57 protein-coding genes and 1 tRNA gene (2 of these 58 running past the window's edge) are annotated in these 57,671 nt (G+C 38.2%); 33 read left to right on the forward strand and 25 right to left on the reverse strand.

The window, feature by feature from the left end:
- The 4 genes from mreD to JGE69_RS14815 all read left to right on the forward strand — a co-directional run.
- Positions 1-455, forward strand: the 3' portion of a protein-coding gene (gene mreD / locus JGE69_RS14800; protein ID WP_199113928.1) for a rod shape-determining protein MreD. Its footprint begins 37 nt before the window's first position; 455 of the gene's 492 nt are visible here — the last part of the coding sequence; its start codon lies beyond the left edge, outside the window; its stop codon occupies positions 453-455.
- Positions 443-1,003, forward strand: coding sequence for a Maf-like protein (locus JGE69_RS14805; RefSeq protein WP_005064410.1), 561 nt, complete (start codon positions 443-445; stop codon positions 1,001-1,003). The genes mreD and JGE69_RS14805 overlap by 13 nt, the downstream gene beginning before the upstream one ends.
- A 114-nt stretch (positions 1,004-1,117) precedes the next feature.
- Positions 1,118-2,572: a ribonuclease G gene (gene rng, locus JGE69_RS14810; RefSeq protein WP_005064412.1), complete on the forward strand. Its 1,455-nt coding sequence runs from the start codon at positions 1,118-1,120 to the stop codon at positions 2,570-2,572.
- A 139-nt stretch (positions 2,573-2,711) separates the two neighbouring features.
- Entirely contained in the window at positions 2,712-2,885 is a 174-nt protein-coding gene (locus JGE69_RS14815) for a PA1571 family protein (protein ID WP_002116397.1), read from the forward strand.
- A 27-nt stretch (positions 2,886-2,912) separates the two neighbouring features.
- Here JGE69_RS14815 and JGE69_RS14820 read toward each other — a convergent pair whose 3' ends face one another.
- Complete coding sequence (locus tag JGE69_RS14820) at positions 2,913-4,298, reverse strand: WS/DGAT/MGAT family O-acyltransferase (protein ID WP_005064414.1); 1,386 nt, start codon at positions 4,296-4,298, stop codon at positions 2,913-2,915.
- A 171-nt stretch (positions 4,299-4,469) separates the two neighbouring features.
- Positions 4,470-5,204 (reverse strand): phosphoadenylyl-sulfate reductase, encoded by a 735-nt coding sequence (locus JGE69_RS14825; protein ID WP_057086095.1) that lies wholly within the window; start codon positions 5,202-5,204, stop codon positions 4,470-4,472.
- A gap of 184 nt (positions 5,205-5,388) precedes the next feature.
- Between JGE69_RS14825 and thrH the strand changes: the two genes are divergently transcribed.
- Entirely contained in the window at positions 5,389-6,006 is a 618-nt protein-coding gene (gene thrH, locus JGE69_RS14830; RefSeq protein WP_002116438.1) for a bifunctional phosphoserine phosphatase/homoserine phosphotransferase ThrH, read from the forward strand.
- Between the two features lie 58 nt (positions 6,007-6,064).
- Here thrH and JGE69_RS14835 read toward each other — a convergent pair whose 3' ends face one another.
- Together JGE69_RS14835 and JGE69_RS14840 are read right to left on the reverse strand one after the other, a co-directional pair.
- The gene (locus tag JGE69_RS14835; RefSeq protein ID WP_060466062.1) at positions 6,065-7,429 is read right to left on the reverse strand and encodes an outer membrane protein transport protein; all 1,365 of its coding nucleotides are present in this window, start codon (positions 7,427-7,429) and stop codon (positions 6,065-6,067) included.
- A 597-nt stretch (positions 7,430-8,026) separates the two neighbouring features.
- The gene (locus JGE69_RS14840; protein WP_199113930.1) at positions 8,027-8,725 is read right to left on the reverse strand and encodes an NAD(P)H-dependent oxidoreductase; all 699 of its coding nucleotides are present in this window, start codon (positions 8,723-8,725) and stop codon (positions 8,027-8,029) included.
- A 158-nt stretch (positions 8,726-8,883) separates the two neighbouring features.
- On the opposite strand from JGE69_RS14840, the gene JGE69_RS14845 reads away from it, so the two are divergent.
- On the forward strand, positions 8,884-9,909 hold the full coding sequence (locus JGE69_RS14845) for an AraC family transcriptional regulator (RefSeq protein WP_199113933.1): 1,026 nt from the start codon (positions 8,884-8,886) through the stop codon (positions 9,907-9,909).
- Between the two features lie 48 nt (positions 9,910-9,957).
- On the opposite strand, the gene JGE69_RS14850 is transcribed toward JGE69_RS14845, so the two are convergent.
- Positions 9,958-10,950, reverse strand: coding sequence for a fatty acid desaturase family protein (locus tag JGE69_RS14850; RefSeq protein ID WP_174725039.1), 993 nt, complete (start codon positions 10,948-10,950; stop codon positions 9,958-9,960).
- A gap of 106 nt (positions 10,951-11,056) precedes the next feature.
- On the reverse strand, positions 11,057-11,857 hold the full coding sequence (locus tag JGE69_RS14855) for a PaaX family transcriptional regulator C-terminal domain-containing protein (protein WP_199113935.1): 801 nt from the start codon (positions 11,855-11,857) through the stop codon (positions 11,057-11,059).
- Between the two features lie 353 nt (positions 11,858-12,210).
- Here JGE69_RS14855 and JGE69_RS14860 point away from each other — a divergent pair, with 353 nt between their 5' ends.
- From JGE69_RS14860 to JGE69_RS14895, 8 genes are all read left to right on the forward strand, one after another.
- Positions 12,211-13,029 (forward strand): undecaprenyl-diphosphate phosphatase, encoded by an 819-nt coding sequence (locus tag JGE69_RS14860; RefSeq protein ID WP_002116515.1) that lies wholly within the window; start codon positions 12,211-12,213, stop codon positions 13,027-13,029.
- A 158-nt stretch (positions 13,030-13,187) separates the two neighbouring features.
- Positions 13,188-14,084, forward strand: coding sequence for an AraC family transcriptional regulator (locus JGE69_RS14865; RefSeq protein ID WP_068612153.1), 897 nt, complete (start codon positions 13,188-13,190; stop codon positions 14,082-14,084).
- Between the two features lie 33 nt (positions 14,085-14,117).
- The gene (locus JGE69_RS14870) at positions 14,118-15,128 is read left to right on the forward strand and encodes an NAD(P)H-quinone oxidoreductase (protein WP_081320279.1); all 1,011 of its coding nucleotides are present in this window, start codon (positions 14,118-14,120) and stop codon (positions 15,126-15,128) included.
- Between the two features lie 208 nt (positions 15,129-15,336).
- On the forward strand, positions 15,337-16,212 hold the full coding sequence (gene hchA / locus JGE69_RS14875) for a glyoxalase III HchA (protein WP_086265295.1): 876 nt from the start codon (positions 15,337-15,339) through the stop codon (positions 16,210-16,212).
- Between the two features lie 131 nt (positions 16,213-16,343).
- Positions 16,344-16,853 carry a hypothetical protein gene (locus JGE69_RS14880; protein ID WP_126646233.1) on the forward strand — a complete coding sequence of 170 codons (510 nt, stop codon included), beginning with the start codon at positions 16,344-16,346 and terminating at the stop codon, positions 16,851-16,853.
- A 35-nt stretch (positions 16,854-16,888) separates the two neighbouring features.
- Positions 16,889-17,341 carry a hypothetical protein gene (locus JGE69_RS14885; RefSeq protein WP_104075273.1) on the forward strand — a complete coding sequence of 151 codons (453 nt, stop codon included), beginning with the start codon at positions 16,889-16,891 and terminating at the stop codon, positions 17,339-17,341.
- A 36-nt stretch (positions 17,342-17,377) separates the two neighbouring features.
- On the forward strand, positions 17,378-17,878 hold the full coding sequence (locus JGE69_RS14890; protein ID WP_199113937.1) for a hypothetical protein: 501 nt from the start codon (positions 17,378-17,380) through the stop codon (positions 17,876-17,878).
- Positions 17,879-18,634: 756 nt separating this feature from the next.
- Complete coding sequence (locus JGE69_RS14895; RefSeq protein WP_104075276.1) at positions 18,635-19,066, forward strand: hypothetical protein; 432 nt, start codon at positions 18,635-18,637, stop codon at positions 19,064-19,066.
- A 365-nt stretch (positions 19,067-19,431) separates the two neighbouring features.
- Here the strand turns inward: JGE69_RS14895 and JGE69_RS14900 are convergent.
- Positions 19,432-19,504 (reverse strand) — tRNA-Arg (locus JGE69_RS14900).
- A gap of 310 nt (positions 19,505-19,814) precedes the next feature.
- On the opposite strand from JGE69_RS14900, the gene JGE69_RS14905 reads away from it, so the two are divergent.
- Complete coding sequence (locus JGE69_RS14905; protein ID WP_199113938.1) at positions 19,815-20,069, forward strand: TIGR03643 family protein; 255 nt, start codon at positions 19,815-19,817, stop codon at positions 20,067-20,069.
- Between the two features lie 85 nt (positions 20,070-20,154).
- Here JGE69_RS14905 and JGE69_RS14910 read toward each other — a convergent pair whose 3' ends face one another.
- Positions 20,155-20,295, reverse strand: a complete 141-nt coding sequence (locus JGE69_RS14910; protein ID WP_199113939.1) for a DUF2256 domain-containing protein — start codon at positions 20,293-20,295, stop codon at positions 20,155-20,157.
- 4 nt (positions 20,296-20,299) lie between these two features.
- Positions 20,300-21,823 carry a cryptochrome/photolyase family protein gene (locus JGE69_RS14915; protein WP_199113941.1) on the reverse strand — a complete coding sequence of 508 codons (1,524 nt, stop codon included), beginning with the start codon at positions 21,821-21,823 and terminating at the stop codon, positions 20,300-20,302.
- Between the two features lie 287 nt (positions 21,824-22,110).
- Between JGE69_RS14915 and nudC the strand changes: the two genes are divergently transcribed.
- Positions 22,111-22,890 (forward strand): NAD(+) diphosphatase, encoded by a 780-nt coding sequence (nudC, locus tag JGE69_RS14920; protein WP_199113943.1) that lies wholly within the window; start codon positions 22,111-22,113, stop codon positions 22,888-22,890.
- A gap of 79 nt (positions 22,891-22,969) precedes the next feature.
- Here nudC and JGE69_RS14925 read toward each other — a convergent pair whose 3' ends face one another.
- Positions 22,970-24,349: an amino acid permease gene (locus JGE69_RS14925; protein WP_031946772.1), complete on the reverse strand. Its 1,380-nt coding sequence runs from the start codon at positions 24,347-24,349 to the stop codon at positions 22,970-22,972.
- Between the two features lie 378 nt (positions 24,350-24,727).
- Here JGE69_RS14925 and prpF point away from each other — a divergent pair, with 378 nt between their 5' ends.
- From prpF to JGE69_RS14940, 3 genes are all read left to right on the forward strand, one after another.
- Positions 24,728-25,915, forward strand: a complete 1,188-nt coding sequence (prpF, locus tag JGE69_RS14930) for a 2-methylaconitate cis-trans isomerase PrpF (protein ID WP_199113945.1) — start codon at positions 24,728-24,730, stop codon at positions 25,913-25,915.
- Positions 25,916-26,079: 164 nt separating this feature from the next.
- Positions 26,080-26,991, forward strand: a complete 912-nt coding sequence (locus tag JGE69_RS14935; RefSeq protein ID WP_017386295.1) for a polyprenyl synthetase family protein — start codon at positions 26,080-26,082, stop codon at positions 26,989-26,991.
- A gap of 58 nt (positions 26,992-27,049) precedes the next feature.
- Positions 27,050-27,418: an MmcQ/YjbR family DNA-binding protein gene (locus JGE69_RS14940; protein WP_199113947.1), complete on the forward strand. Its 369-nt coding sequence runs from the start codon at positions 27,050-27,052 to the stop codon at positions 27,416-27,418.
- A 71-nt stretch (positions 27,419-27,489) separates the two neighbouring features.
- Here the strand turns inward: JGE69_RS14940 and JGE69_RS14945 are convergent, their stop codons facing one another.
- From JGE69_RS14945 to JGE69_RS14960, 4 genes are all read right to left on the reverse strand, one after another.
- On the reverse strand, positions 27,490-28,344 hold the full coding sequence (locus tag JGE69_RS14945; RefSeq protein ID WP_002116544.1) for an SPFH domain-containing protein: 855 nt from the start codon (positions 28,342-28,344) through the stop codon (positions 27,490-27,492).
- A gap of 28 nt (positions 28,345-28,372) precedes the next feature.
- On the reverse strand, positions 28,373-28,834 hold the full coding sequence (locus JGE69_RS14950; RefSeq protein WP_016143172.1) for an NfeD family protein: 462 nt from the start codon (positions 28,832-28,834) through the stop codon (positions 28,373-28,375).
- 105 nt (positions 28,835-28,939) lie between these two features.
- A complete protein-coding gene (locus tag JGE69_RS14955; protein ID WP_199113949.1) occupies positions 28,940-29,857 on the reverse strand; it encodes a patatin-like phospholipase family protein in 918 nt (305 codons plus the stop codon).
- A gap of 66 nt (positions 29,858-29,923) precedes the next feature.
- Positions 29,924-30,550, reverse strand: coding sequence for a lysophospholipid acyltransferase family protein (locus JGE69_RS14960; RefSeq protein ID WP_002116508.1), 627 nt, complete (start codon positions 30,548-30,550; stop codon positions 29,924-29,926).
- A gap of 128 nt (positions 30,551-30,678) precedes the next feature.
- Between JGE69_RS14960 and JGE69_RS14965 the strand changes: the two genes are divergently transcribed.
- From JGE69_RS14965 to JGE69_RS14990, 6 genes are all read left to right on the forward strand, one after another.
- Positions 30,679-31,938 (forward strand): MFS transporter, encoded by a 1,260-nt coding sequence (locus JGE69_RS14965; RefSeq protein WP_199113951.1) that lies wholly within the window; start codon positions 30,679-30,681, stop codon positions 31,936-31,938.
- Positions 31,939-32,011: 73 nt separating this feature from the next.
- Positions 32,012-32,203, forward strand: coding sequence for a hypothetical protein (locus JGE69_RS14970; protein ID WP_014207513.1), 192 nt, complete (start codon positions 32,012-32,014; stop codon positions 32,201-32,203).
- Positions 32,204-32,476: 273 nt separating this feature from the next.
- Positions 32,477-33,769, forward strand: coding sequence for a DcaP family trimeric outer membrane transporter (locus tag JGE69_RS14975; protein WP_002116353.1), 1,293 nt, complete (start codon positions 32,477-32,479; stop codon positions 33,767-33,769).
- A 178-nt stretch (positions 33,770-33,947) separates the two neighbouring features.
- Positions 33,948-35,597: a phosphoethanolamine transferase gene (locus JGE69_RS14980; protein ID WP_199113953.1), complete on the forward strand. Its 1,650-nt coding sequence runs from the start codon at positions 33,948-33,950 to the stop codon at positions 35,595-35,597.
- 14 nt (positions 35,598-35,611) lie between these two features.
- On the forward strand, positions 35,612-36,286 hold the full coding sequence (locus JGE69_RS14985; protein WP_002116411.1) for a DNA-binding response regulator PmrA: 675 nt from the start codon (positions 35,612-35,614) through the stop codon (positions 36,284-36,286).
- Between the two features lie 23 nt (positions 36,287-36,309).
- Positions 36,310-37,644, forward strand: a complete 1,335-nt coding sequence (locus JGE69_RS14990; protein WP_199113955.1) for a sensor histidine kinase — start codon at positions 36,310-36,312, stop codon at positions 37,642-37,644.
- 1 nt (position 37,645) lies between these two features.
- Here the strand turns inward: JGE69_RS14990 and JGE69_RS14995 are convergent, their stop codons facing one another.
- Positions 37,646-38,356: a phosphatase PAP2 family protein gene (locus JGE69_RS14995; RefSeq protein ID WP_082188533.1), complete on the reverse strand. Its 711-nt coding sequence runs from the start codon at positions 38,354-38,356 to the stop codon at positions 37,646-37,648.
- Between the two features lie 69 nt (positions 38,357-38,425).
- On the opposite strand from JGE69_RS14995, the gene JGE69_RS15000 reads away from it, so the two are divergent.
- A complete protein-coding gene (locus JGE69_RS15000) occupies positions 38,426-38,587 on the forward strand; it encodes a hypothetical protein (protein WP_104075282.1) in 162 nt (53 codons plus the stop codon).
- A gap of 48 nt (positions 38,588-38,635) precedes the next feature.
- Here JGE69_RS15000 and JGE69_RS15005 read toward each other — a convergent pair whose 3' ends face one another.
- Both JGE69_RS15005 and JGE69_RS15010 read right to left on the reverse strand, forming a co-directional pair.
- Positions 38,636-39,823 (reverse strand): ammonium transporter, encoded by a 1,188-nt coding sequence (locus JGE69_RS15005; RefSeq protein ID WP_199113957.1) that lies wholly within the window; start codon positions 39,821-39,823, stop codon positions 38,636-38,638.
- Between the two features lie 304 nt (positions 39,824-40,127).
- On the reverse strand, positions 40,128-41,012 hold the full coding sequence (locus JGE69_RS15010; protein ID WP_199113959.1) for a LysR family transcriptional regulator: 885 nt from the start codon (positions 41,010-41,012) through the stop codon (positions 40,128-40,130).
- 115 nt (positions 41,013-41,127) lie between these two features.
- On the opposite strand from JGE69_RS15010, the gene JGE69_RS15015 reads away from it, so the two are divergent.
- The 4 genes from JGE69_RS15015 (at position 41,128) to JGE69_RS15030 (ending at position 44,476) form a co-directional block, all read left to right on the forward strand.
- Positions 41,128-42,033 (forward strand): AEC family transporter, encoded by a 906-nt coding sequence (locus JGE69_RS15015; RefSeq protein WP_199113961.1) that lies wholly within the window; start codon positions 41,128-41,130, stop codon positions 42,031-42,033.
- Positions 42,034-42,127: 94 nt separating this feature from the next.
- Entirely contained in the window at positions 42,128-43,144 is a 1,017-nt protein-coding gene (locus JGE69_RS15020; RefSeq protein ID WP_199113963.1) for a molecular chaperone DnaJ, read from the forward strand.
- Positions 43,145-43,250: 106 nt separating this feature from the next.
- The gene (locus tag JGE69_RS15025) at positions 43,251-43,964 is read left to right on the forward strand and encodes an FRG domain-containing protein (protein WP_199113965.1); all 714 of its coding nucleotides are present in this window, start codon (positions 43,251-43,253) and stop codon (positions 43,962-43,964) included.
- Positions 43,965-43,972: 8 nt separating this feature from the next.
- A complete protein-coding gene (locus JGE69_RS15030) occupies positions 43,973-44,476 on the forward strand; it encodes a YfbU family protein (protein ID WP_199113967.1) in 504 nt (167 codons plus the stop codon).
- A 46-nt stretch (positions 44,477-44,522) separates the two neighbouring features.
- Here JGE69_RS15030 and JGE69_RS15035 read toward each other — a convergent pair whose 3' ends face one another.
- A complete protein-coding gene (locus JGE69_RS15035; RefSeq protein WP_199113969.1) occupies positions 44,523-47,420 on the reverse strand; it encodes a valine--tRNA ligase in 2,898 nt (965 codons plus the stop codon).
- Between the two features lie 196 nt (positions 47,421-47,616).
- On the opposite strand from JGE69_RS15035, the gene JGE69_RS15040 reads away from it, so the two are divergent.
- Genes JGE69_RS15040 through JGE69_RS15050 form a run of 3 tightly spaced genes read left to right on the forward strand, consistent with a single transcriptional unit; the run spans position 47,617 to position 49,608 of the window.
- Positions 47,617-48,288, forward strand: a complete 672-nt coding sequence (locus JGE69_RS15040; protein ID WP_032005364.1) for a hypothetical protein — start codon at positions 47,617-47,619, stop codon at positions 48,286-48,288.
- A gap of 25 nt (positions 48,289-48,313) precedes the next feature.
- On the forward strand, positions 48,314-49,120 hold the full coding sequence (locus JGE69_RS15045; RefSeq protein WP_057077447.1) for an SDR family NAD(P)-dependent oxidoreductase: 807 nt from the start codon (positions 48,314-48,316) through the stop codon (positions 49,118-49,120).
- 53 nt (positions 49,121-49,173) lie between these two features.
- A complete protein-coding gene (locus JGE69_RS15050; RefSeq protein ID WP_005064505.1) occupies positions 49,174-49,608 on the forward strand; it encodes a nuclear transport factor 2 family protein in 435 nt (144 codons plus the stop codon).
- On the opposite strand, the gene JGE69_RS15055 is transcribed toward JGE69_RS15050, so the two are convergent.
- The 7 genes from JGE69_RS15055 to JGE69_RS15085 all read right to left on the reverse strand — a co-directional run.
- Positions 49,605-50,039, reverse strand: a complete 435-nt coding sequence (locus tag JGE69_RS15055) for a YbjQ family protein (RefSeq protein WP_016143192.1) — start codon at positions 50,037-50,039, stop codon at positions 49,605-49,607. The two genes, JGE69_RS15050 and JGE69_RS15055, sit on opposite strands and share 4 nt — an antisense overlap.
- A gap of 7 nt (positions 50,040-50,046) precedes the next feature.
- Entirely contained in the window at positions 50,047-50,397 is a 351-nt protein-coding gene (locus JGE69_RS15060; RefSeq protein ID WP_002116377.1) for a YbjQ family protein, read from the reverse strand.
- A 108-nt stretch (positions 50,398-50,505) separates the two neighbouring features.
- Positions 50,506-51,957: a multidrug efflux RND transporter outer membrane channel subunit AdeK gene (gene adeK, locus JGE69_RS15065; protein WP_032056635.1), complete on the reverse strand. Its 1,452-nt coding sequence runs from the start codon at positions 51,955-51,957 to the stop codon at positions 50,506-50,508.
- Positions 51,957-55,133, reverse strand: a complete 3,177-nt coding sequence (adeJ, locus tag JGE69_RS15070) for a multidrug efflux RND transporter permease subunit AdeJ (RefSeq protein WP_064785318.1) — start codon at positions 55,131-55,133, stop codon at positions 51,957-51,959. Before adeJ ends, adeK begins: the two co-directional genes overlap by 1 nt.
- A 12-nt stretch (positions 55,134-55,145) precedes the next feature.
- Positions 55,146-56,393 (reverse strand): multidrug efflux RND transporter periplasmic adaptor subunit AdeI, encoded by a 1,248-nt coding sequence (gene adeI, locus JGE69_RS15075; RefSeq protein ID WP_002116482.1) that lies wholly within the window; start codon positions 56,391-56,393, stop codon positions 55,146-55,148.
- Positions 56,394-56,417: 24 nt separating this feature from the next.
- Positions 56,418-57,044: a phosphatase PAP2 family protein gene (locus JGE69_RS15080; RefSeq protein ID WP_005064516.1), complete on the reverse strand. Its 627-nt coding sequence runs from the start codon at positions 57,042-57,044 to the stop codon at positions 56,418-56,420.
- Positions 57,045-57,227: 183 nt separating this feature from the next.
- Positions 57,228-57,671: the final stretch of a site-specific recombinase gene (locus JGE69_RS15085; RefSeq protein WP_199113997.1), read on the reverse strand. 1,617 nt of this gene lie beyond the right edge of the window; only the last 444 of its 2,061 coding nucleotides appear in the window; the start codon falls outside the window, past its right edge — the gene reads right to left on this strand; it ends in the stop codon at positions 57,228-57,230.

Genomic DNA, 57,671 nt, shown 5'->3' on the forward strand with positions numbered 1-57,671 from the left:
ATCCATTATGGGGAATTATTCTCTCCGTTATTGTGGGTTCTGTACTCATGGTTTATCCGCTATCTTATGATATTTCAGGATGGCGGCCACTATTCATGTTGATGATCATGCTATTTTGGGTAGTATGTCAGCCAACATGGTGTGGGGTCTGGTTTGCATTTGGGATGGGGATTTTTACAGACTTACTGCTTGATGCGCCTTTAGGGCTCAATGCCTTAAGTTTTGTAATTGTGACTTTTCTTACCCGTTTTTTAATTCGGGAACGCCGTATTTTAACTTTTGTTAATTTATGGACGATAGCAACGCTGGTCATTATTGCCCATTTAGCATTTATGTGGGTAACACAGACGATGGGTGGAATTCATTTTTCGATTGCTAGACATTGGCAACCTTTGATGACAAGTATCATCACGTGGCCAGTCGTCTATTATTGTTTGGCAAAATGGCGCATATAGTTTTAGCATCTAGCTCTCCTCGTCGGAAGGAGCTCTTACAACAGCTAGGTTTAGATTTTGAAATCTATAGTCCTGACATTGATGAGTCTGTTCATGAAAATGAGCTGGTTCATCATTATGTTGAACGATTGGCTAGAGAAAAAGCTCAAACTGTATTGAAGCTTTTTCCGGAAGCAATTGTTATTGCTGCTGATACAAGTCTGGGACTTGATGGTCAAATTATTGGTAAGCCTGAATCGAAAAATCATGCCTTTGAAATCTGGAAACAATTATCTGGACGTTGGCATGATGTGTTTTCTGGACTGTGCGTTGCGACTCAACAACAAATGTTAAGTCAGGTAGTGCAAACTCAAGTTGAGTTTCAGCACCTGACTACACAGGATATGGAAGATTATTGGACCACGGGTGAGCCTGTTGGAAAAGCGGGTGGATATGCAATTCAAGGAATTGCCTCGCAATATATTCCCCAAATTCAAGGAAGTTATAGTAATGTGGTAGGACTTCCTTTATACGAATTTGCACAGTTATTCAAAAGAGTAAAGACATAAGGGGTTGTTATCATTCTTCATTGAATAGCATTGTCGATGAACACTAGACAACGTTAAAGTTAACAGCTTCTCTGACTCTTTAATAAAAAATTTTATAATGCTTTGAGTTTATGTATGTCAGAAGAACTACTTATTAATGTCACGCCTATGGAGTGTCGGGTGGCATTAATCGAAAATGGAACTGTTAATGAACTGTATGTCGAGCGTACAGTTAAACGCGGTCTAGTCGGCAATATCTACAAGGGTAAAGTTGTGCGAGTGCTTCCGGGCATGCAAGCTGCCTTTGTTGATATTGGTTTGTCTCGAACAGCCTTTTTACATATCAATGATATGGTTTGGCCTCGTTCGCAGCCTACCCCGAATGTCTTTGAGCTATTACATCCTGGGCAAACCCTTACTGTCCAAGTAATGAAAGATATGTTGGGCACAAAAGGTGCACGTCTAAGTACAGATCTTTCAATCCCTTCTCGCTATTTGGTATTAATGCCGTATGGTAATCATATTGGTGTTTCGCAGCGTATTGAGTCTGAAGAAGAGCGAGATCGTCTGCGTAATATTATTGAAGGTATTCAATCTGAGCATAATTTACCTGGTAGCGTGATCGTCCGTACGGCTGCAGAAGGTGTGGATGAGGCAGAAATTGCACAGGACATGTGCTATCTGAGCAAATTGTGGGAGTACATTCAGCGTAAGCAGACTGACGTTGCTGTTCCTTCTTTAATTTTTGAAGAACTTCCATTACCTCAACGTATTATTCGCGACTTAGCAAGCGAAGAAACTGCAAAGATTTATGTAGATTCGCGAGAGATTCACGCAAAACTGCTTGAGTTTGTAGATGAATTTGTCCCGAATATGAAGAGCCGTCTCATCCATTATCCTGGTGAGCGACCACTATTTGATCTTTATAATGTTGAAGAAGACATTCAAAAAGCCTTACAAACTCGCGTAGCTTTGAAGTCGGGCGGTTATCTGATGATCGACCAGACTGAAGCCATGACAACGATTGACGTTAATACAGGTTCATATGTAGGTGGTCGTAGTCTTGAAGATACGGTTTTTAAAACCAATATGGAGGCGACTCAAGTTATCGCGCGTCAACTTAGACTGCGTAATTTGGGGGGTATTCTCATTATTGATTTTATTGACATGCAAGAAGCAACTCACCGTGAAGAGGTGATGCGTCAGTTTGAGAAAATGCTTGAGCGAGATCACGCGAAGACCAAAATTACTCAAGTGTCAGAACTTGGTCTGGTCGAAATGACGCGTAAACGAACTCGTGAATCATTAGAACACTTGTTATGTGAATCATGTCCAACATGCCAAGGGCGGGGTTTTGTCAAAACAGCGGAGACAGTGTGTTACGAAATATTTCGTGAGATATTACGATATACCCGCGCATTTGAGTCAACGAGTGGCTTTACTGTTGTTGCCCATCCTTCTGTGATTGACCGATTATTAACAGCAGAAGCACCAGCAGTAGCCGATTTAGAGCATTTTATTAACCGTGTTATTAAATTTCAGGTCGAAAATTTATATACGCAAGAGCAATACGATATCATTTTAAGTTAAAGTTGTAACAAGATATCGCTTAATCCTTGTTACAACTGAAATTTTACTTTCATTCATGAATTTTAAATACTACTTACATACAGTAGCCCTAGACGTTCTCCCTATTAAACGTCTTAGCAAACAATAAGAGGTATAACCCATGAATGTAAGTGAAAACTTAATTAGCAACGGTCTTAAACATGTTTTAGAAAGCACGCCAGTAAATAGCTGCTATATGTTGAATGACCAAGGTAAAGAAGTACCAATCACAACTGCAATGATTCGTTCAGTATGTCATCAGTTGCTTAACCAGTGCCGCACAATCAAAAAATAAGGGGCCAATTCAAAGCCCCTTAATTTTCTAACTTGCTGAATGATGTTTCAGCTGTTTCTCTGCAATAATTTCTTCAAAACGTTGAATCTCATCCTCTAAATGAGTCAAAAGGTTTTGCATTTTTGGCAAAGCATTTCGACAAGCTGTTAATCCAACTTCAAGCTTATCTAAATAACTAGTCATGGTAATGTTTAGAGCTTGTCCATCCATGACAATCGAAGCAGGGTAGAGTGCATCTAATTTCGCGCCATTCCAATAAAGCGGTTCACGTGGTCCTGGTACATTGGAAATCACTAAATTGAACGCCTGACGCTTAGGAAGCATTCCTGACATGATGTTTAATCCTGCCGGACCATAAACAACCGCACTATAGTTTAAAATTTCATTCGCTGTCATGCGGCTAAAGCGTTGCTTTGAATTTTGCATGCTGCGACGAATGATTTCTAGGCGTTCTAACGGTTGATCTTTATGCGTCCCTAAATTTGCCAAAATCATAGTAATCCGGTTACTCATGTCAGAATCATCTGTACGTAATGAAGCTGGAACCATGGCAATAAGTGGCTTTTTAGGTAAGCTGTTTTGGCTAATCAAATATTCACGTAAAGCGCCTGAACATACAGCTAGGACAACATCATTAATCGTCACGCCTAATGCTTTTGAAATTTTTCTAAGGCGGCTTAGTTCAAATGACTGGGCAGCAAAACGACGTGAAGCACTAACTCTTTGGTTCAAAATAGAAACTGGTGCCTGAAAAGTAGAAACATAATCAGGATTTTTACCCATTTCCTTGAATATTGTTTGAGATAGCTCGTGCATAACTTTTGGAGCTATGTCGAGTTGAGATTTAATACCGCCTAAAATACTCTTAATTTTACTAGTACTCGGAGTTGGTACTTTTAGACGCTTAGCTCTTTTGCTCTCAACACACCATAAAGGAACAACATGTTTCTCTTCTGGTGTTTTTGATAGAGATTTCTCGATCAAACGCATACCCGCAACACCATCTACCATGGCATGATGGATTTTAAAATACATGGCAAAACGATTGCCTTCGATTCCTTCAATAATGTCACAAGTCCAAAGTGGCTTTGCACGATCAATTAGTGAGCTATGCTGCTGTGAAATATAAACCAGAAGTTCACGAATACGGCCCGGGTGAGGCAAAGCAATGTGGCGAAAGTGATGATCGATATCGAACTCTTCATCTTCATCCCAAAATAGACCACTTAAACGATTATTGAAGGGCGGAATAGGAATGCTCTTTGAGCGTTTAATATCTTCTACTAAATCATGTACAAAGGTTTCTGGTGCATTTTCAGGAATTTCAAATAAAAATAATCCACCGACATGCATGGGTTGCTGTCTTTTTTCGAGTGACAGAAAAATGAAATCAATTGGGTGTAATGGACGCATAAATCATTGTGCCTCATGCATTTTTCTAAGAAGCCTTTATATGAGCTCTTATTAGAATTATAGAACCGTAAAATTAAGTATATAGCGTTTAGAGTAGAGAAAATATGACTTTGTGTACGGAACATGACATAAAAAAAACCACTGATTTGCCAGTGGTTTTTTGATATCCAATTACTTTTTCATATTACCAGCATGTAAGCCACACTCTTTTTGAGTGGCTTCTTCCCACCACCAGCGTCCTTCACGCTCGTGTTGATTTGGTAATACAGGTCGCGTACATGGTTCACAGCCAATAGAAACAAAACCGCGCTCATGAAGAGGATTATATGGAATTTCCATCATACGGATGTAGCTCCATACCTCAGCACTTGTCCAGTTCGCTAGAGGATTATATTTAATAAGTTGCTTACCTGGACCCGAGAAACCTGCATCAGCTTGTACTACCGGAATTTCTGTACGTGTACCAGGACTTTGATCTTTACGTTGACCCGTAATCCAGCCATCTAAAGTCGCAAGTTTTTTACGTAAAGGCTGAACTTTTCGAATACCGCAACATTCTTGATGCCCATCTGTAAAAAAGCTGAATAAACCTTTTTCGTTTACCATGTTTTGAACAGCTTCAGATTCAGGGAAACAAATTTCGATATTGATATTGTAGTGTTTACGGACAGTTTCAATAAATTGATAAGTTTCGGCATGCAGGCGGCCTGTGTCGAGACTAAATACACGGAAAGGTTTGCCTAAGCGTGAAGCAATATCAATTAACACAACATCTTCTGCTCCCGAAAACGAAATTGCAATTTCACCTGGTTGGCTTAAGGCAAGTTCTAAAATTTCTCGAGGGCTTTTGGTTGCATATTCAGCAGCAAGAGCATCTACGATATCAATAGTCGGAATAACGGTCATGTGTGTTCCTGGCAAAAGGCTTGGGCGCATTGAGTTATGAAAAATATTCTAAAGGATAGTTGATAAAGTGCTTAGCACTTTAATTTCGATCCTTATGAATAAAATTGATTTGATCAATAACAACGCAAAACTGAAAATCTTAATGGTATGATACAGCAATTTTTAACCAACGTTGGAAGCATTCATGGAAATCGTATGCCTAGATCTTGAAGGGGTTTTAGTTCCTGAAATCTGGATCAATTTCGCAAAAAAAACAGGGATTAAAGAACTCGAAGCAACAACTCGTGATATTCCGGATTATGATGTTTTAATGACTCAGCGCCTTAATATCTTAAAACAACACGGTTTAGGCTTAAATGACATTCAAGAAGTCATTGCTGAGATGGGGCCATTACCAGGAGCAAAAGAGTTTGTTGAATGGGTGAGTACGCATTTCCAACTCGTGATCTTATCAGATACTTTCTATGAATTTGCGCATCCTTTAATGAAGCAATTAGGATGGCCAACGATTTTCTGTCATAAATTAGAGACAGATGAAGAAGGTATGATTACGGCTTATAAGTTACGTCAACCCGATCAAAAACGTGAGTCGGTTAAAGCACTACATGGATTAAATTTCCGTGTAATCGCAGCGGGTGATTCTTATAACGATACAACGATGCTTGGAGAGGCTGACCACGGTTTCTTATTTGATGCACCTGCAAATGTGATTGCCGAATTTCCTCAGTTTCCAGCTATCCACGGATATGATGCATTAAAAGAAGCAATCCGTTCAGTTTCACAGCGTACAATCCCAGCTTAAAAATAAATAATAAAAAAGGCGCTTTAAGCGCCTTTTTTATATACATAATTTTTTAAACTTAGAATTTATAACCAAGTTTTAAACCATAAGCGATAGCGTTGTTGTCAGAGAATTCTGCAACATAGTAGTCATCGCTACCAGCTTGGGCACCAGTTTGAGCTTTTGCATCACCCAACCAGAAATATTTTACACCGCCAGCAATAAATGTTTGTGGAGTAGGGCTGTATTGAACACCTACGCCTACGTTCCAGTAACCTTCAGTTGGACCTAAAGTTGTTACAGGATTACCTGCGCCAGAGTCCCAACCTACCGAAACGTTACCCGCCCACTTGTCGTTAAGTTTACGACCTACACCGGCATTCACAGACCACTGGTCATCAGAATATTCAACTAGATTAAAGCCATTTGGTCGGCTAGGAGTTGCTATTGGACCTACAGCTTCTGATACTTTGCCAAATTTATATGGACGAATTGCGAAATCTTTCCAATTTACCCAGCGTACATTCGCAAATGCGACTGTGTTTGCCATAATCCCTGTCTGGAAATCAAGGTTTACAGACTGAGGTGTAGTAATTGTAGTCTTGCCTTCTAATTGGTTAGCAGCAATAGCCTTGCCAATTGTTTGTTGAATCGCTCCAGCTTGGGCAGGAGTTAACTGACCAGCTGCAACTAATTGTCCAATAGTTGATCCAAGTGCTCCAGCATTGGCTGTAATTGAATCTGCAAGTGCAATTGTTTCATCTGCATTAATTTTATGGTCAATTTCTGAGCGGTATGTAATCGATGCCTTAAGTGCAATTTCTGGAATTTGGAAAGCGGCCCCAGCTAACCAGCCAGCTGCTCCATCTTCAGGAATTGAAGCGTCATAGCCATTATATAGGCTATATGCAGAACCTCTTAAATGAACATTTCCTTTAATCGTTTGGTATACACCGCCACCATAAAAGTTAAAATTTTCAGTGGGTTGGAATCCAAAGATCATCGAAATATTTTGGGTGTCAACCTCAACAGAAGTAGCACCTTGAGTTCCGCCTAAAGCACCTGTTGTAATTGGTAAAGTGCCAAGAATTGGATCTGATGGGCTTGCTACAAAAGCATTATTACCAGAATATTGTGCATCGGCTCCAAATGGTTGATCGTATAGTAAACCAAAAGAGAATTTATCAGTAAGTTGTAGTTTTAAGGCTGCGCTTGGGAAGTAATAATCTTCTCCCATATCACCAATATTACGACCTGTTTTGATTGTACCGGCTTCCTTACCAGCTACATCTGGGTCTAAAACAGAAATTCCAGCTTCAAAGTAATTACCAGGCTGCAAAAATGCAGAGATAGATTGTCCAGAGCGATCCAATGCTGCTGCAAAAACCCCAGTTGCAGGCAGCGTTGCTAAAATCATTGCAGTGCTCAGATGTTTTAATTTCATTTTAATCTTTCCTTGAACTTCAAGACATTTTTTTAAAAGTAACAGAGTTAAACCGTTTAAACTGTGTTGCCTTCAAAGCTCCTAATTACAAGTAATAGAAGCTTTGATAACTCCATGTAACAAAAATAGCATAATTACAATAAGAGTAAATCTGTTATATGAACTGAGGAGTACTCACTTTTTATACAAATAATGTCAATAATGGATGAAATATGAAGGAATATTTGCATTGTTAAATTAATTTAATTAATTGATATTTATATTTTTTATCTATTAGTGATGGCCTTTGTTTTTATGACATTTTTGTCACAAATCCAAGAAAAATGGTCAAAGATTTTTTTGTAAAAATATGAATTAAGTGATTATGAAATGAGTATTGGTTGTCATTTTTAGTTGATAAGTCTAGTTTCTCTACATCTGTATATTATTGATTAAATTTTATATTATTTATTTTATGAAAAAGTTTACCTTAATTTTTTTACCATTTGATCTATTTTTTGAGCGAATTTGGACTCTATATTTGAAAGTTATGTGTAATAAAAACCGAAAATAATGATCTAAATTCGGTTATTTAATTTTAAGAGCTAAAACAGAGCATTAGAGTGGATATAGTTTTTCATCAAATTGCTCAAGTTTGGGAAATTTTAATGACTCGAGCTGGTCCAGATGAGTAAGGTAGATTACATAGTCTTCAAGAAGGGTTTGTCGTGCTTCTTGGCTAATATACGGCACATGGTAAGCAATAAATGGCGGTAAAACTTCAAAACCAGCATATGCCAAAGTACCACGTTGAATCGGCGATAAATAATTTTCGATTGGGCCGTGAATTGAGTTTTCTCCAAACATGTGTGTTCTACCACCGAGTGTTAAACACAACATCGCTTTTTTTCCTGCCATGCCACCATGATTGTAAAACCGTTTACCACCATAAAAAAGCCCAGATACAAACACACGATCAATCCAGCCCTTTAAAATTGCTGGCACAGATGTCCAATAAAGTGGGAAATTTAAAATGACGAGATCAGCTTTTTTTACCTTTTCAATTTCTGCTTGAATATCTGGAGCTAGAAGCTGTTTTTTGCTGGCATTTCTTTGTTCTAGTGCATAGTTAAAATACTCAGGCTGATTTAGCTCTAAGAAATCCTCTTTGGATGCAATAGGGTTAAATTGCATCGCATATAAATCTGAAATTTCTACACTGTTCCCCAATTTTTCTAAGGTTTGCTTAGCTGTATTTTTTAGAGCAGTGGTGAAAGACTGTGGTTCTGGATGAGCATGGACAATAAGAATGTTCATAAGGTGAGACCTGTATTCTTTTCAGAAATTGTGCTGTCTAGTGCAATTCAGCGGATTTTGTTTTGAATAACTATGCATCAATTTAAAAGCATGGCATAGTTCATGAACTGACAGTTTTTACCATTTCGCGCCATTTTATTTTGCTCATCGGCTTGCTCATGAACCCAGAATTACCCGGAACTTATATTAACTTATTAGTCGAGACTATTAAGCGGTGGGGTGTCTCTGGTGAGCAGCTTTTAGATGGAAGTGGAATAACCTTAGACCAATTAGAAAAGCCTTACTGGTATGTTGAATTCAACACCTTAAATCAGCTTATTGAACGGGCCATTGAGTTATGCAAAGAGCCAGCACTAGGAGGGTATTTAGCTTTAAACATGACAGCTTCATGTTATGGTTCAGTCGGAATAGCTGCCATGGTTTCTCCAAATTTAAGAGAAGCGCTGAAAATACTTGAACAATTCATTGGTTCACGTTGTAAGGTTTTTAAACCAGAATTAAAACAAGAAAATAATGATGCATATTGGTCCATTCATCAGCCCGTCAATGCATTTCAGCTGAGTCCAAATGCCAACATTTTTTTGTTAATCGGTTTTGTTCAAATTGCGAAAAAATTAACAGGGCTTTCTCATTTGGGAAAAGTTGAATTACAAATGCCAGAGCCAATAGGTTTTGACCAAATCAGTCATCAACTGGCTGTGACTTGTTTATTTAACCAAAAGCGTAATCGTTGGATATTCCCAAAAGAGTATTTAGCACAGCCTGTATTAACAGCAGACCCAATGCTAGCGCCGTTGTTAAATGCGCAATGTAAGCGGGATATAGAGAAATTAAACTTAAAAAGTGGTTGGAAAGGTCAAGTCAAACAAGTTGCCGAAAAATTGCTTTTAAATGGGAATATTGACGCATTAAAAGTTGGGCAAGTGGCTCATATCATGAGTATGTCGGAGCGAACTTTACAACGTTATTTAGCTCTTGATCATACTAGTTTTACCCTCTTGGTAGACTCACTAAAAAAAGAGCATGCCCTGAAACTTTTAGCTCAAAATAACATGTCGATCGAAAAAGTCGCTTTAATGCTAGGTTATGCCGAGACTTCTCACTTCACTCGTGCGTTTAAGCGCTGGATGGGGATGACGCCTAAATATTTCCAAACCCAGCATAAAATAGCGGATTCAAATTAAAGGACCATAAATTTAACTTCATGGCCTTTCATTTATTATTTGAGTCAATTAAGTAGATTGTTCTGGCTTAGATGAGAGTGATTCAATCACTTTAAAATAGCTAGGTGGTGCCGGAACATGGCCACGCTCTCTCAATAAACGATGCATACGCGGCAATTTGAAGTAGGGCACCGATGCCATTAAATGATGTTCCATATGGTAATTGACATGAATAGGCGCCACAAAACTTCTAGCAATCCAACCTGCACGTGTTGTTCGTGTATTGGTTAAAGCTGTATTACTCGTTTGCATACCTGCATGTTCGGCCATTGAGCGAATTCTTAAAAATAATGGAAAGGGTGTTAAATAAGCTAGGGGCCATAACCAATAAAATCGTTGTTGACCAAAAGCTTTTAAAACACAATAAAGAGCAACATTGGTAGCAATGGCGCCGCTACTGTTTTTTATAAGACTTTTGGCATAGTCAACGAAATCTTTATTGCTTCGATCTAACCAGACTTGATCATTTGCAACGGTCCATTTCATTAGATCTAGATCCATTAATACTCGGCCAAAGCTAAACTTTAATCCCGTCATACCCGTTAAGTCGCGTAAAAATTTACGAGTAAGCGATTTTTTGCTTACAGGAAAACCAGAAACTAAAGAAAGATCTGGGTCATCTGGAGTAGAGGTTTTTGCATGATGACGAACATGATGTACGCGATATTTTTGTAGATCATTCCAGATTGGACGGGCGCATAGCCATTCGCCTACAAAGTCATTTATTTTTTTATTTTTGAATAAGCTCTTATGAGATGCATCATGCATCAAAATTGCTAGGCATAACTGGCGACCTGCCAATATAGCTAAAGCTAGCATACAAGCAAGTAATTTTCCCCAGTTAGGTAAGTAATCCCACATCATGATTAAGCTAGCAAATGTTCCTCCAATAACGGCCCACGTACTAGCAACAGCCCAAGCGCCGTATATATCTGAGGGTTGTGTGAGTTCCTGTATTTCTTCTCTGCTAAATAGATCGGTCACACTCACTTGTGCATTCATTTTTATTCTCCCAAAACAAATTTTTGGTATTTACATCCAATATTACAAATATAATTATAAAATTTTAAAAAGTGAAATATTTGTTTGTAAAAAAATAAATCGCCCGTTAGTGGGCTAATTCACTTTCATAAAGTTTCTGCCATAGCTTTTGTCCAATCGAATCGAGCTGTTGTACATTTTGAGCAAACTGATTGCGGGCATACTCGTTAACAAATGGAGAGGGTAGTAGAGGATCATTCATGAGTAAGGTAATTGTTTCGCGTCCTAATAACAAAGCTTGGGTAGCGGCCTCATTTAAGGATAAATTTTTATAATTCAAAAGCCATTCTTGAATATCTTGACTATACATCTCATAGTTTTTTTCAAGTTGTTGGGTATCCCACAAAGAAGGAATTAACAAAACTGTTTTTGGGTCAAATTTTTGAATAATAGAAATTTTAGCTTCATTTTCAAGCCCCGCTAAAATAAGCTCTTCACATGTTTTTTCAAAGCTATACGCTAAATTATCTGGACGTATATAAATGCCAGTTTCGAGTTCTCTAAAACCAAATTGACTTAAAGCGCGTTCTCTTTTTTTTAAAGCGGTCCGATCAATACGACCTAAAGTTCCAGTGAAGACTGCCAGATATTGATGTTGCCATTCTTTAGTCTGCTTAATGCCATTTTTACGATTCAAAATGACTTTTGCCCATTCTTTGGTTGATGGTGAAAGTTGATAAATGCCGCGTTCTACGCTTTCTATCATGCCTTCATTTAATAGCCGAGTTGTCGCAACACGAATACCATTGTCACTCATATTAAAAAGTTTAGCGGCAATTAATATTTGTTTAATGGTGAGTTGAGGGTAGGCCGAGGAAAGAAATAAATCGATAATGAGATGGCGTGCATTAATTTTGGTATTTTTCATTCAGATAGAATTTTTGATATGAGCTGCATTTGTTCAGAATAATATCATGTTTTTTTAAGGACTTTTTAAGATCATTTTGTAGAGTAAGTAAAGGTAAAAAGCTTTGTCTATAAAAAGAAAAACCTTGGCAGTTCTTAACCAAGTTTTATCTTTTTACGATAGTTAACCCAAGTTTGTCATCATGATGTGATACATTATCGCACTTTAAATAAACTGCCTTTAACTAGGGGCAATAACCACAAACGTTAGAAATGATCTGATATTGGACATGTGATAAGTCTAATTTGAGACTTACCAATTGCGATAAAACAAATTTTAGGTCGTTCTAATGATTAACTTTCTTTGAGCAAGTTATGGAAAATTTTGAAGTTATAAAAGCACTGTTTTTAGGCTTTGTCGAAGGCTTAACTGAATTTTTACCCATCTCGAGTACAGGCCATTTAATTTTATTTGGTCATATTATCGATTTCCACTCAGACGGCGGTCGTGTATTTGAGGTCGTAATCCAGTTAGGTGCTATTTTGGCAGTGTGCTGGTTATACCGACAAAAAATTATTAACTTGATTAAGGGATTCTTTAGTGGTGATGTGGAGTCACGTCATTTTGCGATTAGTGTGCTTATTGCATTCTTTCCAGCAGTCATTATTGGTGTTCTAGCTGTCGACTTTATTAAAAGTGTTCTATTTAGCCCAATTGTGGTTGCGATTGCCTTAATTGTCGGTGCCCTGATCATTTTCTGGGTTGAATCTAGACAATTTGAACATAAGACACTTGATGCGACTAAAATTACTTTTAAACAAGCGCTTTTAGTAGGTCTTGCTCAGTGTGTGGCGATGATTCCGGGAACTTCGCGTTCAGGCGCAACAATCGTAGGTGGAATGTTTGCGGGCTTATCACGTAAAGCTGCTACAGAATTCTCTTTCTTCCTTGCTATGCCAACCATGTTGGGCGCTGCGACTTTTGACTTGATTAAAAATGCTGACGTACTCACCTCAGACAATATGGTTAATATTGGCGTAGGTTTCGTTGCTGCTTTTATTGCTGCGCTGTTTGTTGTAAAAGCATTGGTACTGTTTGTAGAACGTCACACTTTACGTGTATTTGCTTGGTACCGAATTGTCCTCGGTGTAATTATTTTAATTGCAGCCATGTTCTTTAATTTATCGGCTTAAATAGCCTGATAAAGTGAAAAAACCTAGAATGCTCTAGGTTTTTTTATGCCTAAAAATTGATTTGAATTGCCTATTTATACAAAGTAAACGTAAGACAGATGTTTTCGTTTTGGGTTCATTGTTATATTGATTATTAGATTACCTCTCACAATAAAACTATGCCGCAAAATCATCTTACAGCACATTTGGTCGATGCTTTTTTGCACTTGGCTCCAGCAGAAGGCCTCTATCCTACTTTTATTTCTAATATCACTTTAATGCGTGTAGATCATTCCACACCACCTATTGCTGTGCTGCAAGAGCCTTCAATTGTTTTAGTGATACAGGGATTAAAGCGAGGGTATATTGGTAAAGAAATCTTCCCATTTAAACAAGGGCAGTGCTTATTTATCTCTATTGCTATACCGTTTGATTGCGATACTGTTGTTGAAAATAATGAACCAATGCTGGCGATAGCCATAAAATTTGAACCACAAATGATGGCTGATCTCATTACTAAAATGGATAAACAGCAACAAGTGGTTACTGAAGATGCTCATTCAGAAGATTTAAAATTAAGCTGTGGGCTTAGAGTGATTGACATGAATGTGACTATTTCGGAGGTTGCTCTACGATTACTCAATTTACTTCGTTCTAAACAAGATACTTTTATATTGGGTGAGCAAGTTAAAAGAGAATTGGTTTATCGTGTGGTGCAGGCTTCAGGCGGCAATCTAGTCGAGAGTTTATCGGCTATGGTAAGCCGCAATGGTGTGATTTACACCATTTGTGAAATTATTCAGCGTGATTATTATCATAATTTAACGGTTCAAGATTTGGCGAAACAAGCGGGCATGAGCATATCGCTTTTTCATCAGACTTTTAAAAAGGTGACGAATTATTCTCCCTTACAGTACATCAAAATTACTCGGTTACATAAAGCACGTGAGTTGATCATGAACAATAAAATGGGAGTCGCAGAAGCAGCCTATGAAGTGGGTTATGTCAGTGCTTCACAATTTAGCCGAGAATTTAAACGACTGTTTGGCGTTCCACCCAAGTCCTCAATTATTTAACGTAGATTAGTAATTTTGAAATATAAATCAAACATGGAGCATTTTATGACCCTTCCAACAACCATGAAAATTATTGAAATTACGGCTCCTGGTGGACCTGAGGTTCTAAAAGTTCAAGATGCTAGTCTTCCAGCACCTCAGGCAGATGAAGTCTTGATTGAGGTAAAGGCTGCTGGAATTAACCGTCCTGACGTTTTGCAGCGTATGGGATTATATCCAATGCCTAAAGGTGTTACTCAAATACCGGGACTTGAAGTCGCTGGTGTTGTGGTCGCTGTAGGTGACCAAGTGGATCAATTCAAGGTTGGTGATAAAGTTTGTGCGCTAACAAATGGCGGCGGTTATGCAGAATATTGTGCGGTAACAGCCACTCAAGTATTACCAATTCCTGAAAATTTATCTTTTACACAAGCTGCTGCGATTCCGGAAACATTTTTTACGGTTTGGGCAAACCTATTTGATATTGGCCGTTTAAAGAAACATGAAACTGCATTGATTCACGGTGGGGCAAGTGGTATTGGAACCACAGCTTTAGCGATTTGCCAAGCTTTAGGGATTAAAACTTTTGCTACGGTTGGTAGTGAAGATAAAGTTGAAGCACTCTCTAGTTTCACCACAGCAATTAACTATAAAACCCAAGATTTTGAGCAGGAAGTTTTGAAGCACACTCAAGATCAAGGTGTGGATGTCATTTTAGATATTGTAGGTGGTTCTTATTTCACAAAAAACCTAAATCTATTAAAACGTGATGGCCGATTGGTCATTATTGGTTTTATGGGTGGACGAATCGCAAAAGAATTTGATTTACAAAAACTGATTTTAAAACGTGCCACAATTACGGGTTCAACGATGCGAGCACGTAATAGCCAAGAAAAAGCCCAGATTGCCCAATCTTTGCATGAACATGTGTGGCCATTATTGGCACAAGGTAAGTGTTTACCGCAAATCTATAAGACGTATGCTTTTTCAGATGTACAAAGTGCTCATGCATGTATGGAGCAAGGTGATCATATTGGAAAGATCGTTTTAGAAATGAATGCGTAACGCTATAATCATTGAAGTTTAGGTGAACGACAGGTTCGCCTAAACTGAATTTTATAATTCTAGATTCTGCCTATTTCTCTATAAAAATTGCCAAATTCTATTGGCAGATTGCACCAGTTCTATAACTTCACCTATAAATTGAGTAAGAAATAACAATTGGTTCTTACCTTATTATTTCTTTCCATACTGATGAAAAAGGATAGTAACAATGAATACCGCAAATATTGATGATAAAAATCCTACTCCAGATTTGGCTGAAGATAATGCCTTTTTTCCATCACCTTATTCCCTAAGCCAATATACTGCTCCTAAAACAGATTACGATGGCACGACTTATTCAACTCCCTATGCAGGCAATAAAAAAGTTTTAATGATTGCAACTGATGAGCGTTATATCCAGATGCAAAACGGTAAGTTCTTCTCAACAGGTAATCATCCTGTGGAAATGCTTTTACCGATGTTTCATTTAGATAATGCTGGCTTCGAAATTGATATTGCGACACTTTCAGGAAATCCAGCCAAACTTGAAATGTGGGCAATGCCAAAGCAAGAACAAGTGGTGTTAGACACCTTTCAGAAATATGCAGATAAATTAAAAAATCCGCTAAAACTTGCTGACATTTTAGAAAATGCAGTCGGTGAAAACTCACCATATGCGGCTGTATTTATTCCGGGTGGGCACGGCGTTTTAGCTAAAATTCCACATAGCCTTGAAGTGAAAAAAGTTCTTAAATGGGCGGTTGAACAAGATAAATTTATTATTACATTATGCCATGGCCCAGCTTCATTACTTGCTGCGGCTGTAGATGAACAGCCAGAAAACTATATTTTTAAAGGCTATCAAATTTGTGTATTCCCTGATTCATTAGATAAGGGAGCAAATATTGATATCGGTTATATGCCTGGAGCTTTACCTTGGCTAGTGGGTGAAAACCTTGAAAAACTTGGTGTGGAAATTTTAAATAAGGGTATTACAGGTCAATGTCATAGAGACCGTAAATTGCTAACTGGTGATAGTCCGCTTGCTTCTAATAATTTAGGCAAACTTGCAGCTGAAACATTGTTGGCTGAAGTGAAGGATTAAGTAAGCAGTTTTTTCAGAAATAGGGCTTTTTATTAAGCCCTATTTTTTTATAATGAATGTGTTAGGTGTAAATTTTAAAATGATAAGTGATGTAAAATCAGCATAATAAGTAAGAATAGGAGAATATTAAAATGATAAAAATAGAAGATATAAATCTACTTGAGCAAGGGTATAAGATGGTATTTGATTTAAGGTCATCTTCTTCAATATTGATGGATGAAAATTATATCAAAAATATACAGCAAACTACGTTGGATAAGGGAACAACTATGGGGCTTAAGGGCGACAATGGTTTATATGCAACAGCTGAATGGTGGGAAAATATCAAAAATGGCAATATAGAAACTTATTGTGTGAAAGGAGTAATAGTTGGAATTAATGAGGAAAATCCTTTTATAGAGGGGAATACAATGATTACAATTAAAGTAAATGGAACGAATAAAGAAATTTTTCAAGATATAGTTTTTACGAGTGAAAGAGAAAAAATTATTAGTGAAGAGCTTTACAAAGCTGGAAATGAGATAGTATCCATTTATATTCTTGATAAATTAAAAGAGGAAGATACTTGGAATTGGGTAGTAGAAGAGAAATTGGGTGTTTCTCCATTACTTAATAGAGTTTACATTAAGGGTAGGGATTAAAATTATTTTATATTAATGGATTGTAGGAATTTAATATGGATGAGGATGAAATTAATATTATAGCCTGTAACTATATAGGTTATATTAAATTAAAAAAAGATATTGTTTTTCCTGTGGATGGTAATAAAAATGATGTTATTTATAACCAAAGTGGAGTTAATAGGCGAGTTTTTTCTGGATATGTTAGCTTTCCTGAAATTGAAAAGAACACTTTATTCTATATGAAAGCTTTTTTGCTTACTCTTACTGTAGATATACCTTGTAAGGAAGAAATTCATTCTTTAATTAAAATATTTTCATATTGTGAAAACCACTCTTCATTAATTGAAAGATTATCATTAGGACTAAAATCTAATTCAAAAGGTCTTGTTTTTAATGGGCTTAAAGAAATAATAGGTGATTTTTACTTGTTAGAAAAAATTGATGACTTGTTTTTCTATGATGGGAGAGAGGAGTCGTACAATAATTTTTTTAAAAATTATAAATAATTTAGATGGTTATAAAATAGATGAGGATTAAATAAAGTGATAGAGAATTGCACACTGATTAATCAAGGATATAAATTGATTTTTGATCTAAAAATATGGTTGGAAAAAAATGGGGAAGATGAGATGAGGTCTACACATGCTTTGACTCTGGATAGCACTACTAATAGTGGTTTAAGTGGAGTGTATGGTTTATATGGAACAAGTGAGTGGTGGGATAATGTTAAAAAAGGTAATATTGAAACATATATTGTAAGTGGGGTAATAGTTGATATTAGTAAGGGGAATGTTTTTGTTGATGACAATACAATGATAACTATTGGATTAGATAATAATGAAGATGAGATATATGAAGGAGTAGTATTTACGAATGAAAATTTTAAGAAAGAGTATAGTCATCTATATTCTAAAGGAAATAAAATAGTTGTTTTTTATATATTAGATGAGTTGAAGGATAAAGATACTTGGAATCCTTTAATACAGAACAAAAATGGTACTTTACCAATAACAAGTAAGATTTATATTAAAGAAAGAAATTGATTTTTTATATTATTGATTTTGTTTGTTATTTTTGGCCTGTTTTGAGGGTGAAAAGCATATAATTAAATATTTTAAATTGTTAAGGGAAACTCTAATCAAGAAGATTTAATAAATATAAATAGATGTTTGAATATGGTAGTAAGTATCACTGAATATAAATTTTAAGATTAAGGGCTTCTCATATGAAATTAAAGAAAATTTACTTTTATCTGCTTGAAAGGCATAAGAAAAAGATAGTTTTTTTAATTTTATTTTTTACTTTAGTGAGTGTTTCCATTCAAGTTAAAGTGGGCTTGATTGACTATGGATACTTTTTTGTCATTTTTCTGAGTTGCTATGCTTGTATATATATGTGGTGCAATGGAATATTTGCAGAAACTTTACCAATCACTGAATCGAGTAATAATGGAGAAGTCATAGCGAGGTGGATGATGATTTTTTCAAGTACATTTCTTCATGTTTATTTATTAATTAATCCATTGTTAAATAAATAGTTTTTGTAAATAATGAAGTGTTAATATGAATAAACTAGATTTAAGTGTGAAAGTGGTTCAGGGGAGAGATTCGTTAGAGCTAAGTCATATCGCCTTTGAAAATTCAGCCTTTATATAGCCTACGGATAATTCTGATTTTTAGAATGTTCATAACAAGCTATTTTTTTATATTGAACTGAAAAATAAGGTAATTTTTCTGTGTGAATATTTGGAGGTAGATTGCCTAAAATTATAAAAACCGTTGTGCTGGAGGCAGCTGATAATGGGGAATTTGTATAGCTTACTATTTATACCAGTGTTAGTAGCATGCTCTGGTACAGTTGATTTACTTGTTTCGGGTAATGCTAATAATGGAATTATATTTCAGCTATCTAAAAGTGATGCCAAAAAGCTTGATAGTGGTTTTCGATTTTATGTGATGGATAATAGTACTGTTCCTGCTGGTACGTTGAAAGAAACAGTATGGGAGATTACGATAAGCAGGGAAATAAGTTGGTTTAATTTTAAAAATGATTATGCCTATAAATGGACTTATGGAGTTAAACCAAGTGGATTTAAAGAGATTGTAAAACCCAAGCAGCTAAAGTTAAATACTCAATATTATTATTCGATTGATGGTGGGGCAGGCTATCATGATTCAGGTTGTTTTTATTTAAATGAGAATAAAATGGTTATAAATAGTAAGAGCTGTTAAATAAACCCAGTAGTAGTACAAGAGGTAGGAAGTGAAAGAAACTTATCTTTTAATATATACAAGATATAAATTCCTAATATTTTCGGTATATACATTAATTTCTGCTTTTGGATTATTTTTGCAATATATCAACGAAGTTTTATCTATATCTTCTGTTTTAGTTATATTTTCATCAACTTTTTTTTGCTTATATGCTTGGTTTAATGGAACTTTTACCTTTGTATTTGCTATAGATGTTAATAGTAGTACAGGCGAGGTTTATAGAAGATGGTGTGTAATTCTTTTTAGCTCTTTATTCTATGTGTATACTTTAATTGATCCTTTTCTATAATCATTACTAGCATATCTATTTGGTAGATTATATGTGCGCCCTGCGGGACTCGAACCCACGTCGGTCGCTTAGGAGGCAACTGCTCTATCCAGTTAAGCTAAGGGCGCATAATTTTATGATTATAAACAAAAAAGCTATTGCGAAGGCAATGACTTTTTTACGTTTTAGGTATTAAAAATTTTGCCATAGTGATTAATAAAAAGTTAGATCATTTAAAGGTTTTATAATTGTTTTATGTCTTATATAAAAAATAGAGTTTATAAAACTAAAAAATCACAAAAACTTCATGTTGATCTTTCTATGATCTGAAGCAAAACACGAAAAGGTTTAAGACAAGCAATCGGTAGGTGAAGTTATTCCTAGAAGGTTGTTTGTCAAAAATCAGATTTGGCTACCTATAAATCAAAAGGGCATAACATGAAAAAAACTGATGAACAGGACTTATCTAGAATTATTGAAATGGCATGGGAAGATCGCACTCCATTTGAAGCAATTGAGCGAGAGTATGGCTTAAGCGAAAGCGAAGTGATTCGTTTAATGAGATACAACCTAAAAACCAATAGTTTTAAACTTTGGCGCAAACGTATGGCAGGGCGTAAAACTAAGCATCAACAATTACGTTCACCAGAGGTTGAACGAGCTTACTGCTCTCGTCAGTATAAATATGCTTAAGGCGATCAAATATAATCAATTGAAATACAACTGATTCAACAATCAAGAGTTGTGTTGAATCAGTTAAAATAATCTGGTGAAATATTTACTTATTTGAACGGGCTTGTCTTTTACATCTTTCAGAGCAATATTTTACTTCTTCCCAGCAACGTTCCCATTTTTTTCGCCAGTCAAAAGGACGTTGACAATAGGCACATATTTTCTGGGGGAGATGCTGTTTTTTCATGATCTTAAAGCTCATCAAGTTGATGAATAAGTAACTTTGCATGCTGCATGACAGAAGCTTTATCTTTCATACGATCAAGGTTGTTATAGACCATCGACATTCTGGGATTCTGACGAAATACGGCCTCATGCTGGCTCATAAAATACCAATACAAGCTGTTAAATGGACAACTGTCTAGTTCAGTTTTGGTTTTAACGTTATATTTACAGTGCTGACAATAATTTGACATTTTATGTATGTAATTACCTGATGCAGCATAGGGTTTACTTGCCATGATGCCGCCATCTGCATACATCACCATACCTAAAGTATTCGGTAATTCGACCCATTCATAAGCATCTACATAGACAGCTAAATACCATTTGCAAATTTCTGATGGATTTACACCTGCTAAAAGTGCAAAGTTGCCTGTAATCATTAAACGCTGAATATGGTGAGCATAGCCATGTTCAAAGGTATTTCTGAAACACTCGGCCATACATGCCATTTTTGTATTACCCGTCCAGTAATATTGTGGCAGCGGCGTGCTGGCTTGAAGGGTATTTTGATCGCTATAGTCAGGCATATACAACCAATAGATTCCACGCACATATTCCCGCCACCCTAATATCTGCCGAATAAATCCTTCTACTGCATTTAAGGGAGCCTGTCCGTTGTAATAAGCTGTTTGGGCAGCGTCACATACCTCTCTTGGTAATAACAATCCACAATTTAAATAAGGCGAGAGCAGACTATGAAACATAAAGTTTGAACCATAAACCATAGCATCTTGATAATCGCCAAAGTGGGGCAAGCTGTTAGAAATAAAATCATCTAAAGCAAGCAAGGCATTTTGACGGGTTGTTGCCCATTGAAAGGAGTTGATATTGCCGATATATTGAGAAAATTCTTTCTTGACCAGTTGAATAACATCTATATCAATTTGATCATGCTCAAAGGTTAATTTTGGTGGCAAAGGTGGATTGCCTGACCAAGCTTTTCGATTGGCTTGATCAAAGTTCCATTGCCCGCCTACGGGTTGTTGGTCATGCATTAAATAATGAGTTTGCTTGCGCATTTCTCGGTAAAAGTATTCCATTCTTAGCGTTTTATATTTGTTTGCCCATTGCTTGAATTGTTCTACGGTACAAAAGAAGCGATCATCTTCTAGACACATAACAGGTAGTTTTAGCTTGTTAGCCCATGAAGTTTCGATTTCATGTTGTAAGCGATACTCACCACATTGGGTAATGACGAGAGTATTCGCCGAGAAGTGTTGCTGCTGCAAAGCAATAAAGTCGACTAACTTTTTTATATGACTTTCGCGCTTAAATGTGTGATAACGGATTTTCCAGCCCTGTGCTTTTAATTCTTTTGCAAAGTGCCGCATTGCACTAAAAATCAGCGCTATTTTTTGTGGATGATGAGCAACATAAGATGTTTCCTCAAATACTTCAGCCATCAAGATAACGTCTTCATTCCGGTTTAAATACTTGAGCGTTGCGAGTTGGTGATTTAATTGATCACCCAGAATTAAACCAAATCGCATATTTTTGCTTCATGAGATGGAACTAAAATTAGTCTATATTTTCAGAGATCAATTTTATGTGAAGCAGAGCTTCTAAGTTCATCACTAGTCACTTAGCTATAAAAAGATAAAGACAACTTAAAAACATGACGCATGTGAATAAAATGTGATTTTAATCAAAAAGATACAAATTAAATGAATTGAAGGTGCTCGCTAATATGCGTAAGATTTTAAAAAAATATGTTTAAGCTTGATCCTTTTGAAGGAGCCATAGAGGCCATCGAAAGGTTCTTCACTCGAGTATATAAATGGATACCAACAACCATCCTATTGCTTATATTTTTCAGCAGCAACAACTTTTGGTTGATGCGAATTTTAATCTACCTTGCCTTGAACAGCAGGAATATGATTTACCTATACAAGCAGACCCTCTAGTAATAGCGAGAGATTTTCAAGAAAGCGAACTTATACCAAATGGATATCAGTTCATACCCATTCGCCAACTTTTACAGTATTGGACTAAACCGCAGTTTGAGCAGGCAAGTCGTGCTTTTCAGTTGCTAGAGTGGCGCCGTAATCATCAGTTTTGTAGTCGTTGCGGACATAAAACCCAGCAGCATAAGACTGAATATTCGATGACTTGTCCAGCATGTAATTTTAGTCAATATCCTAGAGTCAATCCTTGTGTAATTACCATTATTACGCGTGGTGAGGACGAGATTTTGCTGGCTAAAAATGCTAGAAATAAGAGCCAGATGTACAGTTTAATTGCTGGCTTTGTCGAGGTAGGGGAAACACTAGAAGATGCTGTTCGACGTGAAACATTAGAAGAAGTTGGATTACACATTAAGAATATTCAGTATTTGGCGAGTCAACCATGGCCATTTCCGAGTAACTTAATGTTGGCTTTTAAAGCTGAATATGAAGCGGGCGAAATTGAAATTCAGGAGAAAGAACTTAGCGATGCTCAGTTTTTCAAATTTAATCAATTACCTGAAATTCCATTTAAGGGCAGTATTGCTCATGCAATGATTATGCACGTTATTCATGGCACACCTGTCGCTGATGATACGAAACAGTGGCTTTAAACTGAGATTCAGATATTACTTTAATCTTATAGTGTTAAATAAAAAAGCCATTGTCTAGACAATGGCTTTTTAGATTTATTTATTCTTCCGGATTCTCAATGGAATCTAATTTTTTAGGATTTAAATAGTCAAAAAGTACAAGCATTGCCGTAATCCAAATAGGGATCATCATTACTGACTCTTTGAAGCCTTGAGTCCACATAATATAGAGAACCACAGCAATAAAGGCTAAAACTAGGTAATTACTAAAAGGTGACCATAACGCTGGAAAAGAAGTCTTAATATTCGCGTGCTTAACAAAGCGTCTATACTTCAAATGTGTAATTGATATCATTGCCCAGTTTAGAACAAGTGCACCAACCACAACATACATAAGATGTCCAAGAGCATCTTCAGGTACAAAGTAATTTAAAAGAACGCAACCAAAGATTAATAAAGCAGAAAGCAGAACAGCGGGAATAGGAACCCCCTGTTTATTGGTTTTTGCAAAAACTTTTGGTGCATTACCTTGTTGAGCGAGACTGTAGAGCATACGGCTATTTGCAAACATCCCACTGTTATAAACAGATAGTGCAGCAGTTAAAATAATAAAGTTCAGTAAGTGTGCAGCCCAACCAATTCCCATTTGACTAAAAATCATAACAAATGGACTTTTGTCGAGACCGCCAAGATCTAATTGGTTCCACGGCACTAATGAAAGTAAAATTGCCAATGAACCGATATAGAAAATCAAGATACGGAAAACGACTTGGTTAATTGCTTTTGGAATCGTTTTTTTCGGATCTTTTGCTTCTGCTGCGGCCATACCAATCAGTTCGATACCACCAAAGGCGAACATCAAGAAAGCCAACATATAGAAGAGGCCGCTAAAGCCATTTGGAAAAAATCCACCATGAGACCAAAGGTTACTAAATGAAATATTTGAGCCTACATCTGCTGTAAATAGCAAATAGAGTCCAAAAACAATCATAGAGATGACCGCAGCAACTTTAATAATAGCGAGCCAGAATTCGGACTCACCATAAAATTTGACGTTTGTTAGGTTAATTGCCGTAATCACGACAAAGAAAAATAAGACAGACGTCCACGCTGGAATATGAGGCCACCAATAATTAATATATTTGGCCACTGCGGTGAGTTCGCTCATCGCAACCAGAACGTAGAGTATCCAATAATTCCATCCGGTTAAAAATCCGGGAAATTTCCCCCAGTATTTATACGCAAAATGGCTGAACGATCCTGCAACAGGTTCTTCAACAATCATTTCTCCCAAGTGGCGCATAATTAAAAAAGCAATTAAGCCACCAATGGCATATCCTAAAATAATGGATGGTCCCGCAGATTGAATCACTTGCGCCGAGCCTAAAAATAATCCGGTACCAATTGCTCCACCCATAGCAATTAATTGGATATGTCGATTTTTTAGTCCTCGTTGAAGTGTAGAAGATTCGTTGGTCAAAGGTCTTCACTCACTATGAATAAGTAAATTATTCTAATAGATGGAGTTATTTTAGCCTAGACTACAAATTAATAAGCAGTGACTGAAAAGTAATTATAAAAACTATTTAAAATCATAATCTTGCTTTTAATATTTCTATTTCGAGTGAAAAGTACTCTAAAAAATATAATTTCGGATAGACTTTTTTTCTTAGATTTTGCTTAGATTAAGTCATTGCAAGAGCATTGTTAAATTCACAAAATATACTCGCGTCAATACGATTGATGTATAAAGCAGATCGCTATCTCTTGGCCTTAAAACAATTTAAGATGAAGAGAAGGGTAAACAAGAATGCTTGTTTTGATATAGAAGAACATAATAGTAAGGATAACAGTTGATATGAGCTCAGTACCGCAAATTAAAATTCCAGCAACTTATATGCGTGGTGGGACGAGTAAAGGTGTCTTTTTTAAACTTGATGATTTGCCGGAAAGAGCTCAAGTTGCAGGTCAAGCAAGAGATCAGCTGTTACTACGAGTCATTGGTAGTCCAGATCCTTATGGAAAACAAATTGATGGGATGGGAGGAGCCACTTCGAGTACCAGCAAAACTGTTATTCTCGCTAAAAGTACGCAACCAGATCATGATGTCGATTATTTATTTGGTCAGGTTTCAATTGATCAAGCTTTTGTAGACTGGAGTGGTAACTGCGGTAATTTAACCGCTGCAGTTGGCTCTTTTGCGATTTCAAATGGTTTAGTAGATGCAGATCGTATTCCAGAAAATGGCCTATGTACGGTTCGAATCTGGCAAAAAAATATTCAAAAAACCATTATTGCGCATGTGCCTATTACCAATGGTCAAGTTCAAGAAACTGGTGATTTCGAGCTGGATGGGGTGACGTTTCCTGCCGCTGAAGTTCAAATTGAGTTTTTAGACCCAGCCGATGACGGTGAAGACGGCGGCGATATGTTCCCGACAGGAAATATCGTTGATGAGTTAGATGTTCCTGATATTGGCCGTTTCCAAGCGACATTCATTAATGCAGGTATTCCAACTATTTTCTTAAATGCAGAAGATTTGGGTTACCAAGGTACAGAATTACAAGATCATATTAATAGTGATGCAACTGCACTAGCACGTTTTGAAAAAATTCGTGCCTATGGCGCGGTACAAATGGGTTTGATTAAAGATATTTCAGAAGCAGCAGCGCGTCAGCACACACCAAAAATTGCTTTTGTTTCTAAACCTAAAAACTATACCGCTTCAAGTGGTAAGTCCGTTTCAGAGAATGACGTTGATTTACTCGTTCGTGCTTTGTCGATGGGTAAACTTCACCATGCCATGATGGGCACAGCAGCAGTAGCAATTGGTACGGCAGCTGCTATTCCAGGCACATTGGTAAATTTAGCAGCTGGTGGTGGAGAGCGTGAAGCAGTGCGTTTTGGACATCCTTCTGGAACATTACGTGTTGGTGCTCAAGCTGAACTTACAAATGGCCAGTGGGTTGTTAAAAAGGCAATTATGAGCCGTAGTGCGCGTGTGTTAATGGAAGGTTGGGTACGCGTTCCAGGTGACAGTTTCTAAAAGTCACTTAAAAATGAAAAAAGCCTCTCCATTTTGTAGAGGCTTTTTTACATGGGCCTTCGAAAACTCATCACGCACTTTTCATAGTGAATCGTGTATGATGTAGCGCATGAATGCTTCAAGACATTCAATAAAATTTCTCTACTGATTTTATCGAGGCGACTGTGTCATCACTCTCTCAAGTTAATGCGGATGTTTTAAAACAAGCTCAACAACGTATTCAACAAGATTTATTGACGACACTGGCCGCATTTTCAATTCCAGAGCCTTTAAAAAGTGCAGTACACCATGCAGTCATGCTTGGTGGAAAGCGTGTGCGTCCAGCTTTATGTTATGCCACGGCTTCTTTACAGCCAAATCCGAATTTTGCTGCGGCTCGCCGTGCTGCGGTTGCAGTTGAACTTATTCATTGTTACTCACTAGCGCATGATGACTTGCCTTGTATGGACAATGATTTACTGCGTCGTGGTCAGCCGACTTGCCATGTTGCGTTTGGTGAAGATACTGCTTTGCTTGCAGGCGACATTTTACAATCAATGGCTTTTGAGGTTTTAGGGAGCCGTTTGTTCGATGAACAAGGTCAGGGTACCGATGCCGCGATTGTATTAAAACAAATGCAGATTTTAGCAACTGCCAGCTCCAAAATGGTCTCTGGACAGGTTTTAGATTTGCAAGCTGAAGGCAAGCAAATTACTCAAGACGAACTTGAAAATATCCATCGCAATAAAACCGGTGCGCTCATTCAGGCTGCCATTATGATGGGTGCCGTGACCATTTTCTCTGGAACAGATCAAGCAATTCCGAAGTTGCGTCAATATGGGCAGACCATTGGTTTGGCTTTTCAGGTATTAGACGATATTCTTGATATTACTTCGAGTACCGAAACCTTGGGTAAAACTGCTGGTAAGGATGAGCAAGTACAAAAGTCGACGTACCCAGCCTTAATGGGGCTCGAACAAGCAAAGGCGTATGCTAAAGAATTGCATGATCAAGCTTTTGAAGCTTTAGCTCATTTTGGTGATGATGCAAAAGAATTAGTAGATATCTCACAATTCCTTTTAGCGCGTACTAATTAATAATATTAAATCAATATTCATAACTTCTATTCATATTCAATGAATAAGGGAGAAAAGAATGAATGGTGCTCAGCTTCATCAAGCTGCAATTGAAATCGCTCGCAATCTTCCCTTTAGTCAACAGTCCCATCCTTTTGGTCCAGACTATGAAGTTTTTAAAATTTTAGAAAAAATATTCATGCTGACCGCAGAAGTAGCTGGCGTCAAAATGATTAATATCAAATGTGATCCGTATAAAAGTCAGGAATATCAGGAGCTCTATTCATTTATTGTTCCGGGCTATCACATGAATAAAAAACACTGGATTTCGATTACACCGCATAAGAACTTAACAAGCGATTTACTTCAAGATTTAATTCGCGACTCTTATGATTTGGTTATAAAAAAACTTCCTTTGAAAGATCAGAAAAAATTAAAAAACCAATAATATAAAACATAAAAAAACGGCGACATAGTGGTCGCCGTTTTGACTTAAATTACGTATTTAAAGTAACTAAATTAATTATGTTTTCCCATAATTCCGCGAATTGTATTTAAAACATCGGCAGGTAAAACCACAGTTTTAGCATTGCTTGATTTCGCCATATCTTGCATCGCTTTGACATACTGCTCACCTAACAGGTAAGCAACTGGCGTTTCTTTATCACCCACTGCACTTGTCACCATCTCAATGGCTTTTTGTGAAGCTTCTGCCAAAACAACTTGTGCTTCTGCATCACGGCGGGATGCTTCTAAGCGACCATCAGCTTCTAAAATTGCCGCTTGTTTTTCACCATCAGCTCTCGTTACTGTAGCACGGCGTTGACGCTCAGCAGCGGCTTGCGCTTCCATGGCAGCTTGCATGGTAGAAGAGGGTTGAATATCTTGAATTTCAACAGTTTTTAAAGTAATGCCCCAATCTGAAATATCATCAGAAATCGCAGCTTTTAGCTTCGCTTTAATATGATCTCGTGAAGACAAAGCGTCATCTAGATCCATTTCACCGACAATAGAACGTAATGAAGTTTGTACAAGGTTTTGAATTGCCCATGTATAGTTTTCAATACCATAGACCGCTTTTTCTGGTGTGGTTAAATTAATGTAGGCCACAGCATTCATGAGTAATACAGCATTGTCACGCGTAATCACTTCTTGAGATGGGATATCTAACACAATATCTTTAGTGGTAACTTTATAAGCCACTTCATCGACATAGGGAATCACAAAATTAAGCCCCGGATTTAAGGTAGAGTGATATTTCCCTAAACGTTGAACAATCCACTTATAACCCTGAGGAACAATACGAACCCCTTTAAAAATGGTGACAGCCACAAAAGCCAAAAAGGCTAAAACAATAATAGTACCGACTGGCATGAAAATACCCTCTCTTTATCTTTAATGTTTATGAAGTACCATGGGACTGGACAATTAAGTCGTTACCCGAAATATCAATAACTCTAACACGGTCACCGACTTTGACTGGTGTGGTGCTTCGGCAGTTCCACTCATCGGCCCCTAAAATAGGCATTGGAAAGCGAACAATAATTTGATCATGGTCGAGACCGGTTTGGATCACCATACCAATTTGACCAATCGTCGCTTCACGGGGTAATCCCGCTTTAGTTTTATCAATTGATAATGGTTTAATAAATTTGAACCAAAGAATGGTGCATAGCACTGACAGAACTATCCACAATACAATTTGCGTTGTGAGGCTAATATCTGGAAATAACCAGTAGAGAAAGCACACCATAATGGCGGCAATACCAAACCAAAGCGCGGCAAAGGCGGGTAGAATCAGTTCAGAAAGAATAAGTAAGATACCCAATACAAACCAGTGCCAAGGTTGTATAACAAACTCCATAGATCTGCTCTTTTATATATCTTTATGATGGGTAAAAGTGACTCAATATCACTTTTACCACTGTAGCAGATGATGGGGAGTGTGGATAGAAAAAAACCACCTCAATTAGAATTTAGGGCGTGGTGCAGGCTTAAACGCAGCTGGAGATTTTTTGAAGTTTGCAATTGCAGTTTCAACTTGGCGTATTTGCGCTTGAGCTGCTTTTTCGCCTTCCAAAATTGCTTGGTTATTTGATTTGAGATCAAGAGTACCTAGGTGACCAACTTTAGGTTGAATGACAACATTGGCCTGCTTGAGCTCTTCATTAATACTTTGTTGACCCATGATATTAATAGTTTGATCCAGTAATCCCCACATGTTTGCTGGGCGGTTTCCTGCTGGACGCGCAGAAATATCGACTGCAATGACAATATCTGCACCCATGTCACGAGCTGTTTTAACAGGAATTGGGCTAACCAATCCACCGTCGACATATTTCTGCTTGCCAATTGTTGTTGGTACAAACACATTTGGAATACTGCAAGATGCACGCACTGCTTGGCCTGCATTACCTTTAATGAAGTCAGCTTTTTGACCATTATCAAGGCGTGTTGCCACGGCAGCAAAACGGATTGGGAACTTCTCAATCGGTTTATTGCCTACATTACGGTTAACGTAGTCCTGTAACTTTTGTCCTAGAATAATACCCTGACGATTAAGTGTTAAATCGCGGATATCTGATTCTTGTAACTTCAGCGCTAGACTTTGCAACTGATAAGGCGTTTGTCCACTTGCGTAGATACTTCCAACAAAGCTACCGGCACTGGTACCCGTGACAATTTTAGGTTTAATTCCGTGAGACTCTAAAACCTTAATTACACCAATATGTGAAAATCCTTTTGCTCCACCGCCACCTAAAGCAAGTGCAATCACAGGTTCACGGGCTTTCATTGAGGTTGTCGGTGTTGGTGTTTTGCTAAATTTATCACAGCCAAATAGTGCTAGAGAGATAAATCCAATACTGGCAAATTGAGCAATTTTCATCTTTAAAAATAATCTACGTCGAGATAAATTAAGAGGGCTCATGAGACCAGATTTGCTCAATTTTTGCTAGGTTTTTTTCACTAGATTTTGTAAAGGTTCGGCAAGCCAATTGCGATTTTTAGGTGATATTTTTCCTTCATAACGCTCAAAAATCTTGGTGAGATCTTCGTCGTAGTTGCCACTTGGGTTTAGGTGACCTAAGCAGTGAATCGTCTTGTGATCATAATCAAAAGAAAACATCACAATGGGAATATTGGCTTTTGCTGCGATATGGTAAAAACCACTTTTCATTTTTTTTGCTTTTTTACGTGTGCCTTCGGGCGCCATTCCAATCCAGATCTTGTCATATTTTTGAATGGTTGCAACGACTTGCTCAGTAAGTCCATTGGCTGTGTCACGTTTAACTGGAATGACCCCAGCCCAATCTAAAGCTCGTTTAAACGGTGGTTTAAAAAGGGCATCTTTACCTAGGACCGTAATTTGAATACCTAATCCAAAAATTGCAAGAAAGCCATACCATCCATCAATGTTGGAAGTATGGGGAGAAATAATCGCCACTGCTTTTGGCAAATTAGGAACTTCACCTTCAATTGTCCAACCTTGCGCTAAAAAAAGTTTTTTAAATAGCGCTCGGCTTAAAGCAGTACCGCGTTGAGGTACTAAATCAGGTAAATTAGGGAAATGTTGATCCATATTTTTTTAAATTTTAACTTGTCCTAGTTTTATCTTAATCTTTTGAAATATATGCTTCATTGGCAAAATGTAAGAACAACATGACATTTGATGTTATTCCTCATTAAACAAATAAAAAGTAGGTTTCTATGTTGCGGCAGCAAAATCTTTATCTTCTGCTATTTTCTCTATATTGGGCACAAGGGCTGCCTGTTGGGTTTATGACCCACGCTTTACCTGTGATCTTAAGAGCAGAAGGAGTTTCACTCGCCCATATTGGTGGCTTTGGCTTATTAATGTTACCGTGGTCAATCAAGATTTTTTGGGCGCCGTGGGTCGACCGACACGCACTTTCCCATTTAGGACATTATCGTAGTTGGATTCTACCTATTCAGTTTTTGACGGTAGGTGTACTGTGTATTTTGTCTTTTTTCCCCGTTCAAGCTTTAGATCAACCTATTTATTTATTCGCTTTTTTTATTTCCCTTCTTTTTATGAACTTAACTGGAGCAACACAAGACATTGCTACCGATGCTTTAGCAGTCAACTTGTTAAAACATGATCAGCAGCATTGGGGCAATACATTTCAGGTCATTGGTTCGCGGTTAGGTTTTATTGTTGGGGGAGGCGCCGTACTTTGGTGCTTAGACTGGTTAACATGGCAACCCACTTTTTTGCTATTAGCAACCATAGTATTTTTAAATACTCTACCAATTTGGTTATTTAAAGAGCCTCAACATACTTCTCATGCGAGTCGCGAACTCAAACTTGATCAGCAAAATTTAGTCCTAAAAATTAAAGCTTACCTAAGATATTTCTCTCAAAATAAAGAGCTCCGCTCTTGGTTAATGGTACTGATCACTTTTAAAGTAGCAGACGGTTTAGCAGGGCCATTACTTAAACCTTTAATGGTGGATATAGGATTAAGTTTTACTCAAATTGGTGTTTACATCACGATGCTCGGTGCAGTAGCAGCACTCGCTGGGGCGGCAATAGCAGGAGGAATGCTTAAATACTTTTCAAGACCAACAGCATTAATTGGTTTTTCAGTTTTTAAAATTATGAGTCTAGGAGCCTATACTTATTTAGCCTATGCCTATGAACAAAAAATTCAGTTGAATGTCTGGGGTATATATACAGTCAATGCCTTAGAAGATGCATTTGCGGCAATGCTATTGGTGGTTATGTTGACTCTGGTCATGCATTACAGTCGAAAAGAGTACGCGGGGACAGATTTTACCTTTCAGGTTTCAGTCATGGCGACTGTTAGTGGTCTTCTTTATAGTTTTAGTGGTGTGATTGGAGATTTACTCGGTTATTTCCATTATTTGATAGCTATTGTCATTATTGCAGTGATCAGTTTACTGCCTATTTTCCTATGGAAACATGAGAAACTACAGGAAAAATAATGTTAACTAAATGAAATAAAGAACTTTAATATTGCTCAAGCAGTGATCTAAGCTTTATCTACTACCTTTGTCTATGTTTTTAAAAATGTATATTTTTAGCTATTTAAATGCTCAATTAATTGTGCCATCTTGTGTGGGTAGCAAATGGAAGCTAAATGGAGAAAAAATGGATTTGGATAACAAGAAAAATCATGTGAATCAATCAAAATGGGCAGAAAAATGTTCAATTAGATTGGTTATTAGCCTAAAGTCTAAAAAAGAATAATGAAATAACGATTTAATCATTCTATAAGATAAGAGAGTTGTGTAGGATTCGTTACAACATGAAGTTAAGGTAAAAATCTGTAAATCAAAGTATGTTTTTTTATGTCTTTGTTTATAGGTTTTAGTCTTGCACAACGTTGAAATTGGTTTTGGTTGCGGTAATAAAATTAATGTAACCAATGTGGAGGAGAGTTGATTTTTTAGCCCCTAATTTAATGGCGTAAATCAACTTGGCATGGATAGGCAACATAAAATATATTTTTAGGAGTTTTTGATGGATCTATTCCTTAATCGTAAATCTTTCGTTATTAAAAGTTTAGCTCTTACAGTTACAGCTTTAATGATGAGTGGGGCACATGCTGCGACTTCCGACAAAGCGGAAATTCAACAGCTTCGTAAAGAAGTTGAAGCGTTAAAAGCTTTAATTCAAGAACAACGTCAAGTTCAGCAACAACAACAGCAAGTACAGCAACAACAGCAAGTACAGTTAGCTGAAGTTAAGGCACAACCTCAAGCTGCTGCACCAGCTTCTCCATTAGCATCATTAAAATCTAAAACTGGTGCTGATGTGAATCTATATGGTTTTGTTCGTGGCGATGCTAACTATATTATCGAAGGTGCGGATGGTGACTTCGCTGATGTAAGTAAGTCTAATGGTGAAGCAAAAGATAAATTGCGTGCTACTGCTAAAACGACTCGTCTAGGTTTAGATTTTACTGCTCCTGTAAGCAATGCCAAAGTTGGTGGTAAAATTGAGTTGGACTTTGCAAGTGGTGACAATAACAAATCTGAAAACGTACGTATTCGTCATGCTTATTTAACTTATAACAACTGGCTATTTGGTCAAACAACGTCTAACTTCTTGGCGAGCCACGCACCAGAAATGATCGACTTTTCGACGAACATTGGTGGTGGTACAACACGTATTCCACAAGTACGTTATAACTATAAATTAGCTCCTGCGACTCAATTATTTGTTTCAGCTGAGGAAGGTAATAGTTCAGCAACAGGTGACTCAGTTAAATATAGATTACCTGTATTAACAGCTAAAATTACTCAAGGCTATGCTGGTGGTAATGGTAATGCTTCTGCTCGAGCTTTTGTTGAAAACTACAAATCAGGAAAGGGCGATGACCAGACTGGGTGGGGTGTTGCTGCAGGTACTGACTTTAAAGTAGCAGATCCTTTAAAACTCTTTGCTGATGCTTCTTATGTTGTAGGTAACAGTAACTACTTATATGGTAGTAATTCTGCTTATACTTTAGTTAATGATAATATTGAGCAAAATGAATTTGTAGCTGTACAAGTGGGTGGAACTTATAAGATTTTACCTAACCTACGTGCTACTTTAGCATACGGTGCTCAATTCGCTGATGATGGCACAGACTATGCTAAAGCATATACTGCGGGTAATGAAAAAGTTCAGCAAGCATGGCTCAACGTCATTTATACACCAGTTAAACCAATTGACTTAGGTATTGAATATGTCAATGGTAAACGCGAAACCTTTGCTGGTGATGATTACAAAGACAACCGTGTTGGTTTAATGGCTAAATATAGTTTCTAAAAACAATATTTAGTTAAAAGCTCAAAAGACGAGATTAAATCTAATCTCGTCTTTTTTTATATAAATTAAAAGAATCGGTACGCTTTAAAGCTTCTGAATTAGATCATTTTTTATTTAAGTCATTTTTAAGTTTCAATTTCTACATTAGAGCATCATAAAAAGATTGTAGTCACCCAAGATGCTGAATTTTTTTTCTACTTTAAAAAATAAACAGATTTCGCTGTTTATGTTTAATTTGATTATAGCCATTTGGTTAGGGGCAGTTCTAAATATTGGTTTTTATCACCAAGTACATCTTTTAACTCCATATTTTGGAATAAAGGCTATTCTATTTCTAGCTGCTACAGTAGTTATTGTGGTTGCTGCTTATTGTGCGATTTTACAGATTTTAAACTGGAAATGGACTGCTAAAATTTTGGCAATTTTACTGATCGTAATTGGTGGTTTTAGCTCTTATTTCGTCAATACATTAGGTGTAATTATCTCACCTGATCAGATTCAAAATATGATACAAACTGATGTCTCTGAAGTTTCTGATTTAATTTCATTGCGTTTCGGGCTTTGGACAGTTTTCTTTGTTGCTTTGCCGATTATTTTAATTACTCAAGTAAAGCTTAAACGAGAAAAAGTATCTTATTTATTGATGAAAAAGCTTGGTTCGATTGTAGCCTCATGTGCAATCGTGGGTATTTTACTATTTGTTTACTATGTTGATTTTGCATCTATTTTTCGTGAGCATCGTGATTTGAAAGGTATGATCTCACCACAAAATAGCATTTCTTCCTTAATGTCTTATTACCACAAAATGGCACCTAAGAAGAACTTGCCACTTATACATTATGGAGAAGATGCTCATCAAGTTCAGCAAGTACAAAGCAACTTGCCTAAATTAATGGTTCTCGTTGTTGGTGAGACAGCTCGTGCGGAAAGTTTTGCATTAAATGGTTATTCGAAAAATACGAATCCGGAACTTTCCAAACAAGATATTTTGAATTTTTCCCAAGTCAGCTCATGTGGTACAGCAACTGCTGTGTCGGTTCCATGTATGTTCTCTGGAATGCCTCGTGTTGACTACGATGAACAACTAGCAAGTCACCGTGAAGGTCTATTGGACATTGCTAAACGTGCGGGTTACCAAGTAACTTGGATTGATAATAACTCTGGCTGTAAGGGCACTTGTGATCGTGTTGAACAGTACAAAATACCAGAAAAGTTAAAGCAAAAATGGTGTAAAGATGGCGAATGCTATGACGATATTTTAATCGATAGCTTAAATGAGTATTTAGCGACTATTCCTAAAGAAGACACTCGTCCGCGACTCATTGTTTTACACCAAGTCGGAAGTCATGGTCCAGCCTATTACAAGCGTGCACCTGCCCAATATCAACCGTTTAAACCGACTTGTGATACTAATGCGATACAGGGTTGTTCTCAAACAGAGTTATTAAATAGTTATGATGACACAATTGTATATACAGACCATGTGTTAAGTCAGATCATTAATAACCTAAAAGAATTATCGAAATATCAAACAGGTTTATGGTATTTATCTGATCATGGTGAATCGACGGGTGAACATGGTTTATATTTACATGGTTCACCATATGCAATTGCACCGACCCAACAAACGCATGTACCAATGATAATGTGGTTTTCTGATAGCTGGAAACAACACAACCTTGCACAAGTGAGTTGTTTAGGCCAACAAACTAAAGAAAAGTTAAGTCAGGATAATTTATTCCCAAGCTTACTGAGTTTGTTAGGTGTAAAAACTCAGGTCATCAACCCTCAACTGGATATGCTGCACTCTTGTGCCCATGTGAATTAAAGCGAGCCTCGAACATGACAAAAATCTTGATGATTGAAGATGATTTTATGATTGCAGAGTCAACAATAACGTTGCTGCAATATCATCAATTTGAAGTGGAGTGGGTCAATAATGGCTTAGACGGTCTGGCTCAGTTGGCTAAAAATAAATTCGATTTAATTCTTTTGGACTTAGGGCTACCTATGATGGATGGCATGCAGGTCTTAAAGCAAATTCGCCAAAGAGCAGCAACTCCCGTCTTAATTATTTCAGCGCGAGATCAGTTACAAAACCGTGTTGATGGTTTAAACCATGGTGCAGATGATTACTTGATCAAACCATACGAGTTTGATGAATTACTTGCTCGTATTCATGCGCTATTACGCCGTAGTGGCGTAGAGGCTCAGCTTGCGAATCATGAGCAACTATTACAAAGTGGTGATCTGGTTTTAAATGTTGAACAACATATTGCAACGTTTAAAGGACAGCGTATTGATTTGTCTAATCGTGAATGGGCAATTCTGATTCCTTTAATGAGTCACCCAAATAAAATCTTTTCTAAAGCAAATCTTGAAGATAAGTTATATGATTTCGATAGTGATGTGACCAGTAATACGATTGAAGTATATGTGCATCACCTGAGAGCTAAACTCGGGAAAGACTTTATCCGAACTATTCGAGGATTGGGTTACCGTTTAGGGCAATCGTAACTTAATTTTGGAACTTCATAACAGTGCATTATTCATTAAAAAAACGACTGATTTGGGGCACCTCAATTTTCAGTGTCATCTTAGGTTGTATATTAATTTTTAGTGCGTATAAAGTTGCACTGCAAGAAGTTGATGAAATTTTAGATACCCAAATGCGTTATTTAGCTGAGCGAACAGCTGAATATCCATTAAAAACGGTAAGCAGTGAATTTGATTTTCATAAAACTTATCATGAAGAAGATCTATTTGTAGATATTTGGGCTTATAAAGATCAAGCCCATTTATCACACCATCTCCATTTATTGGTTCCACCTGTTGCACAAGCTGGGTTTTACTCACATAAAACCAGTAACGGCTTAATCCGTACCTATGTTTTACCGTTAAAGGATTACCAGATTCAGATTAGCCAGCAAGAAAAGGTTCGTGAGGCTTTTGCTTGGGAACTTGCAGGTAGTATGTTCATTCCATATTTGATTATCTTACCATTTGCGATTTTTGCTTTAGCTGCAATTATTCGTCGTGGGCTGAAGCCGATCGATGACTTTAAAAATGAACTGACCCATCGTGACTCAGAAGAGCTGACGCCTATTGAAGTTATAGATTATCCTCAAGAATTGTTACCCACAATTGATGAAATGAATCGACTTTTCGAGCGCATTTCTAAGGCACAAAATGAGCAGAAACAGTTCATTGCAGATGCAGCCCATGAACTTCGAACCCCTGTGACTGCTTTAAATTTACAAACTAAAATTTTAATTAGTCAATTTCCTGAGCAGGAATCGCTGCAAAATTTGAGTAAAGGATTAGCGCGTATTCAGCACTTGGTGACACAGCTTTTAGCGCTAGCTAAGCAGGATGTATCTTTAAGTGTGATTGAACCGACGAGGGCTTTTCAGCTTAATGATGTCGCTTTAAATTGTGTTGAGCAGCTTGTTAATTTAGCTATGCAAAAAGAAATCGATTTAGGGTTTGTTCGTAATGAACCAATTGAAATGCATAGTGTTGAACCAACAGTTCATTCAATTATTTTTAACTTAATTGATAACGCAATCAAATACACGCCTCATGAAGGGATGATTAATATTTCTGTTTTCACTGCTACAGATGGCGATGCGTGTATACAAATTGAAGATAGCGGCGCGGGGATCGACCCAGAACATTATGATAAAGTTCTAAAGCGTTTTTATCGTGTACATCATCATCTTGAAGTGGGGAGTGGTTTAGGTCTATCCATTGTTGACCGAGCAACTCAACGTTTAGGTGGGACTTTGACACTAGACAGAAGTTTAGAGCTTGGTGGACTTTCGGTCTTGGTTAAACTTCCAAAGATTTTACATGTTCACGAAACAAGGACTTGAGTTAGACAAGTTCTTGTTTGATTCGTTTTTCAAACTCAAAGCGGCGAATACAAACGGCATAAAATAAGATATTTACCGCCCAAATGACCCAACCAGTCCATAAATTATGACTCAGGAAATGTGCTCCACGCATCATTTGTGCCCATCCCATCATAAAGCCTAATAAAATGCCTGAAATGAGATAAAAATAGGCACGTTTGGGTTGTTCGAGACGATAAACAAAATAACCTGTCATTAAAATAAAACCGGCGCTTGCATGTCCACCCGGAAAGCAATGCCCATGTTTCGCAGTAAAGTCCCAAATATAGCTACCTAAGCTGTTAGGGTGAATCATATTCCAAGGACAGGCATGAGCAGATTGTGATTTTAAGAGACCAACCAGTGCGCTGCCAACCATGCTCACAAAAAACATATAGCCATATTGCCAGCGATAAAGCTTTAATTTCTCAACTTTAAATGATGCAAGCCATAGACCCAAAAAGATGACATAAATGCCAGTAATGATCTGCTTTACAATCTCATGATTAAGTCTTTCCAGATACCAATTGTCTCGATTGAAAAAATGACCTGTTGAATCAATCCAAGGTTGGATGAGGTACATATCAATTTTCCCACCCACTGGAAAAACGATTAAAAGCAGAAAAAAACTGAAAAACAGAAGAATGATATTAATCTGGAAAAATTGTTTTTGTTGATTCATGCCATGCAACATCAATTAGATTGTGAGTAAAGGCATTACATAAAATAAAACTTAAATTGCTCTTAAACTAAATTTAATTTCGTGACCAAAATGATGAGTGAGTGTATCCATTCACAACCTGTTGAGCATAAGAAGTTTAAAGTTTTTGCAAACTATTTGAATAGTAATAAACAAGGAACAGGTTTTGTGAATGGAAATGGTTTTGGTTACTTTTGCCGAAACAAAAGTAACGTAATTGACTGATGTTATTTGCTATTACAGAAGAAAAGACTCTGTCGTGCCTACACAGAATTAAAACATACCTTCTTCAGAGTTTGCCGAAATTTTATGAATAGACAAATCTGCACCACGAAACTCATCTTCTTGAGATAAACGAATGCCAATGGTCGCTTTAAGTAAACCGTAAACAATAAAGCCGCCAGCAAGCGCAATAGCGATCGCGAGCGCTGTTCCGATGAGTTGAGAGATGAATGAGACACCTCCTAAGCCACCAAGCCATTGTTGACCAAATAAACCTACTGCAATACCACCGAATGCGCCGCATACGCCGTGTAAAGGCCACACACCTAACACATCATCAACTTTAAGTTTGTTTTGAGTATAGGTGAATAGATACACAAACATGGCACCCGCTGCACCACCAATAACAAGTGCACTGATTGGATGAACAATGTCAGAGCCTGCACAGATTGCCACTAAACCAGCAAGTGGACCGTTGTGTAAGAAACCCGGGTCATTTTTCCCAATCGCATTGGCTGTAATTGTACCGCCAACCATTGCCATGAGCGAGTTAATCGCAACTAACCCAGAAATAGCATCAACACGCTGCGCACTCATCACATTAAAGCCAAACCAGCCAACAATTAAAATCCATGAGCCAAGCGCTAAAAATGGAATAGAAGAAGGTGGATGAGCACTTACACGACCATCTTTCTTATAACGACCAGAACGTGCACCCAATAAAATCACAGCAGCAAGTGCAATCCAACCGCCCATGGCATGAACTACGACTGAACCCGCAAAGTCGTGAAACGCTGCGCCAAAGGTTGCTTCTAACCACTTTTGCAGACCGTAGTTGCTATTCCAGACCATACCTTCGAAAAATGGATATACCAGCGCAACTAAAGCGAGTGTGGCAATTGCTTGTGAACGCATTTTTGCACGTTCAGCAATACCACCCGAAATAATGGCAGGAATTGCCGCAGCAAAAGTGAGTAAAAAGAAGCAACGCATAAGGTTATAGCCATGATCACTTGATAAAACTGTACCATCATGGAAGAAGTGCTGGCCATAAGAGATGTAGTAGCCAACAAAGAAATATGCGATTGCAGAAAGGGCAAAGTCAGTCAGAATTTTACTAAGTGCGTTCACCTGATTTTTGTGGCGAACCGTACCAAGTTCCAAGAATGCAAAACCTGCGTGCATGGCAAGAACCAAAACAGCACCAAGTAATAAGAAAAATAGATCTACATTTTGCATAGCATGCTCGAAAAAAGTGCTAAATTCCATTTTGGAACAAATCTGGGTCTGTAAATTGCACCAAAATAGATTTAAGGAATCTAAAAACCTAAGTTTGTCGAAACAAACTTAATTGCATAAAAGTGAATATGCAATAAGCGCACCAATTTGGATTAAATAAGTGGTTTTTGGCGATAAATGGTGCGTTGATCTGGTTAAGATAGGGCAGTTTTGGCGCTTTTTACGTTAAAAATCATCTAATGAGCTTATAAAATGACCTGAAAAAGTTCGTTATCAAGGTTTAAAAAGACTCGCTCATATTCAATTAATGATTTGACCAAACCTCTTGAGCAACTTCAATAAATGCTTTCACAGCAGGACTCATATGCTTTTTATTTTTGACTGCAAGGCCAATTGAGCGTTTAAGGTTCGGTTTAAATGGGCGTTTAACTATGTTTGGATAAAGCGAGAGTAACTCTTTGGTGAGCACCATATCAGAGACAATCGAAATCCCTAACTGGTTATGGACCATGCTGACGATACTTAGAATTTGTGAAACATAAAATTTGATGTCTGGTTTCACATTAAAGTTTTTTAAAATTAATTCGACCTGATGTCGACTGCCAGCCATTGTCATAATAAATGGGCAATTTTCTAGCTGTGCTGGATCAATATAGAGTTGCTGCGCGAGCGGGTAACCACTCGGAATTAGGGCCACAAAACGATCTTCAATTAAGGGAAATGTATCGAATCGCTCATCTGGCATAATCAAAAAACCAACTTCTATGCGCCTTTCTAATAACCACTGAGCAACTTCTTTATCTTCACCTTCATCAATATAAATTTCGATTTTTGGGTAACGCTGCCGAAAGGCTTCTAAAATTTCAGGCAATAGATAAATAGATGATGAAGCCCCAAAAGAACCAATACGTAATGTTCCTTCGTTTAAACCGTGGATGGCCGCCACTTCTTTTTCTAATGTATTGGAAATACTCAATAATTCTTTTACATGAGTAAGAAGCTGCTGACCTGTGGTGGTGAGTTCAATATCACTTTGGGTTCTTGAAATCAGGTTAATACCCCATTGTTGTTCTAATGATTTAAGCGCATGAGAAACTGCCGACTGTGAAATTCCCAGCTTTTCTGCTGTAGCAGTAAAGCTTTTTAGTTCAGCAATGAGTGCGAAAATTTCAAGCTGGGTAAATGTCATGTTGTATTTGTTATGAGTAAAAACTCATTTTATCATGAGTTTTCATTATCTTTAATATATGAGTAAGTCAAGGTTATTGCCAAACAGCAAACCTCCACAAAACTCGAGTAAAGAAATGAATAGTATTGTTTTATCTCTTTTTCCCTTAGTTGCATTAATTGCATCGGGATACTTATTTAAAAAATATCGCTTTTTTAGCGATGAGTTTTGGGCTGGGGCAGAGAAGCTTAATTACTATATTTTATTTCCAGCTTTGCTTTTTAGTACGCTATCGACCGCGAAAATTGATTTACAAAGCTTGAGTACAGCCATTATTGCGATGGTGATTGTAGTTTTGGCAGTAACTGCATTTTTATATATCCTCCGAATATTTTGGCAGATACCACCTGCACGTTTTGGTGTGCACGTACAAAGTATGGTTCGCTTTAATACCTATATTGGTTTGGCTTTAGTCACTTCGCTTTTTAAAAGTGAAGGAATGGCAATACTGGCAATTTTATTGGCGCTTTGCATTCCGCTTGTGAACGTTATTTCAGTACTTGCATTAACTTCTAAAGAACACATGGCAATTAAACCTATTTTAATTGCACTGCTTAAAAACCCTTTAATTGCATCGTGTGTGGTCGGGGCGGTAGTCAATGCGCTTCATATTCCTATTTGGGAAGGATTTACTCAGTTTATTAAGCTTTTTTCAGTGTCGAGTTTGCCGTTAGGTTTGTTATGTGTTGGCGCAGCTTTACAGTTTATGCAAATTAAAAAAGACATTGTGGTATTGGCGGCAGACACGTTTGCACGACTTTTAGCAGTACCTGCTTTGGCTTACGCGGTCTGCATGTGGTTTGGTTTGCCAAGCTTACAAACTCAAATTCTAGTTATTTTCTTTGCGCTACCGACTGCTTCAGCTTCATACATTTTAACCAAAGTTTTGGGTGGCGATAGTCAGCTTATGGCAGCTGTGATTAGCTTTCAAACTCTATGTGCTGCCGTGACTTTGCCACTGGTGATTTGGTGGATTTCTTAAGATATAAATTTTAGGCCTCTTAACACTTAAAGAATGCTTGGCTACCTTCCTCATCTGATTATTGATACACTTTTTCTTTTTCAGGTGGATGAGTATGTCCTTTGATCTCAAAGTGAGCTTGCAGCAAAGGTCTGAACCGTCTGCACAGCAGAAAAAACTGAATCGCCTGATTAATAAAATAGAACAGCAAAAAGTTAGCCTAAGCACATGGCAAAATGCGCAAGCCGAGATTCAACAGCACATTCGGCAAAAATTGATGCCTGTGTATAACGATTTACATACAGTGCTATTTCAGCAGTTAGAGCAACTCTGGAATATGTTGCATAGCCATGAGTTTTCTAAAGCACATATGCAACAACTAGATGAAAAAATTGCCCAGCTTGCACAAATGTTGAAGCGCTCCAAAATGCTGTCTGCTGAACAATTGGATTTAGTGAAGCAGATTGATACCTTTTATGAGCAACATGGGGTTGAATTGGCAAAAAAGAATAAGAAAGCTCAGTCAATAAAATCTGAATATGAAGAAAGTGCTGAGCAAGGTGTAGAGTTAGAAGAAGACTTTGAAAAGTACGCTGCCGAGCAACAACAAGCGCGGGAACAAGCCAAACAGCAAAGACAGCAACAAAAACGTGAACAAGCTGAGCAAATGGCAGCGCAGTCGTTGAAAACGGTTTATTTAAAAATTGCCGCGATGATTCACCCAGACCGTGAGCAAGATGAAACCAAAAAACAGGAAAAAACTGAGTTGTTCCAACAGGCTAGTCAGGCCTACGAAAAGCAGGACTTGTTCTATTTACTCAAACTCCAGTTACAGCTTGAACAGAATAAAGGGTTAGGTGCTAAAGAACTCTCTGCTGAGCAGTTACGGTTTTATAAACTGGCTTTGGATACACAAAGTCAGCAGCTTGAAAGTCAAATTGCTGAGATTTTGGATTCTTTTCAGTTAGCAAAAAATGTAAAAGCAGAGAATGTGCATATTAGTGATGTTTATAAAGCTGTCGATGCTGATTGTACTGAGCTAAAGCAGCAGTTGAAGTGGGAGAAAGAACGTTTAAAGTATATGAAAAAAGTGAGTGGGGTGGAGATGTTGTTGGGGCATGGGATTTTATAAGCCTCTTCTTAGCCTTTTACTAAAAGGAAATGGATGAAATTAGGGTTGTAAAAAAAGAATTAAGCTGATAGTAATAATTTTATTAAATTAATAAGTTAGTAGATTCATGAGTGAATGGAATACGTTTTTAGAAAATATAAAATTAGCCGAAGAACAATTGGGGAATCCTTCTGAAATTTGGTATAGAGGACAATCAAAGTGTGAGTGGACTTTACAGCCAAGTTTAATAAGAACTGAGAATTGGGAGACAAAGGAAAAACTATTATTTGATGAATTCAAACGTTTATCAGTAGGTGTATTTGAGAAGAGATCAAATGATTGGGATACATTATTTGATATGCAACATTACTGGATACCAACACGATTACTAGATTGGACAACCGTTTTAGGGGTTGCGCTGGCCTTTATTTTACATTCAGATTATTCAAATGACACAGATAGCGCTATTTATGTTTTAGATCCTTTAGCATTAAATCGTTTGAGTGGGCGTCAAGAAATTATTGGTTTACCAGAAGATGCTTCTTTTGATTATAAAAAGACGTATTGGGAAAATAGACCTGTAAAAATTGAAAAGCCTTTAGCAATTCAGCCTAATTATATTAGTGATAGATTGAAAGCTCAGGCAGGTAGATTCACTGTATTTGGAACTGTAGATGGTAATTTTGAAAAAACAGCGATGGAATGTTTTCAGAAAGTTATTTTACCTGCGAGTGCAAAAGCAGAAGCAAGAATATTTTTGAAGTGGGCAAATTTGAATGAATTTACTATTTATCCAGATATGGTAGGTATCGCTAACCATATTAAAACCAAAATTCTATAGGTGTTTTCATGAAGCTCGACAAAAAAGACCGTTTATTATTAATTAATCAATATAAAATACTAGCTAAATTAGAGGAGTCTGATTCAAGTTATTATAAGGAATTGATACAGGTCCTTGAAAATGGCTATGAAATTTTTTATTCATTATTAGATCAATGGATTGATAGTGAAATGCCCGAGGATGAAAGTCGTTTTGTGCTTAATATCTTAGATTTGTATAGAGCTATTGAAGATCTAAAAAGGAAGAGTAAAGACCAAAGGCTTTTAGATCACCTATATGGAACATTCATGGGCTTTGATGGAAATAATGAATCGGAATATCTTGGTTTTGCAAGATTTTTAATTGAGATTCAAGGGAAGTATCAAGAACAAAAAACTTATTTTTATCAAAATGATCACTTAAATAGTCATTGCCGTATGATTAATAAATATAGAAAAATGCTTGAATTGTCAGGGCAAGAAAATATTTGGCAAATGGATGTTGAAACAGCCTTAAAAATCTTAGACGCATAAAAAATCCCCTCACTAAGAGGGGATTTTTTTTGAATCAAATTACTGTTTAAAGCGCAGCAATTTGCTCCATATTCGCTTTAACTTTCTCTAACTGAGCAGCAAACTCAGCAAGCTTCGCTTTTTCACCTTCAACAACAGCCGCTGGTGCTTTAGATACAAAGCCTTCGTTTGCAAGTTTGCCCGCGATTTGGTCGTGTTGCTTTTGGATTTTATCTAAATCTTTTTGCAAACGAGCAAGTTCTGCTTTAGGGTCAATTAAGCCTTTCATTGGTACAAATACCGATGCATGGCTTACAACGCTAGAGCAAGACAAAGGTGGCTCTTGGTCTTTATTCAAGAACTCAATGCTTTCAACTTTAGCTAATGCTTTGAACAATGCTTCAATACGAATGATTTGTTCACGTTCAGCGTCAGACGTGTTTTGAAGCAATACTGGCAACAAGCGCGCATTACCTAAGCCTAACTCACCACGGATGTTACGTACGGCACCAATCAAACCTTGAAGCCATTGCATATCTGCTTCAGCTTGTTCATTAATTTTTGCTTGCTCCGGAATAGGGTATTGAGCAGTCATAATCGTTGGGCCACCTTGACCAAGCATTGGTGCAAGAGTCTGCCAAATTTCTTCTGTCAAATACGGCATTAATGGATGAGCCAGACGTAATGAAGCTTCCATCACTGCAAGCAATACACGGCGTACTTCAGCTTTACGCTCTTCTGAAACTTCTGCATCGTTTAGAACTGGTTTAGTTAACTCAACGTACCAGTCACAGTATTCATTCCAGATAAAGTCGTAAATCGCTTGAGCAGCAAGGTCTAAACGGTACGTTGCAAATGCTTGGTGTACAGCAGCTTCAGCTTTTTGTAGACGGCTGATGATCCATTGTTCTGGAAGTTCCCAAAGATCAGGGCGGGCCTCTTGACCAACAGTTTGACCTTCAACATTCATCAGAACGAAACGAGTCGCGTTCCAGATTTTGTTACAGAAGTTACGGTAGCCTTCAACACGTTTTAAGTCGAACTTAATATCACGACCAGTGTTTGCAAGTGCACAGAACGTGAAACGAACTGCGTCAGTACCGTAAGCATTAATACCTTCTGGGAACTCTTTGCGCGTTGATTTTTCAATCTTCGCTGCATCTTTCGGGTTCATGAGGCCAGTCGTACGTTTTGCAACTAAGCTTTCTAAATCAATACCGTCAATCAAGTCTAATGGGTCAAGTACGTTACCTTTAGACTTCGACATTTTTTGACCTTCACCATCACGCACCAAGCCGTGAACGTAAACAGTCTTAAATGGAACTTGAGATGAACCATCTTCATTTTTCATGAAGTGTAGGGTCATCATGATCATGCGGGCAACCCAGAAGAAAATGATGTCAAAACCAGTCACCAACACATCTGTTGGGTGGAAGGTTTTTAAGAAATCATTTGCTGCATCTTTTTGTGCGTCGCCAGTCCAACCTAAAGTTGAGAATGTCCAAAGTGCAGATGAGAACCATGTATCAAGAACGTCTTCGTCTTGTTTAAGTTCAACGTCAGCCGCGATGTTATTTTTCGCACGTACTTCTTCTTCATTACGGCCAACATAGATGTTGCCATTTGCATCGTACCAAGCTGGAATACGGTGACCCCACCAAAGCTGACGTGAAATACACCAGTCTTGAATGTCACGCATCCACGCCATGTACATGTTGCTGTACTGCTCTGGAACAAACTTAATACGGCCATCTTGAACTGCTTCAATTGCAGGCTCAGCAAGCGGAGCAATTTTTACATACCATTGATCAGTCAGTAACGGCTCAATGATCACACCTGAACGGTCGCCACGTGGCGCTTTTAAGTCATACGGTTGGATTTGATCTAACCAGCCTTCAGCTTCAGCTTGAGCAACTAATTTTTTACGTGCTTCAAAACGCTCTAAACCAGCATAGTCCGCAGGTGCAGTAATCGTTTTAGAAATTTGTTCGCCAGCTTTTGCAATATATTCAAACTCACCTAAAACTTCGGCGTTTTTGTTGAAGATATTAATGATTGGTAAGCTATTGCGTTTACCTAGGTCATAGTCATTGAAGTCATGAGCAGGCGTGATTTTTACACACCCAGTACCGAAGTCTTTTTCAACGTAGTCGTCGGCAACGATCGGAATTAAACGACCAGTAATTGGCAATACGATGTTTTTACCAACAAGGTGTGCATAACGCTCATCTTCAGGATGAACAGCAACCGCAGTATCACCCAGTAAAGTTTCTGGACGAGTTGTTGCAACCACTAAATAGTTTTTGCCGTCTTGAGTTTTAACTGATTTGTCTTCAAAGAAATATTTAAAATGCCAAAGTGAGCCTTTTTCTTCTTTGCTTTCTACTTCAAGGTCAGAAAGAGCTGTTTGAAGTTTAGGGTCCCAGTTTACTAGGCGCTTACCACGGTAAATTAAGCCGTCTTCGTGCAAACGAACGAATACTTCTTTAACTGCGTTTGATAAACCTTCGTCCATCGTGAAGCGTTCACGTGACCAGTCTACCGAAGAACCTAAACGACGGATTTGTTTCGTAATTGTGCCGCCAGATTGTTCTTTCCATTCCCAAACTTTTTCGATGAACTTTTCACGGCCTAAGTCGTGACGAGTTACACCTTGTAAGCCAAGTTGACGCTCAACAACCATTTGAGTTGCAATACCAGCATGGTCTGTACCCGGTTGCCACAACGTGTTTTTACCCATCATGCGGTTATAACGGGTGAGGGCATCCATAATGGCATTGTTAAAGCCATGGCCCATGTGCAAACTACCAGTGACGTTTGGTGGTGGAATCATGATACAGAATGATTCACCGTGACCAGAAGGTTTGAAGTAACCTTGTTCTTCCCACGTTTTGTACCACTTCTTTTCGATCTCGGTTGGATCGTATGTGGTTGCAATATTTTGAGCGGTTTGAGCGTCAGTCATAGTAGCTTAGATCGAATATGCATAAAAAATTGCATCTATTGTAGCAAAAAAATGCCTCGAAATTAATGTGCTGAAAACAGATAAACGGTTTTGTATTTTTTTCAAAAAACGGTAGATTTATGAAAGATGGATCACAATTTAATCGTGTGGCGACACGGCACAAAAATTACAAAAGAATTGAAAAAGGATGCTGCTGATGAGTTATGAAGTTTTTTTGAAAATTTCCGATTCGACTTATACACAATTCGAGGCTATTCGGCAAAAACTGCATGATGGGGTAAGCCAAAGTCAGGCAAAACCTTTAGGCGATGTACTCTCTGATCTTTCTTGTGAAATTATTGAGCAGGTTTTTTCTGTGCTTTTACAGTCAGGAAATGCAAGCATGTCTCCAAAACAACAAGCTGAGTCTGAAAAAGTTATTCAGCAAGTTTTAGAGACTTTTCGAAAATACATGCCTTGGTCGGTTTCATTCTTTGGAAATGAACGTCTCTTACCCTTAGTTGACTACATGACATCTCTCATGAAAGAGCAAGGGCAGCAAGTTTATATTACCTATCCGGTCACGCTTCAACTCGTGCAACAAGCCGAAACTCTTACTCAGCAAATTCGTGACGGTAATATGCAAAGCATTACGGCTGCATTTGAAACACTCATACAAATTGTGGATTTAGGCGTAACAAGCCTAGTACGTGAACCTAAAAAGCGTTTAAAATTTAATTTGGTTGTCGATAAAACTCTTAACGGAGTCATCAACATGACGACGCATTTGGGCTATAAACGTTTGGAAAAGTTAGGGACACAGGTCGATCAGACCACAGCAACTCATTATATCAACCACTTTTTGGCCTTCATGCACCAAGCAGCATAATTTAAAAAGATAATAGGAACATCACATGGCCAAACTTGATACTTTGCAAAATAAAGTGGTATGGATTACGGGCGCATCTTCTGGTTTGGGTAAGGCCTTAGCAGGGGAATTGGCTTTACAAGGCGCAAAACTGATTTTGACCTCGCGTCGTTTTGAAGAATTAGAAGAGGTTCGGGTTGGCTTATTAAATCCCGATCATCATTTGTCTGTGGTCGCAGATATTACTGATGAAAAGCAGGTTCAAGAGGCTTACAAGCAGATTTTAAAGGCGAAAGGCCGTATTGACTGGCTCATCAATAATGCAGGTTTGAGTCAACGTGCTTTAATTAAAGACACGACAATGGCAACCGAACGCGCCATCATGGAAGTCGATTATTTCTCACAAGTCGCACTCACCAAAACCGTCCTACCGACCATGCTAAAACAAAAGTCTGGCCGAGTTGTATTTGTGTCGAGTGTAGCGGGTTTATTGGGTACACAGTACCGTGCAAGCTACTCGGCTGCTAAAGCAGCGATTCACATGTGGGCAAATAGTTTACGTGCTGAGGTCTCAGATCAAGGTGTCGAAGTTTCAGTTATTTTCCCTGGTTTCGTAAAAACTAATGTTTCTTTTAATGCACTCAATGGCGCAGGGCAACCTCAAGGCCATCAAGATGAAGCAATTGAAAATGGTTTAGAGGCAGATGTTTTTGCAGAGCAAGCTGTAAAAGCTTTAGTACAGGGGCAAGAATATATTGTTGTGGGTGGGGCTAAAGAAAAACTAGGTGTGATGGTTTCTCGGATGTCACCAAAACTTCTTTATAAAATGATTCGGAAAACAAAAGTAAAATAAAAAAGTGATTTTGCCGTGCTAAATTGGTGAAAAACCCGCATAGAAGGTTCACCATGGATCAGGATTATCACCGTATTTTAGAAGTCGTCACGCGTTTTCAATTGGTCTTTGACCAGAAAAATTGGGACGCTTTTGATGAGTTGTTGGCAGATCAACTTGAGGTGGACTATTTCCAGTTTAGAGGAGAACCATTATGTGTGGTGTCTTGTCATGAATATAAAGGTTCTCGGCAGCAAGCCTTGTCCCATTTACGACTACAGCACAATTTAAGTAATCCTCTGGTTCGGATTGAACAAGATCAAGCATGGCTAGAATGTAATTATCAAATTTATCGTTTTTCAGAAAATGATTATTTTCATTCTTTTGGTCGTTATTATTTTACTTTGGCGAAACAACAAGACCGTTGGAAAATTACCCGAATTTGCCAACATTTAACTAAAAATATTGGCAACCCACGTATTCATTTTTCTGAGGTTGGGCAGTATTAATCTTTAACTGCTGTTCCATAAGCAAAAACTTCGACCATTCCGCCTTGCATTCCGAGTTCGGTTGTACTCAGCCGAACTCCCATAATATGGTTAGCTCCTGCGGTATGGGCTTGTTGTTTTAAGCGAACAATGGCTTCACGGCGAGCACGCTCAACAATACTTTCATAACTGGTCAGTCTTCCGCCCAAAACATTTTTTATAGATGCCAATACATATTTAAAGTAATCATGAGAAATCACAACATTACTGCTAATAAAGTGGCCTAGCTGATCACTCGTTGCAAAACGATTGGTATCAATTCTGATATGGGCAAATTGTTGCTCTTTTTCTAGAAGTTCATTCAAATGTTTTCGTTCAATATGGCGGCCAAAAGCCCAACCAATGCTGAAAAGAATGAGAAAAATAACAAGCTGAAAAATAAGATTGTCCATTTTCTACCTATGCATTAAATGGATCGGGTAGATGAGGTGCTTGAGGCTGCACAACCACTGCTGTGCCATACACAAATAACTCAGAAGCACCTTGTGCAATATTGGAAGTTGAAAAGCGAATACCCACAATTGCATTCGCACCAAGTTGTTGGGCTTTTACAATCATACGCTGCATGGCTTCTTGGCGAGATTCTTCTAATAATTCGGTATAACCCGTAAGTTCACCACCCACAATATTTTTTAAACTCGCCATCAGGTCACGGCCAACATGCTTACTACGAACGGTACTTCCGTAAACAACATCTAGCTGCTTTACAATCTGGTGGCCTGGAACACTTTCTAAATTACTCAATAACATTGTTTTTTATCAATCTAAATTCTTAAGGTTTCAAGATAAAAAATATTCAGATGAGTTGCAATAAAAAAGCCCACCGAAGTGAGCTTTTGTGAATAAGTTATTAAAAACTTATTGCTTTTTAAGTTCAGCACTAGATGGTTGATTAACCACTGTATCTGAAGTATTTGCTTTTAAACCACCACCTAGAGTTTTGTATAACTCGATTTGGTTGTTTAAGTTTGCTTGTTGAAGCAATAACAAACCTTGTTCTGCTGAATAAGATGAGCGCTGTGCATCAAGAACCGTCAAGTAACTATCAATACCGGCACGGAAGCGGGCATTTGAAAGTGTGTAGTTGCGGTTAGTTGCTTCTACTAGACGTTGTTGAGCTGTTAAACGCTCACCAATGTTGGCACGAGTTGCAAGCGCGTCATTAACTTCGCGGAACGCAGACTGAACTGATTTTTCATAATCAGACAATGCAATTTTCTGATCAGTTTCAGAAATTTTCACATTGGCACGACGAGTGCCCCAGTCAAAGATTGGTAAGTCTAAGCTTGGTCCAATTGACCATACAAAACCACCAGACTTAAATAGATCACTTAAGTCAGTTGATGCATAACCTGCAGAACCCGTTAAGCTAATGGTTGGGAATAAACGTGCTTTTGCAGCACCGATATTCGCACCGGCAGCGCTTAAGTTATATTCAGCAGCTTTTACATCTGGACGGTTGTTAAGCAAGTCGCTTGGTAAACCCGCTGTAAATACATTTTGTTGAGTAATGCGTTTTACAGGTTGGGTTGGCAACAAGTTTTGTGGAACTGATTGACCAACTAACAAGTTCAACAAGTTTTGTGCTTGAGCAATCTGCGTTTTGTAGTTTGCTACATCATTACGCGCAGTTTCTACAGAAATCTGTGCCTGACGTAGTGGAACTTCACTGTCGATGCCCACATCAAAACGTTTTTTGTTGAGATTGTAAGAATCTTGCTGTGCTTTAAGCGTTTGCTCTGCAAGTCTTAAATTCGCTGTTGCGAAAGAATAGTTCAACCACGCTTGAGCCACTTGACTGATTAGACTGATTTGAGTCGAATCACGTGCGCTTTGCGTTGAAAGATAACTATCTAATGCAGCATCTTTTAAGCTACGTACACGGCCCCAAAAATCAAGCTCATAGGCAGTTACACCCAGACCTACTTGATAAGTAGAGTAGGGGTTATTCGGATCACGGCTTTGAGAAACCTGACGAATTGCACTACCACTTGCTCCGATTGTTGGAAGCTGATTGTTCTGTGTAATTCGATATTGCTGTTGAGCACGTTCGATATTGAGCGTTGCTGTACGTAAGTCGCGGTTGTTGGCAAGTGCCAAATCAATCACTCCGAGCAAACGAGGATCGCTAAAGAACTGTTTGTAACCCTGTTCAGCAATAGACGTACCAGAAGCGCTATATGCATAGCTTTGTGGAATATCGGTTTTCACAACTGGTTCTGGGCCGCGCATGCTTTGACAAGCTGCCAAAGCAAGCGCAAGTGCAGATACCGCAATGCTACGACCTGAAATAGACCATACGTTTTGCATCACGATTTATGCTCCTGAGTGTTTATGGTTTTTGGTTTGTACTTAAAGATACTACGAATCCACACATAGAATACAGGGATAAAGAAGATACCTAAGAACGTTGCACTGAGTACGCCACCAAGTACACCGTAACCAACAGAGTGTTGACTTCCTGCACCTGCGCCTGTTGAAAGGGCAAGCGGAAGTACACCGAAACCGAAGGCAAGCGTAGTCATGATAATTGGACGTAAACGCATTTTTGCAGCATGTAAAGTTGCTTCAATCAGGTCTTCACCTTTTTCCTGCAGCTCTTTTGCGAATTCAACAATCAAGATCGCATTTTTTGCAGAAAGACCGATTACCGCGATCATAGCTACCTGGAAGTAAATGTTATTTGAGAGATTTGGATCTCCTTTAATAATCATACCCAAGTAAGTTAATACGATTGCACCAATAATACCGAGTGGTACCACAAGTAAAACCGAGAACGGAATAGACCAGCTTTCATACAATGCAGCCAAGCAAAGGAAAACGATTAACAATGAAAGCGCATATAAGAATGGAGCTTGAGCACCAGACTCACGTTCTTCAAGTGATAAACCTGTCCATTCATAGTCGAAACCTTGTAAGCCCATAGATGGTAACTTAGCAATAATTTCTTCCATCGCTTTCATTGAGTCACCAGAGCTCACGCCAGGTGCAGGTGTACCTTGAATGTTAACCGATGACACGCCGTTATAACGTTCAAGACGTGGAGAACCATATGTCCATTCGCCAGTAGCAAATGCAGAGAACGGTACCATTTCGCCTTTGTTATTACGTACATACCACTTGTTTAAGTCTTCAGGCATCATACGGCTACCAGCATCACCTTGAACATAAACTTTTTTCACACGCCCACGGTCAACGAAGTCGTTAATGTATGAGCCACCCCATGCAATACGCATTGTATTGTTAATTTCGGCAATACTCACACCCATCGCTCCAGCTTGAGCTTGGTCTACATTAATTTGATACTGAGGTGTATCTTCTTGACCATTAGGGCGAACACCCACAAGACGTTTATCTTGTGCAGCCAAACCTAAGATCGTATTACGTGCGGCAATAAGTTTCTCATGGCCTTGACCACTTGAATCTTTAAGTTGCAAGTTGAATCCGGCTGTTACACCGAGTTCAGGCATTGCTGGAAGCTGTAAAGGCATGATGTAAGATGCGTCTTTAACGATCATGTTCAATGCCATACCACGCTGAATCAATGCACCAATTTGAGTTTCTGGTGAAGTACGTTCACTCCAGTCTTTCAATTTAACGAAGCCGATACCAGCATTTTGACCCACACCTGTGAATGAGAAGCCCGAAACGGTGAAAATAGATTCCACAGTATCTTTTTCATTCATGAAGAAGTTTGTCATGGTGTCAATCACTTTACCTGTACGGTCAAGCGTTGCATTTGGCGGTAATTGAACAAGTGTCATTACCACACCCTGATCTTCTTCTGGTAAGAATGAAGATGGGAGTTTTTGGAACAAGAACACTAATAAAGCAATAACTACAGCGTAAAGCACGCCAGAGAAGATTTTGCCCTTAAGCATGCGGTTAACACCATTTTGGTAGCTATGCGACATGCGGTCAAAACCATTGTTAAAGCCTCTAAAGAAACGAGCAAAAATATTATTGCTTGGTGCTTTGTTAGGATCATGCTGTTTTAAAATGGTTGCACAAAGTGCCGGTGTAAATGTTAACGCTACAATTAACGATAGAACCATTGCTGTTACAAGGGTAATCGAGAACTGACGGTAAATTACACCAGTTGTACCACCAAAGAATGCCATTGGTACGAATACGGCTGTTAATACGCTTGTAATACCAATTAACGCGCCAGAAATCTGTTGCATTGATCGTGACGTCGCCGTGACCGGATCGGTATGCTCTTCACTCATAACACGTTCGACGTTTTCGACCACAACGATGGCGTCATCGACCAGAAGACCAATTGCCAATACCATGGCGAACATGGTTAAGGTGTTAATTGAGAAGCCAAAGATATTAATAACAGCAAATGTACCTAACACAACAACAGGTACAGCAAGTGTTGGAATAATCGTTGCGCGCCAGTTCTGTAAGAACAAGAACATCACAATGAATACTAAAACTACCGCTTCAATTAATGTGTGTACAACACTTTCAATTGAAAGACGAATAAATGGAGTCGTGTCATAAGCTAGTTTATCTGCAAGACCTGTTGGATAGTTCTTACGTAATTCAGATAAACGTTGTTCGACAGCTTCTGCGGTATCAAGTGCGTTGGCACCAGTTGCAATTTTAATTGCAAGACCACCAGCAGGTTTACCATTAAACTTCGAGTCAAACTGATAGTTATCAGAGCCTAATTCTACACGCGCAACATCTTTTAAACGAACCTCAGCACCAGATGCTGTGTTCTTTAAGAAGATATTTTTAAACTGTTCAGGTGTTTGCAGCAAACTTTGCGCATTCACTGTTGCGTTAAGCACTTGACCTTGTACAGCTGGTGCACCACCTAATTGACCTACTGCCACTTGTGAGTTTTGCGCTTGTAAAGCTGTCGCAATATCACTAGGAGTAAGTTGATAACTGGTTAACTTAGCTGGATCAAGCCAGATACGCATTGCGTATGAACCACCAAAGACCTGTACCTCACCCACACCAGCAACACGGCTAAGCGGTTCTTTAATTGATGAGTTTACGTAGTCTTTAATGTCCGAGTCAGAAAGGCTGTTATCTGGTGAGTAGAATGCAATAACTTGCAAGAAGCTTGCACCAGATTTAGTTACTGTTACACCTTGACGCTGTACATCTTCAGGTAAAAGCGCAGTTGCAGATTGCAATTTGTTTTGAACCTGAACCTGTGCAATATCTGGATCAATACCTTGTTCAAAGTTTAATTGAATAGAGGCCTGACCGTTACCAGCACTGTTAGATGAAATGTAGCGTAAACCATCTAGACCATTCATTTGTTGTTCAATGATCTGGGTTACAGTGTTTTCAACAGTCTCAGCAGATGCACCAGGATAAGTTGCAGCAATTGTAACTGTCGGTGGTGCAATCGTCGGATACTGTGCAATAGGCATTTTTGTTAGCGTGAGAATACCTGCCAACATAATGACTAATGCAATCACCCACGCAAAAATGGGGCGATGAATAAAAAATTGTGCCATTCAATCTACCCCTTATGCATTAGATGCTTTCTGTTCTGCTTGAGGTTTACCTGATTGAGCCGGTTTTGTCGCATTTGGAGCTGCACCTTGTGGATTCGCTGGTTGAGCTTGGTAAGGTTTTGCTGAAACTTCTTGCCCTTCTTTAACTTTGGCAACACCGTCAACAATCACTTTATCACCAGCTTTAAGACCGTTAGTTACAATCCAGTTTTGTCCTTGAACACCAGAGGTTTCAACAGGACGACTCTCAACAGCACCTTTGGCATTAACAAGCATTGCTACAGCTTGACCTGTAGGTAAACGTGTAATTGCAGCTTGAGGAATCAGGTAAGCATTAGGAACTACACCTTGAACAATCTGTGCAGTGGTATACATGCCTGGAAGTAACAGATGATTCGGGTTCGAGAATACGGCACGTAAAGTAATCGTTCCTGTATCCTGATTTACAGAAGCATCAGAGAAAGCAAGTTGTCCTTCGATTGGATAGGTTGAACCATCTTCGAGCTTCAATTTCACTTTCGTGTTGTTACTATTGTTCAAACTACCTTTGCTAAGTTGTTGACGTAAACGTAATAACTCGGCACTAGACTGGTTAATGTCAACATAGATTGGGTCTAACTGTTGAATCGTCACTAACGGATCAGTTTGGTTGGCAGTCACTAAAGCACCAGCTGTTACAGAAGAACGTCCAGACTGACCAGAAATTGGTGAGCGAATTGTAGAGTAGCCAAGATCTACATTTGCATTCGTTACTTGCGCTTTTGCAGCAGAAACTTGTGCTTCGGCAACATTAACCTGACCAAGTAAGTCGTCATATTCTTGTTTAGATACAGCGTTACTTGAAACAAGTTGCTTATAACGGTTTAACTTAGTACGTAGTGAAGCTAGATTTGCCTGTTGTTGTAAAAGGGTAGCCTTTGCATTTTCAAGCGTTGCACGGTTAGTTCGAGAATCCAGTTCATATAGAGCCTGTCCTTCACGAACGTAACTTCCTTCAGCAAACAAGCGTTTTAAAATCACACCACTTGTTTGAGGGCGAACTTCAGAAATTTGATATGCTGAAGTACGGCCGGAGAGTTCAACACTTTGTTCAACACTTTGTGGTTGAGCAACAATAACACCTACTTCTGCAGGCGGCATTTTCTGAGCAGCAGCAGCTTGCTGTTTCTCATCGGAGCCTTTGCTACAACCAACAAGTGCGATACTTGTTGCTAATGCGCAAGCAGTAAGGGCAGGAGCCCAAAGCTTAGCCGACATCATTGTTCCACCTCGTTTAGATAAAATCTAAAAATATATTTGTTTTCTACTTAACCTACTTTGTGTTTGTAATAACCAGAGCCAAAGCAGTGCAATCCAAATAAAACCTATGCCCCAACCGGCGAGTACATCTGTTGGAAAATGAACTCCAGCATATATTCTTGAAAGCCCCATGCAGATAAACCAAAGACAGGAAATCAAAATGATATAAGGAGAGTTAGTGTTGGGCTTATGGCATAACATTATCATTGCCATACAAGCCAGTGTTGATGCATAAACACTATGTGCACTTGGGAACGATGCACCATAACTTTCGACAATATGATATACCTGTGGAGGTCTTGGACGGTCAACACACCACTTGAGCAGCCAACCCGTGATGATACTGCCAAGAACACCCACGCTAATGAAAATAACAGTAATATATTTTTTATACCATGCTTGATATATACACACCAATAAGGATAAAAAACATACAAAAGGCATACCACCTACACGTGCTAGAAAGGTCGTAATAGAGTTAAGATAATCTGATCGATTTTCGCTCAATATTTGAACGGTGAGAAGATCCAAAGATTGAAGTCTTGGTACAAAAAGACCAAGAACACCTAAACCTAAAAAAATACAACCAATAAAAAGCAATAAATAGGGCATGTATATACCTTTGCTTGTTCAAGCAGTGTCTACTACTGAAAGCCGTTAAAAGTGTACTTGCCAGTACACTTTTTTTCAAGCCTGATAGATCATCGTAAATTCATTTTGAAAATTTTTTAACATTTGGAAAAACAATCACAACAAAATTGACGAAAATCACATTTTGTGTGCAAAGCAAAATTCTTAGTGGTCTGCTTTTTTCCCGTTATTTGTTGAGGTGTTTTCTTCAAGTTCTAATGGTTGTTTTGGTGGCCAGAAAAAATCGCTTGGGCGAGTTAAAAAATGGGTCATGACCAATTTGGCTAAAGGTTTCCATTGTTCAAAACGGACTCGACGCGCTCGTAATGCCACAATAATCGTTAAGGTGAAACTCACAAATAAGTTAGTGAGACCAATGCATAGTACACCAAGAAAGGACACGATAATCAGTCCGATATCTGGGCTGCCGTTAATAGTCATTAAACCTTGAATAAAGTTAGCGGATGCAAAGGCAATATGGCGAATATCTAAAGGTAGACCTAGGATAAAGCCTATGGTCCCCATACTTCCTAGCATAATACCGAATAAGAAGTTACCGGCTAACGCACCTAAATTACGTTCAATATATTCAGCAAAACGGTTAAGGCG

Origin of the sequence: Acinetobacter sp. C13 (assembly GCF_016809775.1) — a bacterium.
In the GTDB taxonomy this organism is placed as follows: Bacteria; Pseudomonadota; Gammaproteobacteria; order Pseudomonadales; family Moraxellaceae; genus Acinetobacter; species Acinetobacter pittii.

What these genes read in the sequence shown, in the direction of transcription:
- JGE69_RS14805 (WP_005064410.1), top strand. Translation starts at nt 443, where the DNA reads ATGGCGCATATAGTTTTAGCATCTAGCTCTCCTCGTCGGAAGGAGCTC.
- rng (WP_005064412.1), top strand. Translation starts at nt 1,118, where the DNA reads ATGTCAGAAGAACTACTTATTAATGTCACGCCTATGGAGTGTCGGGTG.
- JGE69_RS14815 (WP_002116397.1), top strand. Translation starts at nt 2,712, where the DNA reads ATGAATGTAAGTGAAAACTTAATTAGCAACGGTCTTAAACATGTTTTA.
- JGE69_RS14820 (WP_005064414.1), bottom strand. Translation starts at nt 4,298, where the DNA reads ATGCGTCCATTACACCCAATTGATTTCATTTTTCTGTCACTCGAAAAA.
- JGE69_RS14825 (WP_057086095.1), bottom strand. Translation starts at nt 5,204, where the DNA reads ATGACCGTTATTCCGACTATTGATATCGTAGATGCTCTTGCTGCTGAA.
- thrH (WP_002116438.1), top strand. Translation starts at nt 5,389, where the DNA reads ATGGAAATCGTATGCCTAGATCTTGAAGGGGTTTTAGTTCCTGAAATC.
- JGE69_RS14835 (WP_060466062.1), bottom strand. Translation starts at nt 7,429, where the DNA reads ATGAAATTAAAACATCTGAGCACTGCAATGATTTTAGCAACGCTGCCT.
- JGE69_RS14840 (WP_199113930.1), bottom strand. Translation starts at nt 8,725, where the DNA reads ATGAACATTCTTATTGTCCATGCTCATCCAGAACCACAGTCTTTCACC.
- JGE69_RS14845 (WP_199113933.1), top strand. Translation starts at nt 8,884, where the DNA reads ATGAACCCAGAATTACCCGGAACTTATATTAACTTATTAGTCGAGACT.
- JGE69_RS14850 (WP_174725039.1), bottom strand. Translation starts at nt 10,950, where the DNA reads ATGAATGCACAAGTGAGTGTGACCGATCTATTTAGCAGAGAAGAAATA.
- JGE69_RS14855 (WP_199113935.1), bottom strand. Translation starts at nt 11,857, where the DNA reads ATGAAAAATACCAAAATTAATGCACGCCATCTCATTATCGATTTATTT.
- JGE69_RS14860 (WP_002116515.1), top strand. Translation starts at nt 12,211, where the DNA reads ATGGAAAATTTTGAAGTTATAAAAGCACTGTTTTTAGGCTTTGTCGAA.
- JGE69_RS14865 (WP_068612153.1), top strand. Translation starts at nt 13,188, where the DNA reads ATGCCGCAAAATCATCTTACAGCACATTTGGTCGATGCTTTTTTGCAC.
- JGE69_RS14870 (WP_081320279.1), top strand. Translation starts at nt 14,118, where the DNA reads ATGGAGCATTTTATGACCCTTCCAACAACCATGAAAATTATTGAAATT.
- hchA (WP_086265295.1), top strand. Translation starts at nt 15,337, where the DNA reads ATGAATACCGCAAATATTGATGATAAAAATCCTACTCCAGATTTGGCT.
- JGE69_RS14880 (WP_126646233.1), top strand. Translation starts at nt 16,344, where the DNA reads ATGATAAAAATAGAAGATATAAATCTACTTGAGCAAGGGTATAAGATG.
- JGE69_RS14885 (WP_104075273.1), top strand. Translation starts at nt 16,889, where the DNA reads ATGGATGAGGATGAAATTAATATTATAGCCTGTAACTATATAGGTTAT.
- JGE69_RS14895 (WP_104075276.1), top strand. Translation starts at nt 18,635, where the DNA reads ATGGGGAATTTGTATAGCTTACTATTTATACCAGTGTTAGTAGCATGC.
- JGE69_RS14905 (WP_199113938.1), top strand. Translation starts at nt 19,815, where the DNA reads ATGAAAAAAACTGATGAACAGGACTTATCTAGAATTATTGAAATGGCA.
- JGE69_RS14910 (WP_199113939.1), bottom strand. Translation starts at nt 20,295, where the DNA reads ATGAAAAAACAGCATCTCCCCCAGAAAATATGTGCCTATTGTCAACGT.
- JGE69_RS14915 (WP_199113941.1), bottom strand. Translation starts at nt 21,823, where the DNA reads ATGCGATTTGGTTTAATTCTGGGTGATCAATTAAATCACCAACTCGCA.
- nudC (WP_199113943.1), top strand. Translation starts at nt 22,111, where the DNA reads ATGGATACCAACAACCATCCTATTGCTTATATTTTTCAGCAGCAACAA.
- prpF (WP_199113945.1), top strand. Translation starts at nt 24,728, where the DNA reads ATGAGCTCAGTACCGCAAATTAAAATTCCAGCAACTTATATGCGTGGT.
- JGE69_RS14940 (WP_199113947.1), top strand. Translation starts at nt 27,050, where the DNA reads ATGAATGGTGCTCAGCTTCATCAAGCTGCAATTGAAATCGCTCGCAAT.
- JGE69_RS14945 (WP_002116544.1), bottom strand. Translation starts at nt 28,344, where the DNA reads ATGCCAGTCGGTACTATTATTGTTTTAGCCTTTTTGGCTTTTGTGGCT.
- JGE69_RS14950 (WP_016143172.1), bottom strand. Translation starts at nt 28,834, where the DNA reads ATGGAGTTTGTTATACAACCTTGGCACTGGTTTGTATTGGGTATCTTA.
- JGE69_RS14955 (WP_199113949.1), bottom strand. Translation starts at nt 29,857, where the DNA reads ATGAAAATTGCTCAATTTGCCAGTATTGGATTTATCTCTCTAGCACTA.
- JGE69_RS14960 (WP_002116508.1), bottom strand. Translation starts at nt 30,550, where the DNA reads ATGGATCAACATTTCCCTAATTTACCTGATTTAGTACCTCAACGCGGT.
- JGE69_RS14965 (WP_199113951.1), top strand. Translation starts at nt 30,679, where the DNA reads ATGTTGCGGCAGCAAAATCTTTATCTTCTGCTATTTTCTCTATATTGG.
- JGE69_RS14970 (WP_014207513.1), top strand. Translation starts at nt 32,012, where the DNA reads ATGTTTTTAAAAATGTATATTTTTAGCTATTTAAATGCTCAATTAATT.
- JGE69_RS14975 (WP_002116353.1), top strand. Translation starts at nt 32,477, where the DNA reads ATGGATCTATTCCTTAATCGTAAATCTTTCGTTATTAAAAGTTTAGCT.
- JGE69_RS14980 (WP_199113953.1), top strand. Translation starts at nt 33,948, where the DNA reads ATGCTGAATTTTTTTTCTACTTTAAAAAATAAACAGATTTCGCTGTTT.
- JGE69_RS14985 (WP_002116411.1), top strand. Translation starts at nt 35,612, where the DNA reads ATGACAAAAATCTTGATGATTGAAGATGATTTTATGATTGCAGAGTCA.
- JGE69_RS14995 (WP_082188533.1), bottom strand. Translation starts at nt 38,356, where the DNA reads ATGTTGCATGGCATGAATCAACAAAAACAATTTTTCCAGATTAATATC.
- JGE69_RS15005 (WP_199113957.1), bottom strand. Translation starts at nt 39,823, where the DNA reads ATGCAAAATGTAGATCTATTTTTCTTATTACTTGGTGCTGTTTTGGTT.
- JGE69_RS15010 (WP_199113959.1), bottom strand. Translation starts at nt 41,012, where the DNA reads ATGACATTTACCCAGCTTGAAATTTTCGCACTCATTGCTGAACTAAAA.
- JGE69_RS15015 (WP_199113961.1), top strand. Translation starts at nt 41,128, where the DNA reads ATGAATAGTATTGTTTTATCTCTTTTTCCCTTAGTTGCATTAATTGCA.
- JGE69_RS15020 (WP_199113963.1), top strand. Translation starts at nt 42,128, where the DNA reads ATGTCCTTTGATCTCAAAGTGAGCTTGCAGCAAAGGTCTGAACCGTCT.
- JGE69_RS15025 (WP_199113965.1), top strand. Translation starts at nt 43,251, where the DNA reads ATGAGTGAATGGAATACGTTTTTAGAAAATATAAAATTAGCCGAAGAA.
- JGE69_RS15030 (WP_199113967.1), top strand. Translation starts at nt 43,973, where the DNA reads ATGAAGCTCGACAAAAAAGACCGTTTATTATTAATTAATCAATATAAA.
- JGE69_RS15035 (WP_199113969.1), bottom strand. Translation starts at nt 47,420, where the DNA reads ATGACTGACGCTCAAACCGCTCAAAATATTGCAACCACATACGATCCA.
- JGE69_RS15040 (WP_032005364.1), top strand. Translation starts at nt 47,617, where the DNA reads ATGAGTTATGAAGTTTTTTTGAAAATTTCCGATTCGACTTATACACAA.
- JGE69_RS15045 (WP_057077447.1), top strand. Translation starts at nt 48,314, where the DNA reads ATGGCCAAACTTGATACTTTGCAAAATAAAGTGGTATGGATTACGGGC.
- JGE69_RS15050 (WP_005064505.1), top strand. Translation starts at nt 49,174, where the DNA reads ATGGATCAGGATTATCACCGTATTTTAGAAGTCGTCACGCGTTTTCAA.
- JGE69_RS15055 (WP_016143192.1), bottom strand. Translation starts at nt 50,039, where the DNA reads ATGGACAATCTTATTTTTCAGCTTGTTATTTTTCTCATTCTTTTCAGC.
- JGE69_RS15060 (WP_002116377.1), bottom strand. Translation starts at nt 50,397, where the DNA reads ATGTTATTGAGTAATTTAGAAAGTGTTCCAGGCCACCAGATTGTAAAG.
- adeK (WP_032056635.1), bottom strand. Translation starts at nt 51,957, where the DNA reads ATGCAAAACGTATGGTCTATTTCAGGTCGTAGCATTGCGGTATCTGCA.
- adeJ (WP_064785318.1), bottom strand. Translation starts at nt 55,133, where the DNA reads ATGGCACAATTTTTTATTCATCGCCCCATTTTTGCGTGGGTGATTGCA.
- adeI (WP_002116482.1), bottom strand. Translation starts at nt 56,393, where the DNA reads ATGATGTCGGCTAAGCTTTGGGCTCCTGCCCTTACTGCTTGCGCATTA.
- JGE69_RS15080 (WP_005064516.1), bottom strand. Translation starts at nt 57,044, where the DNA reads ATGCCCTATTTATTGCTTTTTATTGGTTGTATTTTTTTAGGTTTAGGT.